This is a genomic window from Streptomyces sp. NPDC043896, assembly GCF_056435605.1.
Map to the genome: position 1 here is coordinate 204,191 of NZ_JBWKEE010000004.1, position 45,895 is coordinate 250,085.

At 74.8% G+C, this 45,895-nt stretch carries 31 protein-coding genes (1 of these 31 only partly in view); 25 read left to right on the forward strand and 6 right to left on the reverse strand.

Annotation, left to right across the window (positions count from 1 at the left end):
- From AC069X_RS07405 to AC069X_RS07480, 16 genes are all read left to right on the forward strand, one after another.
- On the forward strand, positions 1 to 5,025 hold the 3' portion of the coding sequence (locus AC069X_RS07405) for an amino acid adenylation domain-containing protein (protein WP_478726062.1). The gene continues 222 nt to the left of window position 1, outside the view; 5,025 of the gene's 5,247 nt are visible here — the last part of the coding sequence; its start codon lies off the left edge, out of view; it ends in the stop codon at positions 5,023 to 5,025.
- Positions 5,022 to 11,564, forward strand: a complete 6,543-nt coding sequence (locus AC069X_RS07410) for an amino acid adenylation domain-containing protein (protein ID WP_478726063.1) — start codon at positions 5,022 to 5,024, stop codon at positions 11,562 to 11,564. The genes AC069X_RS07405 and AC069X_RS07410 overlap by 4 nt, the downstream gene beginning before the upstream one ends.
- Before the next feature lie 4 nt (positions 11,565 to 11,568).
- Positions 11,569 to 12,579 carry an ornithine carbamoyltransferase gene (locus tag AC069X_RS07415; protein ID WP_478726065.1) on the forward strand — a complete coding sequence of 337 codons (1,011 nt, stop codon included), beginning with the start codon at positions 11,569 to 11,571 and terminating at the stop codon, positions 12,577 to 12,579.
- Complete coding sequence (locus tag AC069X_RS07420) at positions 12,576 to 14,087, forward strand: MFS transporter (RefSeq protein ID WP_478726067.1); 1,512 nt, start codon at positions 12,576 to 12,578, stop codon at positions 14,085 to 14,087. The genes AC069X_RS07415 and AC069X_RS07420 overlap by 4 nt, the downstream gene beginning before the upstream one ends.
- A gap of 203 nt (positions 14,088 to 14,290) precedes the next feature.
- Positions 14,291 to 15,094, forward strand: coding sequence for a Tat pathway signal sequence domain protein (locus tag AC069X_RS07425; protein ID WP_478726069.1), 804 nt, complete (start codon positions 14,291 to 14,293; stop codon positions 15,092 to 15,094).
- A 124-nt stretch (positions 15,095 to 15,218) separates the two neighbouring features.
- On the forward strand, positions 15,219 to 16,427 hold the full coding sequence (locus AC069X_RS07430) for an inositol-3-phosphate synthase (protein ID WP_478726071.1): 1,209 nt from the start codon (positions 15,219 to 15,221) through the stop codon (positions 16,425 to 16,427).
- Between the two features lie 104 nt (positions 16,428 to 16,531).
- Complete coding sequence (locus AC069X_RS07435; RefSeq protein ID WP_478726364.1) at positions 16,532 to 17,416, forward strand: SCO3242 family prenyltransferase; 885 nt, start codon at positions 16,532 to 16,534, stop codon at positions 17,414 to 17,416.
- Positions 17,413 to 18,309 carry a sugar phosphate isomerase/epimerase family protein gene (locus AC069X_RS07440; RefSeq protein ID WP_478726073.1) on the forward strand — a complete coding sequence of 299 codons (897 nt, stop codon included), beginning with the start codon at positions 17,413 to 17,415 and terminating at the stop codon, positions 18,307 to 18,309. The genes AC069X_RS07435 and AC069X_RS07440 overlap by 4 nt, the downstream gene beginning before the upstream one ends.
- Positions 18,306 to 18,989 carry an EboA domain-containing protein gene (locus tag AC069X_RS07445; RefSeq protein ID WP_478726074.1) on the forward strand — a complete coding sequence of 228 codons (684 nt, stop codon included), beginning with the start codon at positions 18,306 to 18,308 and terminating at the stop codon, positions 18,987 to 18,989. Before AC069X_RS07440 ends, AC069X_RS07445 begins: the two co-directional genes overlap by 4 nt.
- 29 nt (positions 18,990 to 19,018) lie before the next feature.
- The gene (locus tag AC069X_RS07450) at positions 19,019 to 19,891 is read left to right on the forward strand and encodes a TatD family hydrolase (RefSeq protein WP_478726076.1); all 873 of its coding nucleotides are present in this window, start codon (positions 19,019 to 19,021) and stop codon (positions 19,889 to 19,891) included.
- Between the two features lie 20 nt (positions 19,892 to 19,911).
- On the forward strand, positions 19,912 to 21,111 hold the full coding sequence (eboE, locus tag AC069X_RS07455; RefSeq protein WP_478726077.1) for a metabolite traffic protein EboE: 1,200 nt from the start codon (positions 19,912 to 19,914) through the stop codon (positions 21,109 to 21,111).
- The gene (locus tag AC069X_RS07460) at positions 21,108 to 22,496 is read left to right on the forward strand and encodes an alkaline phosphatase family protein (protein WP_478726079.1); all 1,389 of its coding nucleotides are present in this window, start codon (positions 21,108 to 21,110) and stop codon (positions 22,494 to 22,496) included. Before eboE ends, AC069X_RS07460 begins: the two co-directional genes overlap by 4 nt.
- Positions 22,497 to 22,527: 31 nt before the next feature.
- Positions 22,528 to 23,349, forward strand: a complete 822-nt coding sequence (locus AC069X_RS07465) for a 4'-phosphopantetheinyl transferase family protein (RefSeq protein ID WP_478726081.1) — start codon at positions 22,528 to 22,530, stop codon at positions 23,347 to 23,349.
- 242 nt (positions 23,350 to 23,591) lie between these two features.
- Entirely contained in the window at positions 23,592 to 24,272 is a 681-nt protein-coding gene (locus tag AC069X_RS07470) for a hypothetical protein (RefSeq protein WP_478726083.1), read from the forward strand.
- Between the two features lie 232 nt (positions 24,273 to 24,504).
- Positions 24,505 to 25,284 (forward strand): ABC transporter ATP-binding protein, encoded by a 780-nt coding sequence (locus AC069X_RS07475; RefSeq protein ID WP_478726085.1) that lies wholly within the window; start codon positions 24,505 to 24,507, stop codon positions 25,282 to 25,284.
- Entirely contained in the window at positions 25,284 to 27,845 is a 2,562-nt protein-coding gene (locus AC069X_RS07480) for an FtsX-like permease family protein (RefSeq protein WP_478726087.1), read from the forward strand. Before AC069X_RS07475 ends, AC069X_RS07480 begins: the two co-directional genes overlap by 1 nt.
- Positions 27,846 to 27,919: 74 nt before the next feature.
- Here the strand turns inward: AC069X_RS07480 and AC069X_RS07485 are convergent, their stop codons facing one another.
- Positions 27,920 to 28,927, reverse strand: a complete 1,008-nt coding sequence (locus AC069X_RS07485; protein ID WP_478726089.1) for a TauD/TfdA family dioxygenase — start codon at positions 28,925 to 28,927, stop codon at positions 27,920 to 27,922.
- A 218-nt stretch (positions 28,928 to 29,145) separates the two neighbouring features.
- Here AC069X_RS07485 and AC069X_RS07490 point away from each other — a divergent pair, with 218 nt between their 5' ends.
- On the forward strand, positions 29,146 to 29,934 hold the full coding sequence (locus AC069X_RS07490) for a 4'-phosphopantetheinyl transferase family protein (protein ID WP_478726091.1): 789 nt from the start codon (positions 29,146 to 29,148) through the stop codon (positions 29,932 to 29,934).
- A gap of 89 nt (positions 29,935 to 30,023) precedes the next feature.
- Complete coding sequence (locus AC069X_RS07495; RefSeq protein WP_478726093.1) at positions 30,024 to 30,605, forward strand: hypothetical protein; 582 nt, start codon at positions 30,024 to 30,026, stop codon at positions 30,603 to 30,605.
- A gap of 43 nt (positions 30,606 to 30,648) precedes the next feature.
- Here the strand turns inward: AC069X_RS07495 and AC069X_RS07500 are convergent, their stop codons facing one another.
- Entirely contained in the window at positions 30,649 to 32,487 is a 1,839-nt protein-coding gene (locus AC069X_RS07500; RefSeq protein WP_478726095.1) for an AfsR/SARP family transcriptional regulator, read from the reverse strand.
- 133 nt (positions 32,488 to 32,620) lie between these two features.
- Positions 32,621 to 33,070, reverse strand: a complete 450-nt coding sequence (locus tag AC069X_RS07505) for an Lrp/AsnC family transcriptional regulator (protein ID WP_467894350.1) — start codon at positions 33,068 to 33,070, stop codon at positions 32,621 to 32,623.
- Between the two features lie 114 nt (positions 33,071 to 33,184).
- On the opposite strand from AC069X_RS07505, the gene AC069X_RS07510 reads away from it, so the two are divergent.
- Positions 33,185 to 34,186 (forward strand): asparaginase, encoded by a 1,002-nt coding sequence (locus AC069X_RS07510; protein ID WP_478726098.1) that lies wholly within the window; start codon positions 33,185 to 33,187, stop codon positions 34,184 to 34,186.
- A gap of 52 nt (positions 34,187 to 34,238) precedes the next feature.
- On the opposite strand, the gene meaB is transcribed toward AC069X_RS07510, so the two are convergent.
- The 3 genes from meaB to AC069X_RS07525 are packed head-to-tail and all read right to left on the reverse strand — an operon-like array spanning position 34,239 to position 39,328.
- Positions 34,239 to 35,225 (reverse strand): methylmalonyl Co-A mutase-associated GTPase MeaB, encoded by a 987-nt coding sequence (meaB, locus tag AC069X_RS07515; RefSeq protein ID WP_478726100.1) that lies wholly within the window; start codon positions 35,223 to 35,225, stop codon positions 34,239 to 34,241.
- Positions 35,226 to 35,237: 12 nt separating this feature from the next.
- On the reverse strand, positions 35,238 to 37,439 hold the full coding sequence (gene scpA, locus AC069X_RS07520; protein ID WP_478726102.1) for a methylmalonyl-CoA mutase: 2,202 nt from the start codon (positions 37,437 to 37,439) through the stop codon (positions 35,238 to 35,240).
- On the reverse strand, positions 37,436 to 39,328 hold the full coding sequence (locus AC069X_RS07525; RefSeq protein ID WP_478726104.1) for a methylmalonyl-CoA mutase family protein: 1,893 nt from the start codon (positions 39,326 to 39,328) through the stop codon (positions 37,436 to 37,438). The genes scpA and AC069X_RS07525 overlap by 4 nt, the downstream gene beginning before the upstream one ends.
- Before the next feature lie 697 nt (positions 39,329 to 40,025).
- Between AC069X_RS07525 and AC069X_RS07530 the strand changes: the two genes are divergently transcribed.
- The 6 genes from AC069X_RS07530 (at position 40,026) to AC069X_RS07555 (ending at position 45,786) form a co-directional block, all read left to right on the forward strand.
- Positions 40,026 to 40,979, forward strand: coding sequence for a TauD/TfdA dioxygenase family protein (locus tag AC069X_RS07530; protein ID WP_478726106.1), 954 nt, complete (start codon positions 40,026 to 40,028; stop codon positions 40,977 to 40,979).
- A gap of 27 nt (positions 40,980 to 41,006) precedes the next feature.
- Positions 41,007 to 41,552 carry an NADPH-dependent FMN reductase gene (gene ssuE, locus AC069X_RS07535; RefSeq protein ID WP_478726107.1) on the forward strand — a complete coding sequence of 182 codons (546 nt, stop codon included), beginning with the start codon at positions 41,007 to 41,009 and terminating at the stop codon, positions 41,550 to 41,552.
- A 16-nt stretch (positions 41,553 to 41,568) separates the two neighbouring features.
- The gene (locus AC069X_RS07540) at positions 41,569 to 42,612 is read left to right on the forward strand and encodes an ABC transporter substrate-binding protein (protein ID WP_478726109.1); all 1,044 of its coding nucleotides are present in this window, start codon (positions 41,569 to 41,571) and stop codon (positions 42,610 to 42,612) included.
- A 6-nt stretch (positions 42,613 to 42,618) separates the two neighbouring features.
- On the forward strand, positions 42,619 to 43,440 hold the full coding sequence (locus AC069X_RS07545) for an ABC transporter ATP-binding protein (protein WP_478726111.1): 822 nt from the start codon (positions 42,619 to 42,621) through the stop codon (positions 43,438 to 43,440).
- Positions 43,437 to 44,354, forward strand: coding sequence for an ABC transporter permease (locus AC069X_RS07550; protein ID WP_478726113.1), 918 nt, complete (start codon positions 43,437 to 43,439; stop codon positions 44,352 to 44,354). The genes AC069X_RS07545 and AC069X_RS07550 overlap by 4 nt, the downstream gene beginning before the upstream one ends.
- 103 nt (positions 44,355 to 44,457) lie before the next feature.
- Entirely contained in the window at positions 44,458 to 45,786 is a 1,329-nt protein-coding gene (locus AC069X_RS07555) for an LLM class flavin-dependent oxidoreductase (protein ID WP_478726115.1), read from the forward strand.
- The last annotated feature ends 109 nt before the right edge of the window (positions 45,787 to 45,895 follow it).

Sequence of the window (45,895 nt, forward strand, 5' to 3'; positions counted from 1 at the left end):
GGCCCCGAACTGGTCGCCGCACTGCTCGGCGTCTGGTTCGCGGGCGCCGGCTACGTCCCGCTCGACCCCAGCCACCCCGAGGCCCGGCTCGCCCTGGTGCTGGAGGACGCCGGCGCTGCCGTCGTCCTCGCCGCGTCCGGCACCGCCGCCCGGCTGCCCGCCGGCACCGCCGTCCTCGACATCGCCGACGCACCGGAGTCCGTACCGGACGCGGAGGCAGCCGCCTTCCCGCTGGCCCCCGACGCCGCCCGGCCCGCGTACGTGCTGCACACCTCCGGCTCCACCGGCCGCCCCAAGGGCGTCCTCGTCCCGCACGGCGGCATCGCCAACCGGGTCCGCTGGCTGGCCCACCGGCACAAGCTCGGCGCCGCCGACCGCTTCCTGCTCAAGACCACCATCGGATTCGACGCCGCCGGCCTCGAACTGTTCTCCCCGCTGATCAGCGGGGGAGCGGTGGCCATCGCCCCCGAGGACGCCGAACGCGACCCCGCCGCCCTGCTGCGCGCCGTCGCCGCGCACGGCGTCACCGTCCTCCAGGGCGTCCCCTCCGTCTACCGGCGCCTGGTCGAACAGTCCGGCTGGGAGGACGCCGGCGCCCTGCGGCTCGTCTTCAGCGCGGGCGAGCCGCTGCACGCCGAACTCTGCCGGGCGCTGGCCGAACTCGCCCCGCGCGCCGAGATCTGGAACACGTACGGACCCACCGAGGCCTCCGTCGACATCACCGAGCACCGCTGGGACCCGGCCCAGCAGACCGGCGCCGTCCCCATCGGCCGGCCCATCGCCCACATGCGGGCCCTCGTCCTCGACCCGGCCGGCCGGCCCGTCCCCGTCGGCGTCCCCGGCGAACTGCACGCCGGCGGCATCGGCCTCGCCCTCGGCTACCAGGGCCGCCCCGACCAGACCGCCGAACGCTTCGTGCCCGACCCGTACGGCGCCCCCGGCGAGCGCCTCTACCGCACCGGCGACCGCGTCCGCTGGCTCGCCGACGGCACCCTGGAGTACCTCGGCCGCCTCGACCACCAGGTCAAGGTCAACGGCGTCCGCATAGAGACCGGCGAGGTCGAGGCCGCCCTCACCGCCCACCCCTGGGTGCGCGCCGCCGTCGCCGCCGCCGTCCCCGACGGCTCGGGCGGACACCGTCTCGTCGCCTGGGTCCAGTCCCGGGGCGAGCGGCTGCGCCCCGAGGAACTGCGCACCTTCCTGCGCCGCGCCCTGCCCGACCCGCTGATCCCGTCCGTCTACGTGCCCGTCGCCGAGTTCCCGCTCACCGCCAACGGCAAGATCGACCGCTCCGCCCTGCCCGAGCCGGCCTCCGCCGCCCGCGCCGACGAGGGCGCGCACGTCCCCGTGCGCACCCCCGCCGAACGGGTCGTCGCCGAGCAGTGGTCGGCCCTCCTCGGCATCCCCGCCGAACGGATCGGCGCCACCAACGACTTCTTCCAGCTCGGCGGCGCCTCCCTGCTCCTCAGCCGGCTCGCCGAGGCCCTGACGGCCGCCGCCGGCACCCGCGTCCCGCTGCGCGCCCTGTTCACCGCCACCACCGTGGAGGCGCAGGCCGCCCTCCTCGCCGACGCCCCCGCCCTGGCCGCCGACGCCCCCGACGCGGACGACACCGTCCGGCCCGTGGAGCGCCCCGAGGAGGGCCTGCCCCTGTCGCCGGGCCAGCAGGGCCTGTGGCTCATGGACCGGATGCGGCCCGGCAGCGCCGAGTGGAACGCCCCCGTCTTCATCACCCTGCCGCACGCCTACGCCGACGAGACCGTCGCCGCCGCCCTGACCGCCCTCGCCGAGCGCCACGAGATCCTGCGCACCCGCTACGTCCTGCGCGGCACCGAGCCCGTGCAGACCGCCGACGCCGAGGCCCGCGTCGAACTGCGCACCACCCGCGCGGAGACCGCGGCCGCCCGGGGCGCCCTGATCGAGGACGAGTTCGGCCGGCCCTTCGACCTGGAGAACGGCCCCGTCTGGCGCGCCCTCTCCGTGCGCGGGGCGGACTCCCTGCACCTCGTGCTGTCCATCCACCACATCGCCTGCGACGGCTGGTCCTCCGTCGTCCTCGAACGGGACCTGCTCGCCCTCGCCGAGGCCGCGCACCACGGCACCGCCGCCGTGCTCCCCGCCCTGCCCGTGCAGTACGCCGACCACGCCGCCCACCAGCGGCGCCGGCTGGCCGGGACCGCCGCCGACGGGGAACTCGCCTACTGGAAGCGGGCCCTGGACGGCATCCTCCCCGTCGACCTGCCCGCCGACCGGCCCCGGCCCGCCGTCCGCGACGGACTCGGCGCCGCCCACGTGTTCACCGTCCCCGCCGAACTGGCCGAGCGGGCCGCCGCCCTCGGACGCGGCCACGGCGCGACCCTCCAGCAGACCCTGCTGACCGTGTTCGGGACCCTCGTGGCCCGGCTCACCGGCCAGTGGGACGTGCCGGTCGGCGTGCCCGTCGCCGGACGCGAGCGGCCGGAGGTCGCCGACGTCGTCGGCTTCTTCCTCAACACCCTGGTGATGCGCTGCGACGCCCCCGCCGACACCGCCTTCACCGACGCCCTCATCCGGGTACGGGACACCGCCCGCGCCGCCTTCGCCCACCAGGACCTGCCCTTCGACCGGCTCGTCGCCGAACTGGACGAGGCCCGCGACCCCGGCCGCACCCCCCTCTACCAGGTCATGTTCGACCTGCACGAGGAGGGCCGCACCGGCACCGCCGCCGGCGGCGACGACCTCGACGCCTTCCGCGGCGCCTGGCGCTCCGCCCGCACCGACCTCACCTTCGTCGTGCAGCGGCAGGCCGACGGCTCCCTCCTCGGCATGGTCGAGTACGCCACCTCCCTCTTCGACGCGGCCACCGTCGAACGGTTCGCGGCCGGCTGGGTACGGCTCCTGGAGTCCGTCACCGCCGACCCCGGCGTACGCCTCGGCCGCGCCGTCCTGCTCCCGGACGCCCTGCGCGGCGAGATCCTCGCCCTGGGCCCCGGCGCGCCCGAGCCCGGCGCCGGCCGGGCCGGCGAAGACGCCGTGCACACCGCGATCGCGGCCGTCGCCCGCCGCTCCCCGGACGAGACCGCCGTCGTCTGCGGCGGCGAGAGCTGGAGCTACGCCCGCCTGGAGCGCCGCGCCGAAGCCTTCGGGCAGCGGCTGCGGGAGCTGGGGGCGGGCCCCGAGACCACCGTCGCCGTGATGCTCGGCCGCACCCCCGACCTGATCGCCGCCTACCTCGGCACCTGGAAGGCCGGCGCCGCCTACGTACCGCTCGACCCGGCGGCCCCCGAGGAGCGCCTCGGCTACGTCCTGCGGGACGCCGGCGTCACCCTGCTCGTCTCCGACCTGGCCGGCGCCACCCGGCTCCGCGGCCACCACGAGGGCCCCTGGCTGGCGGTGGACACCGACGCGCGCCTGGCATCGCCGGGCTCCGCCGCCGCCGACCCCGTCGGGCGGCCCGGGGCCGGGATCGCCGGCTGGGCCCCCAGCGCGGACTTCGCCGCCGCGGCCGGGGCCGCCGCCCTGGCGGCGTGCAGCGACCCCGCGCTCGCCGCCGACGGGCTCGCCTCGTTGACCCGTACCGAAGGACCGGGCGAGCAGCACACCGAGGGGCTGCTGTCCTGGCCCGGCACACCGCCGGAGGCACCGGCGGACCCCGCGCGGCTGGCGTACATCATGTACACCTCCGGCTCCACCGGCCGGCCCAAGGGCGTCGCCGTCGAACACCGCACCCTGCTGGCGATGCTCCGCGCCTCGCAGGCCCACCTGGACTTCGGCCAGGGCCCCGACGACGCCTGGCTGGCCCTGGCCCAGCCCACCTTCGACATCTCCTGCACCGAGCTGCTGATGCCGCTCGTCGCCGGCGGCCGGGTGGTCCTCGCCCAGGAGCGGGACCTCGCCGACCACGCCGCGCAGCTGCGCCTCATCGAGGAGCACGGCGTCAGCCACCTCCAGGTCGCCCCGCCGCACTGGCAGATGCTCATCGACGCGGGCCTGGGCCGGCGCCCGCTCGTCGGCCAGACCGGCGGCGAGCCCTGCCCGCCCGCCCTGGCCCGGGACCTGTCCCGCCGCCTGCTGCGCTTCGTCAACGAGTACGGGCTCACCGAGACCACCATCGCCGCCACCCGCTGGGACGCCCACGACACCGCCACCGCCGTCCCCGTCGGCCGCGCCTACCCGCACGTCACCGCCCGCGTCCTCGACGCGTACCTGGAGCCCGTCCCGTACGGCACCACCGGCGAACTCTGCGTCGGCGGCGCCGGACTGGCCCGCGGCTACCACGGCCGCCCCGACCTGACCGCGGCCGCCTTCGTCCCCGACCCGTACGGAGCCCCCGGCGCCCGCCTCTACCGCACCGGCGACCGGGCCCGGATGTCCGCCGACGGCACCATCGAGTTCGCCGGCCGCGCCGACGGCCAGGCCAAGATCCGCGGCCGCCGCGTGGAGACCGGGGAGGTGCAGGGCGTCCTCGCCGAGCACCTCGGGGTCTCCCAGTGCGCCGTCGTCGTGCACGGCGCCGGCTCCACCGCCGCGCTGATCGGCTACTGGGTCCCGGCCGGGGCCAACCCGCCCGGCGACTCCGAACTCCTCGACCACTGCGCCCGCCGCCTGCCGGACTACATGGTGCCCGCGCTGCTGGTGCCCGTACCGAGGATCCCGCTCACCCGGCACAACAAGGTCGACACGGCGGCCCTGCCCGCGCCCGACCTCGCGGCCGCGCTCTCCGACGAGCCGTACACCGCGCCCGAGGGCCCGGTCGAGGAGATCGTCGCCGAGATCTGGGCCGAGGTCCTCGCCGGGGAGGACGGCTCCACCCGCCGGATCGGCTCCCGCCAGGGCTTCTTCCGGATCGGCGGCAACTCCGTCCTCGCCGCCCGCGTCATCGCCCGCCTCCACGAGGAGTTCGACGTCGAGATGCCGCTGCGCGCCGTCTTCGAGCACCCCACCGTCGCCGGTCTCGCGGCCGCCGTCGAAGAGGCCGTCCGCCTCGAAATCGAGACCCTCGACCACGCCGAACTCGCCATCGCCCACAGGGAGTACCAGCCGTGACCGCACCCACCGCACCCACGCAGGACGAGCTGCGGGCGGAGCTGCTGCGCAGACGGCTCGCCGGACGCGCGGGCCGCGCCGCGGGCGCCCCCGCCCGCACCGGGATCCCGCGCGCCGACCGCGACGCGCCGCTGGCGCTCTCCGCCGGCCAGCGCCAGCTGTGGTTCCTGCACCAGCTCGACCCGGACAGCCCCGAATACCTGCTGCCGCTCGCCCACCGGCTGCGCGGCCCCCTCGACGAGAGCGCCCTGCGCCGCTCCTTCGACGCGCTGGCCGCCCGCCACGAGGTCCTCCGCACCCGCTACCTCCTCGACGGCGGCGAACCCCGCCAGGCCGTCGACCCGGCCGGCCCCGTCGACTACGCCGTCACCGAGGTCACCGGCGTCGCCGAGGCCGACCGGGACGCCGCCGCGGCCGCCTTTGCCCAGGCCCGCGCCACCGAGGTGTTCGACCTGGCCACCCAGGCCCCGCTGCGGGTCCGCCTGCTGCGCCTGGCCGCCGACGACCACGTCCTGGTCGTGGTCATGCACCACATCGCCTGCGACGCCCTGACCCGGCCGCTGCTCCTCGCCGACCTCGCCGCCTGCTACCGGGCCGCGGGCACCGTCACCGGCCCGCTGGACGGCGTACTCCCCGAGCCGCCCGTCCAGTACGCCGACTACGCGGCCTGGATGAACGCCCGCCAGAGCGGCCCCGCCGCCGAGGCCGCCCTCGACTGGTGGCGCGGACAGCTCACCGGCACCGAACCGCTCGGCCTGCCCACCGACCGGCCCCGCCCCTCCGTACGCGGCTGGGCCGGCGCCGTCGCCGAGTTCGACGTGTCCGCCGCCACCGCGGCCCGGCTGCGCACCCTCGCCGAACAGGAGGGCGCCACCCTCTTCATGGTCCTGCTCAGCGCCTACCAGGCACTGCTGGGCCGCTACACGGGCAAGCAGGACGTCAGCGTCGGCACCGCCGTCTCCGGCCGCACCCGCCCCGAACTCCAGCGGATGGCCGGCTACGCCTACAACAGCCTCGTGCTGCGCGGCCGCTGGCAGGGCGACCCCGCCTTCCGCGAGCTGCTCGCCGGCAACCGCACCGCCGTCCTGGACGCCTTCGACCACCAGGACACCCCCTTCGACCGGATCGCCGACGAGCTGGAACCCGAACGGGACCTGTCCACCACCCCGCTCTTCCAGGTGATGTTCGACCTGGCCTCCGGCCAGGGCTCCGACAGCCCCGACCTGCCCGGGCTCACGGTCACTCCGGTCGCCGCCCAGGGCCGGATCGCCCGCTTCGACCTCACCATGCACCTCGCCGAACGCCCCGACGGCTCCCTGCACGGCGCCCTTGAGTACGCCACCGACCTGTTCGAGGCCGCCACCGCCGAGCGGATCACCGGCCACTACGCCGCCCTGCTCGCCGCCGTCGCCGAACACCCCGGCGCCCCCCTGTCCACCCTGGAGTTCCTCGGCGACGCCGAACGCGCCCTGCTCCTCGACGGTCCCGCCGAGCCGGTCGGCGCCCCCGTGGACTCCGCCGCCCTGCGGCCCGTCTTCGAGACCATCGCCGCGCAGGCCGCCGCCACCCCCGGCGCGGTCGCCGTCCGGCACGCCTCCGGCGAGCTCACGTACGCCGAACTCGACGCACGCGCCGACCGGTTCGCCCGCCGCCTCGTCCAGCTCGGCGTACGCCCCGACGACACCGTCGGCGTCCTCCTGGACCGCGGCCCCGACCTCGTCGCCGCGCTCCTGGGCATCTGGCGGGCCGCCGCCGCGTACGTCCCGATCGACCCGGGCTACCCGGACGAGCGCATCGCCTACATGCTCGGCGACACCGGTACCCGCCTCGTCGTCACCCAGTCCGGGCACGCCTCCCGCTTCGAGAACGGGGCCGTGTCCCTCGACGTCGTCGTCGTCGACGACCCCGCCGAGCGGACCGCCCTGGCCACCGCCGAGGCCGAACTGCCCGCCGCGTACGACCTCGACCAGCTCGCCTACGTCATCTACACCTCCGGCTCCACCGGCAAGCCCAAGGGCGTCCTCATCGGTCACCGGGGCCTGGCCAACTACCTCACCTGGACCGCCGGCGCCTACGCATCGGCCGGCACCGGCGGAGCGCCCCTGTTCTCCTCCGTCGCCTTCGACCTCGGCGTCCCCGACCTGTACGCCCCGCTGATGACCGGGCAGAGCGTCCGCCTGCTGCCCCAGGACTTCGACACCGCCGACCTCGGCGCACTGCTCGCGGCCGGGGGACCGTACGCCTTCATCAAGCTCACCCCCGGCCACCTCGACCTGCTCTCCCAGCAGCTCGACCCCGCGCAGGTCCGCGACCTGGCCGGACTGGTCATCGCCGCCGGCGACTCCTTCACTCACCGCCTCGCCGAACGCTGGGCCGCCGCCGCCGGCCCCGACGGCACCCGCCTCGCCGCCGAGTACGGCCCCACCGAGATCACCGTCGGCAACTCCGCGCACTTCCTCGCCGCGGACGGCGCCCCCCACGGCCCCGTCACCACCGAACTCGTCTCCATCGGCCGGGCCATCCCGAACACCACGATGTACGTCCTCGACGAACACCTGCGCCCGCTGCCCCTCGGCGTCCCCGGCGAGGTGTGGATCGGCGGCACCGGCCTGGCCCGCGGCTACGCCGGCCGCCCCGACCTCACCGCCGAACGCTTCCTGCCCGACCCGTACGGCGCCCCCGGCGCCCGCATCTACCGCACCGGCGACCTCGCCCGGGTCCTGCCCGACGGCAGCCTCGACTTCGTCGCCCGCATCGACCACCAGGTCAAACTGCGCGGCTACCGCATCGAACTCGGCGAGATCGAGACCGCCCTCACCGCCCACCCGGGCATCGGCGAGGCCGTCGCCCTCGTCCGCGAGGACACCCCCGGCGACAAGCAGCTCGTCGCCTACCTCGTGCCCGCGCCCGGCGCCGACGAGGCCGCACTGGCCCCCGCCGCCCTCAAGGAGGTCCTCGGCGAGGCCCTGCCCGCCTACATGATCCCCTCCGCCTACCTGCGCCTGGACGCCCTCCCGCTGACCGCCAACGGCAAGCTCGACCGGCGCGCCCTGCCCGCACCCGGCCGCGAGGCCACCGCCGTCGGCGAACACGTCGAGGCCCGCGACGCCGCGGAGGCCTCCATCGCCGCGGTCTGGGCCCAGGTCCTCGGCCTGGAGAAGGTCGGCGTCCACGACAACTACTTCGACCTCGGCGGCGACTCGATCCGCGCCGTCTCCCTCGTCGGCGCCCTGCGCGAGGCCGGCTGGGAGACCAGCGTCCGCGACGTCTTCGAACACCGCACCGTCGCCAGGCTGCGCGCCGCCCTCGGCGACCAGGCCGGCGACGGCTCCGCCGAACGCGAGGACGGCCCGGTCGCCCCCTTCGCCCTGATCTCCGACGAGGACCGGCTCACCCTCCCCGCCGACGTCACCGACGCCTACCCGGTCTCCCGGATCCAGGCCGGCATGCTCGTCGAGATGCACGGCCGCAGCGGCGAGAACCGGTACCACAACATCACCTCCTTCCGGATCCGCGACGCCCTGCCCTTCGACCCCGAGGTCTTCCAGCGCGCCGCCGACCTGATCGTGGAACGCCACGAGGTGATGCGGACCTCCTTCGCCATGGCCGGATACAGCGAGCCGCTCCAGCTGGTCCACGCCGTCGGCACCATCTCGATGCCGTGCGTCTTCGAGGACCTGCGCCACCTGCCGCGCGAGGAACGCGAGTCCACCCTGTGGTCCTTCGCCGACCGCGACCGCGAGGAGCTGTTCGACCTCACCGCCGCCCCCCTCATGCGCATGGCCGTCCACCTCGTCGACGACGAGAGCTGGTGGCTGTCCATCACCGAGTGCCACCCCGTCATCGAGGGCTGGAGCTACCACTCCCAGCTGATGGAGCTGCTCCGCGCCTACAACGCGATGCGCACCGGCGGCGAACCCGAACCGGCGCCGCCCGTCCCGGCCGTGCGCTACGCCGACTTCATCGCCGGCGAACTGCGCTCCCTGGCCGGCACCGAGGACCGCGACTACTGGCGCGAACTCGTCGACGGCCACGAGAAGTTCACCATCCCCACCGGCTGGGCCGGCGACCCGCACGGCAGGGACGAGCGCTACCGCATCGACATCTCCCTCGCGGAGGCCGAGCCGGGCCTGCGCGCCCTCGCCTCGGCCGCGCAGGTCCCGTACAAGAGCGTCCTGCACGCCGCGCACAGCAAGGTCCTGTCCCTGCTGACCCGGGCCGGGGCCTTCCGCGGCGGGATGGTCGCCGACGCCCGGCCCGAGGAGGCCGGCGCCGAGCGGGTCTCCGGCATGTACCTCAACTCCGTGCCCTTCCCGTACCGCAAGGGCGCCGCGACCTGGGGCGAGCTCGCCCAGGAGGTGTTCGCCCGCGAGGTGTCGCTGTGGCCGCACCGCCGCTACCCGATGCCCGCCATGCGCGTGCCCGGCGGCGAGAGCCACCTCATCGACGTGCTCTTCCACTACCTGGACTTCCACCAGGTCGACGTGGAGCTCATCGACATCATGGCCAGCCGCGACGACAGCCCCAACGAGTTCCCGCTCGTCGTCGGCACCCCGGTGCGCGGCCACATGTCCCTCGCCTCCCGGACGCGGACCCTCTCCAAGGCCAACGCCGAGCGGCTCGCCGGGCTCTACAAGGCGGTGCTCGCCGAGATGGCCCGCACCGGGGCCGACGGCGACGCGACCGGCGCCTTCCCCAGCACCTACGAGAAGGCCCGCCTGGCCGCCCCGCCGCTGCCGCACCCCGAGACCCCGGTGGACGTCCTCGCCGGCTTCGAGGCGCAGGCCGCCCGCACCCCGTGGGCCACCGCCCTCACCGGCACGGGCACCCCCGGCACCTCGTACGCGGAGCTCGACGAGCGGGCCAACCGCATCGCCCGCCGGCTGCGCGCCCTCGGCGCCGGCCCCGAGACCCGGGTCGCCGTGCTGCTGGACCGGGGGCCCGAGCTGGTCGCCGCCCTCCTCGGCGTGTGGAAGGCCGGCGCCGCCCAGCTGCCGGTCGACCCCTGCACCCCGGACACCCGCATCGCCGGGCTCGGCTTCGAACTGGCCCTCACCGGCGCCGCGTACGCCGGCCGCTTCGACGGGATCCTGCCGGGGGAGCGGGTACTGACCACCGACGCGGTCTCCCACGAGGGCGACGGCAGCCCGCTGGGCCTGGACCTCGACCCGGACCGGCTGGCCTACGTCCTGCACACCTCCGGCTCCACCGGCACCCCGAAGGGCGTCGAGGTCAGCCACCGCGCCCTCGCCCACTACCTCGACTGGGCCGTACGCGCCTACGCCGAGGCGGGCACCGGCGGCGCCCCCTGGTTCACCTCGGTCGGATTCGACCTGGGCATGCCCGCCCTGTACGCGCCGCTGCTGACCGGACAGCCGGTCCACTTGCTGCCGCAGCACTGGCAGCCGGGGGAGTTCGGGCCGCTCCTGCTGGCCGGAGCCCCGTACTCCTTCGTCGGGCTGACCCCCGGCCACCTCCAGCTGCTGGAGGCGCAGCTGACCGACAGCGAGCTCGGCGGCCTCGCCGGGATCACCGTCTGCGCCGGCGACGCCTACCCGACCGCGCAGGCCGAGCGGGTCTCGGCCCGGATCGCCGCGGCGGGCGGCCGGATGCTGCTCGGCGCCGAGTACGGCCCCACCGAGGCCACCGTCGCCGCGACCTTCGGGTACGTCCGCCCCAACACCGGGCGCACCCTGGTCCCGCTGGGCTCCCACCTCCCCGGCGTGCTGCTGCGGATCCTCGACGAGCGGCTGCGGCCCGTGCCCGACGGCATCGCCGGCGAGGTCTGGCTCGGCGGCGAGGGGCTGGCCCGGGGCTACGCGGGACAGCCCGCGCTCACCGCCGAATCGTTCCTGCCCGACCCGTACGGGCTGCCCGGCACCCGCCTCTACCGCACCGGCGACCTGGCCCGCCTGCTGCCCGGCGGGGTCCTGGAGTTCACCGGCCGCGCCGACGAGCAGGTCAAGATCCGCGGACACCGCGTCGAACCCGGCGAGGCCGAAGCCGCCCTCACCGCCGACCCGGCCGTCCGCGAGGCGCTCGTCGCCCCCGTGGACGCCGCCGACGGCGGGAAGCGGCTCGCCGCCTGGGTGGTCCCCGCCGACGGGGCGCCCGTCGAGGTCCCGGCCCTGCGCGACCGGCTGCGCACCGTCCTGCCGGCCGCCGTCATCCCGGCCACCGTCACCGTCGTCGCACAGCTCCCGCTGACCGCGAACGGCAAGCGCGACAAGGCCGCCCTGGCCTCCCGCCAGGCCACCGCGACCCCGATGCCCTACACCGCCCCCCGCACCGACCTGGAGAAGGTGCTCGCCGAGGTCTGGTCCGAGGTCCTCGGCATCGAACAGGTCGGCGTCCACGACGACTTCCGCGACCTCGGCGGCGACTCGCTGCTCGTGGCCCCGCTGCTCGTCACCGCACGCCGGCACGGACTGGCCCTCGACCTGGCCACCGCGCTCCGCAACCACACGGTCGCCCAGACCGCCACCGCGCTCGAAGCCGCCGCCCGCCAGGACGGCGCACCCCACCCCCGGAAGGGCTGATCCGATGGACCGCCACACCACCGACCGGCAGGGCCGCCACCCCGCCCGCCACCTGATCTCCATCGACGACCTCACCGACCGGGAGCTGCGCCGGATCGTCGCCCGGGGCGCCGAGTTCTCGGCCGGCACCGCCACCGGCTCCGACGCCCTCGACGGCCTCGTCGCCGGGATCTACTTCGCCAAGACCTCCACCCGCACCCGCACCGCCTTCTCCTCCGGGGCGCTGCGCGTCGGCGCCCGCATCGTCGCCTACGGCCCCGGCGACCTCCAGCTGAACACCGGGGAGTCCGTCGAGGACACCGGCCGCGTCCTGTCCGGGATGCTCGACGTCCTCGTCGCCCGCACCGCCGGCCCCGAGGCCGAACTGCGCGGCTGGGCCTCCCAGGACCGGATGGCCGTCGTCAACGCCATGAGCGCCGAGGAACACCCCACCCAGGCCCTCACCGACCTCACCACCCTGCTGCGCCACTTCGGCCGGATCGAGGGCCTGCGCGTCCTCTACGTCGGCGAGGGCAACAACACCGCCGCCGCCCTGGCCCTGGCCCTGACCCGCTTCCCCGGCGTCCACTTCGAGCTGCGCACCCCGCCCGGCTACGGGCTGCTGCCGTCCATCACCCGGCGGGCGCTGGCCCAGGCCGAGCGCACGGGCGCCGTGCTGGAGGAGCGCCACGACATGGACGCGCTGCCCGAGGGCTTCGACGTCGTCTACACGACGCGCTGGCAGACCACGGGCACCGAGAAGCCCGACGCGAACTGGCGGGAGATCTTCGCCCCGTTCCAGGTCACCGCGGGCCTGTGGGAGGCCAGTCCGCTCGCCGTCTTCATGCACGACCTGCCCGCCCACCGGGGCGAGGAGGTCACCGCGGAGGTGCTGGACGGGCCGATGAGCATCGCCTTCGCCCAGGCCGCCAACAAGATGCACAGCGCGATGGCGGTACTGGAGTACACCCGCTCCGGCCCGGAAACGGGCGCGGACGACCTGGCCGGGCCGCGTCCCGTCCTGGCCGTACGGTGACCCCGCCGCCGAAGACGGCGACGGACCCGGCGGTCCTCCCGTGGCACCTGGCCGAAAAGGCCTCCGCAGCCGCGAGCGCCTCCGGCGCCGGGAGCACGGGGGAGGGCGGCACCGCCCCTGCCGTCGTGGAACCCTCCGCCGGGGCAGCGGCCGACGGCCGGGCCACGGCCGGAGCCGAGGGCGCGGCCGAGGCCGGAGCCGAAGCGAGCGCCGGAGCCGAAGCAGGCACCGGAGCCCGGCCCGGGGACGGAGTCCCCGCCGGGGCGGGAAGCGGGGACCCCGCCGGAGGCGAGGAGGCGCCGGCGGCCGTTCCGCTGCGCCGGAACCGGGACTTCTCGCTGCTCTGGGGCGGCGCCGGGCTGTCGCTGCTCGCCGGGCGGGCCACCGCCGTGGCCTACCCGCTCACCGTGCTGTGGCTCACCGGCTCGCCCGGCGACGCCGGCCTGGTCGGCACCGCCCTCCTCCTCCCGCAGCTCCTCGTCCAGCTCCCCGGCGGCGCCCTCGTCGACCGCTGGGACCGGCGCCGGATCATGCTCGGCGCCGGCCTCGGCCAGGCCCTGGTCGCCGGAGCCGTGGCGGCGCTGCTGCTCAGCGGCCACGTCTGGCTCTGGGCCCTGCTGGCCGCCGCCTTCGTGGAGGGCACGCTCGGCGTCCTGCACCAGCTCGCGGAGCGGGCCGCCGTCCCCGCCGTCGTCCCCGCCGAGCAGCTCCCCGCCGCCCTCACCGGGAACGAGGCGCGGACCAGGGGCGCGGCCATCGCCGGCCAGCCCCTGGGCAGCGGCCTGGTCGCCCTCGGCGCCTCCTTCCCCTACGTGGCGGCGCTCGTCGGCCAACTCGCCTCCGTCGCGCTGCTGTTCGGGGTCCGGGGCAAGCTCCAGACCGAGCGCACGGGCCCGCGCCCCGACCTCCTCGCGGACGTCAAGGAGGGCCTGGTCTGGATGTGGCGCCAGCACTTCCTGCGCGCCGTCATGGCCGCCGTGGCCGTCTCCAACCTGCTCTTCCAGGGCCTCAACCTCGCGGTGATGACCGGGATCCAGGAGAACCACGGCTCCCAGTTCGAGATCGGCCTCGTCCTCTCGCTGAGCGGCGTCGGCGGGCTCGTCGGCGCCATCACCGGCGGCTGGTGGTCCACCCGGTTCTCGCTGCGCGCCCTGGTCCTCGGCGGCCTTGCCGTCTGGACCGCGCTCATGGTGCCCGTCGCGGTCCTGCGCGACCCCTTCGCCCTCGGTGCCCTGTTCGCGGCCAGCGGCTACGTCGGCGGCGTCTTCAACGTCGCCGGCGGGGTCTTCATGGTCCGCGTCGCCCCCGACCGGATGCGGGGCAGGGCCAACTCCCTCGCCATGCTGGTCGGCGGCGGGGCCATGGCCGCCGGGCCCGTCGCCGCCGGCTTCGCCCTGGAGGCGTACGGGCCCACCCGTACCGTCCTCGGCCTCAGCGCGGCCATGGGCCTCACCACGCTCGTCGCGCTGCTCTCGCCCGCCCTGCGCCGCAACCCGCTCGACGCGTAGCCGCGTAGCCGCGCAGGCCGTCCCGTACCGCTCCCCGTACCCGCGCAGGCCCCCTCCCAGGGGGCCTGCGCGGTCGTTTTCCCGGGGCTCGCACGGACGTACGGGACGTATAGAGCGGCCGTAGAGGGCCACGGAAAAGTACAGGTCATCGCAGTCCCCCGAATGCCCGTCCGCATCCGCGCCAGACCCTGAAGGAGCACGACATGCCGCTCAACTCCATGGACCGGAGGAGCGTCCTGCGGACCGCCATCGGCGTCGCCGGAGCCGCCGCCGCCGTCGGCCTCGTCGGTGCCGCGCCGGCCGCCGCCCACGGCCACGGCCACGGCCGCCCCCGCCCGGAGCTGCCCGAGGTCGAGGGCCTGGTGGGCGACCGCTGGGCGAGCGAGTTCTGGTACGACTACGACGAGATGTCGTACTACAACCCGAACGAGGGGATGAAGGCCGCGGTCGCGGCGATCACCGCCCCCTTCGGCGGGTTCACCAAGTCGTACGACGCCTGGGTCGCCACCCGCAAGGGCGGCCGCTACCCGCGCAGCTGGATGGAGATCATCCAGCCGAACCGCGCCCACTTCGAGCTGCTCTCCCGCGAGCAGCGCAAGGTCTACGACAAGTGGTACGGCCGCGACCCGAAGGGTCTCGTCTTCGCCTTCCAGGAGTTCGGCCAGGGCACCCTGTTCGACCCGCGCCGCCCCGCCGGCAACAAGGTCCACATGATGAACTACACGCCGCCGACCCCCACCCAGGCGTACCACCGCTGGCACGCCTACCTGCAGTCCTTCCAGCTGCTGAACATCGACCGCCGGTTCTGGGCGCACATCAACCGCCTCACCGGCATGGCCTGGGAGCTCCAGTCGATCGGCAAGCCGGTCAACGACGCCAACGACAACAAGCACCTGCCGAAGCACGTGGTCAACAAGGTCACCGCCAAGTGGCTGTGCCGCTCCGACGCCAAGGTCACCGCGGCCTTCGACGTCTGGCCCTACCCGGCCGACATGTACGCCAAGTGACCTCCCCCCGGGGCCCGTCCGCCGTACCGGACGGGCCCCGGACCCGCACGCGCCGGCCCCCACACCCGGCCGCCCCCACACCCGGCCCCCCGCATTCCTTACGGCTCAGGAGGATTGGCACACCATGCGAGACACGACCGGATCAGCACCCCGAATCGGCGTCTGGATGGTCGGCGCGCGAGGCTCGGTCGCCACGGCCGCCATCGCCGGCGCCGCGGCCATCGTGGCCGGTGCCGCCTCCCCCGTCGGGTGCGTCACCGAAACCCCCCCTTTCGCGGACGCGCCCCTCCCGGCCCTCGCCGACCTGGTGTTCGGCGGACACGACGTCGTCGGCACCCCGCTGTCGGCGAGGGCCGGACAGCTCGTGGACGCGGGAGTGCTGCCCGCTTCCGTCCTGCGGGCGCTCGACACCCCGCTGGCCGCCGCCGAACTGGAGATCCGCGACGGATCCCCCCGCCCCGGCGAGACCCAGTCCGAGACCGCCGCCCGCCTCGCCGAGGACATGGCCTCCTTCCGCGACCGGCACGCCCTGGAGCAGGTCGTCGTGGTCAACGTCTCCTCCACGGAGCCGCTGCCCGAGCCCGACCCGGCCTTCCTGGACCTCGCCGCCCTCGAAGCGGGCCTCGCCGCCGGCTCGGTCACCCTGCCCGCCAGCTCCCTCTACGCCTACGCCGCCTTCACCGCCGGCTTCTCCTACGTCAACTTCACCCCCTCGGCGGGCGCGGCACTGCCCGCCCTGGAGGAACTGGCCCGGCTGCGCCGCGTCCCGCACGCCGGCCGCGACGGCAAGACCGGCGAGACCCTCGTCAAGAGCGCCCTCGCGCCCATGTTCACCCAGCGCGCGCTGCGCCTGCGGTCCTGGTCCGGCACCAACCTCCTCGGCGGCGGCGACGGCGCGACCCTCGCCGACCCGGCGGCGGCCCGATCCAAGACCGAGTCGAAGCAGCGCAGCCTCGAGGAGACCGTCGGCCACGCCGTCGAGGGACAGGTCCACATCGACAACGTCCCCGAGATGGGCGAGTGGAAGACCGCCTGGGACCACATCTCCTTCGAGGGCTTCCTCGGCGTCCGGATGACCATGCAGTTCACCTGGCAGGGCTGCGACTCCGCGCTGGCCGCCCCGCTGGTCCTGGACCTCGTACGGCTCACCGCGCTGGCCGGCCGGCGCGGCGAGGCGGGGGCGCTGCCCGCCCTCGGCTTCTTCTTCAAGGACCCGGCCGGCTCCGCCGAGCACAACCTCACCCTCCAGTACGAGACCCTGCGCGCCTGGGCCACCGCCCCGGCAGCCGCCGCACCGTCCCGCACGGACCCGCTGACCGGGGCCCGGCCGTGACCCCGGCAGCCGGCCCGGCCGCCGGTCCCGTCGCGCGCCCGGCCGCGACGGCCCCCGCGGCCGGGCGGCCCCGCCCCGGCGCCGCCCCCGCCGGGCCGCTGCGCCTGCCGCCCTTCCCCGGGCGGGCCTTCCGCGCCCGGCGCACCCTGCGCGCCTACGCCGAGCTGCTCCGCGCGCCCGCCGCCATCACCGTCCCCGGCGACGTCCTCGCCGGGGCGCTGGCCGCCGGGCGCGGTGCCGGACCCCGCACCCTGGGCCTGGCCGGCTCCTCCGTCTGCCTCTACTGGGCCGGCATGGCCCTCAACGACTGGGCCGACCGGGAGCAGGACGCCGTCGAGCGGCCCGAACGGCCCCTGCCGTCCGGCCGGATCAGCCCCCGTGCCGCCCTGGCCACCGCCGGCGCGCTCACCGCCGCCGGCCTGGGCGCGGCCGCCCTCGCGGGCGGGGCCCGTACCGTCCTGCGCCGCACGCTGCCGCTGGCCGCCGCCGTCTGGGCCTACGACCTCGGAGCCAAGAACACCCCCCTCGGCCCCGCCGTCATGGCCGCGGCCCGGGGCCTGGACGTCCTGCACGGCACCGGCCCCGGACCGGCCCGCCCGGCCCTCGTGCCCGCGGCCGCCGTCGCCGGCCACACCCTGGCCCTGACCCGGCTCAGCCGCCACGAGGTCGCCGGGGCCCCGCCCGTCGAGGCGGCCCTGACCGCGCTGGGCTCCGCCGCCGCGGCCGCCGGCACCCTCACCCGTGCCGCCGGAGCCGTACAGGGCGCCGCCCTCGCCCTGTACGGCGCCGGCTACGGCCCCGCCCTCGCCCGGGCGGTGCGCCGCCCCGCCGCGCCCGAGGTGCGGCGGGCCGTCGGCGCCGGCATCCACGCCCTCCTGCCCCTCCAGGCCGCCCTGGCCGCCCGGGCCGGAGCACCCCGGCTCGCCCTCCCGCTCGCCGCGGCCCTGCCGCTGGTGCGCCGGCTCTCCCGGAAGGTCTCCCCGACATGAGCGCCCCCGCCGCGCTCCGGTTCTCGTACGGCACCAACGGCCTCGCCGACCACCGGCTCGGCGACGCCCTGCGGCTCCTCGCCGACCTCGGCTACGAGGGCGTCGCGCTGACCCTGGACCACCAGCACCTCGACCCGTACGCGCCCGGACTCGCCGCCCGCCTCAACGGGATCCGGCGCGCCCTGGACGACACCGGCCTGGACGTCGTGATCGAGACCGGCGCCCGCTACCTCCTCGACCCGCGCCGCAAGCACCGGCCCACCCTGCTGTCCGCCGCACCGGAGGGCCGCGCGCTCCGCCTCGACCTGCTGCGCCGCGCCGTCGGCATCGGAGCGGTCCTGGGCGCCGGGGCCGTGCACTTCTGGAGCGGTACGCCCGACCCGGACACCACCCGCGAACAGGCCTGGCGGCGGCTGGTCGACGGCTGCGCCGAGACCCTCGGCCACGCCGAGGCCGCCGGCGTCGACCTGGCCTTCGAACCCGAGCCGGGCATGCTCGTCGCCGACCTCGCCGGCTACCGCAGGCTGCTGGCCGACCTCGGCCGGCCGGACCGCTTCCGGCTCACCCTGGACCTCGGGCACTGCCGGTGCCTGGAGCCCTGGCCCGTCGCCGAATGCGTGGCCCTGGCCGCCGACCGCCTCGCCCACGTCCAGATCGAGGACATGCGCCGGGGCACGCACGAGCACCTCCCCTTCGGCGAGGGGGAGATCGACTTCCCGCCCGTCCTGCGCGCCCTCGCCGACACCGGCTACCAGGGGCTCGTCTCCGTCGAACTCCCGCGCCACAGCCACGCCGGAGCCGACTCCGCCCGCCACAGCATCGCCTTCCTGCACGCGGCCGCCGGCCGGCGCCCGCAGCAGCGGACCCACCAGAAGGAGGCCGTACCGGTATGACCGCCCCCACCCTCGCCCCGCCCGCCGCCACCCTCGCGGACCGCGCCGTGCACGACGCGCTGACCCTGCGCACCCTGCGGGAGTCCCTGCGTTCCGTCCTCGGCCAGGAGCACCGCGTCCGGCTCACGGCCGCCCTCGAAGCCGTCGCGGCCGAAGGCCCCGCCGCCCTCGACCGCCGCTTCCCGGCCGCCGGACGCGAGTACGGCCGCGGCCCCCTGCCCGGCTGGTCCGACTGGGCCGTCGAGGACGCCGTACGCACCCTCCTGCTGCTCGCCCTGACCCGCTACGGCACCACCGGCGCGGCCCTGGCCGAGGAAGCCGCCGGCCGGTACGTCCACGGCGACGCCGCCGAACGCCGCGGCGTCCTGCGCGCCCTGCCGTTCCTGCCAGTCGGCGACCGCGCCGTGCACCTCACCGACGACGCCGTGCGCACCAACGACAACCGGCTCATCGCCGCCGCCCTCGGCCCCTACGCCCGCGCCCACCTGGACCAGTACCGCTGGCGGCAGGCCGTCCTCAAGTGCCTGTTCACCGGCATCCCGCTGGCCAAGGTCGCCGGACTGCGCGAACGCCGCGACGCCGAACTGGCGCGGATGGCGCACGGCTTCGCCGCCGAGCGGCGCGCCGCCGACCGTCCCGTGCCCGCCGACCTGTGGTCCGTGGCGACCCTCGACAACTGACCCGACCCACCCCTCACCGGAGCCCCGCCATGCGCATCTTCGACCCGCACATCCACATGACGTCCCGCACCACGGACGACTACAGGGCCATGCACGCCGCCGGCGTGCGCGCGCTGGTCGAGCCCGCGTTCTGGCTGGGACAGCCCCGGACCTCCCCCGCCAGCTTCACCGACTACTTCGACGCGCTGCTCGGCTGGGAGCCGTACCGCGCAGCCCAGTTCGGCATCAGCCACCACTGCACGATCGGCCTCAACCCCAAGGAGGCCAACGACCCGCGCTGCACCCCCGTCCTGGACCTGCTGCCCCGCTACCTCGCCAAGGACGGGGTCGTCGCCGTCGGCGAGATCGGCTACGACACCGTCACCGAGGCCGAGGACCACGCCTTCGCCGTCCAGCTCGCCCTCGCCGTCGAGTTCGGCCTCCCCGCCCTCGTCCACACCCCGCACCGCGACAAGGCCGGCGGCACCGAACGCTCCCTCGCCGTGATCCGCGAATCGGGCATCGACCCCGGCCACGTCGTCCTCGACCACCTCAACGAGGTCACCGTCCGCGAGGTCCGCGACTCCGGCTGCTGGATGGGCTTCTCCATCTACCCCGACACCAAGATGACCCCGGACCGCATGGTCGCCATCCTCAAGGAGCACGGCACCGAGCGGATGCTCGTCAACTCCGCCGCCGACTGGGGCCACAGCGACCCGCTGCTCACCCGCGCCACCGCCGAGGCCATGCTCGCCGCCGGCTTCGACGAGGACGACGTGGACCGCGTGCTGTGGCGCAACCCGGTGGCCTTCTACGCGCAGTCGGGCCGCCTCGGCCTCGACGGCGCTGCGGTCTTCGCAGGGGGGGATGTCCAGGCCGCCGGCCTGTACGCGGGCAACTCCATCGCCCGCGGCGGAAACTGATCAGGAAAGAGGAACGCCTGATGCGCTTCCGCCACCCGGACGGCACCGCCGTCCACCTCGCCTACTGCACCAACGTGCACCCGGCCGAGACCCTGGAGGGGATCACCGCCCAGCTCGACACGTACGCCGCGCCCGTCCGCCGGGCCACCGGCGAACCCGTCGTCGGTCTCGGCCTGTGGCTGCCCGTGGACGCCGCCGCGGCCCTCGCCGCCGACCCGTCCACCGTCACCCGGCTGCGCGGCGAGCTCACGGCCCGCGGCCTGGAGACGGTGACCCTCAACGGCTTCCCCTACCGGGGCTTCCACGCCCCCGTGGTCAAGCGGGCCGTGTACTACCCGGACTGGTCCGAACCCGCCCGGCTCGAGTACACCCTGAACCTGGCCCGGATCCTGGCGCAACTGCTGCCCGCCGACGCCGAACGGGGCTCGGTCTCCACCCTGCCGCTGGCCTGGCGCACCGCCTGGTCGCGCACCCGGACGGCCGCCGCCGCCCGCCACCTCGACGCGCTCGCCGCCGGCCTCGCCCGGATCGAGGCGGAGACCGGCCGGACCGTGCGCGTCGCCGTCGAACCCGAGCCGGGCTGCGTCGCCGAGACCACCGACCAGGCCATCGAGGTGCTGGCCGGCGTCGACCACGACCGGATCGGGCTCTGCCTGGACGCCTGCCACCTGGCCGTCGCCCACGAGGAGCCCGCCACCGCCGTCGGCCGGCTCCTCGCGGCCGGGCTCCAGGTGGTCAAGCTCCAGGCCTCCAGCGCGCTGGAGGCCGCCGACCCGCAGGACCCCCGGGTACGGGAGGCCCTGGCCGCCTTCGCCGAACCGCGCTTCCTGCACCAGACCCGCGAGGCCGGGCCCGACGGCACCGGACTCCACGGCTCCGACGACCTCGGGCCCGCCCTGGCCGGGGCGCTGCCCGGCAAGGCGCCCTGGCGGATCCACTACCACGTGCCCCTGCACGAGGAGCCGGCCCCGCCGCTGTCCTCCACCGGGCCGGTGCTGCGGGACACCCTGCGCACCCTGTTCGGCGGGGACCACGCCGTCACCGACCACATCGAGGTCGAGACCTACACCTGGTCGGTGCTGCCCGAGGACGCGAGGCCCGTCGGGGAGGCCGGCCTCGCCCGGGGCATCGCCGCCGAACTCACCTGGACGGCGCGGGAGCTGACCGCGCTCGGCCTGACCCCGGCCGTTCCGGCCGGGGAGAAGGAGCACGGATCATGACCCCCTCCGTCCGGCGGAAGAAGACCGCCGTCCTGTGCACCGTCGGCCTCACGCCCCGGCTGCTGCCGCACATGCCCAACGTACGGGCCATCGGCGAGCAGGGCTTCGCCGCCCCGCTCGACACGGTGTTCCCCGCCGTCACCGCGACCGTCCAGGCCACCCTCACCACCGGTACCCTGCCGCGCGAACACGGGGCCGTCGGCAACGGCTGGTACTTCCGCGACCACGGCGAAGTGATGATGTGGCGCCAGCACAACGCCCTCGTCCGGGGCGAGAAGGTCTGGCACGCCGCCCGCCGCCACGACCCGGACCACACCACCGCCTACCTGTGCTGGTGGTGGGCGATGGGCGCGGACGCCGACACCGTGCTGACCCCGCGCCCCGTCTACCACTACGACGGCCGCAAGGCCCCCGACTGCTACACCGTCCCGGCCGCCCTGCGTGACGAACTGACGGCCGCCCAGGGTGAGTTCCCCCTCTTCAACTACTGGGGACCGACCGCCTCGCTGACCTCCACCCGGTGGATCGCCGGCGCCGCCCGGCACGTCGCGGACACCCGCGACCCCGACCTGTCCTTCATCTACGTCCCGCACCTGGACTACGACCTCCAGCGGTTCGGCCCGGACGGCCCCGAGGCCGTGCGGGCCGCCCGCGAGGCCGACGCCGCCCTCGGGCCGCTCCTCGCCGAGCTGCGCGAACGCGGCACCACCGTCGTCGCGCTCAGCGAGTACGGCATCTCACCGGTCAGCCGGCCCGTGGACATCAACCGGGCGCTGCGCCGCGAGGGCCTGCTGTCGGTCTACACCCAGCGCGGGATGGAGTACCTCGACCCGTACACCTCCCGGGCCTTCGCCGTCGCCGACCACCAGGCCGCCCACGTCTACGTGGCCGACCCGGCCGACATCCCGCGCGTGCGGGACGTGCTGAAGTCCCTGGACGGGGTCGACGAGATCTGGGACCGGACCCAGCAGGCCGACTACGGCATCGACCACCCCAACTCCGGCGAGCTCGTCGCGGTGTCGGAGCCCGACGCCTGGTTCACGTACTACTACTGGCTCGACGACCGGCGCGCCCCGGACTTCGCGCGCGGCGTCGAGATCCACCGCAAACCGGGCTACGACCCGGCCGAGCTGTTCTTCGACCCCGCCGATCCGGCGGCCAAGGCGAAGGCGGCCCTCGCGGTGCTGAAGAAGAAGGCGGGGATGCGCGCACCGCTCCAGGTGGTGCCGCTCGACCCGGGCTGCGTCCGGGGCAGCCACGGACGCCTGCCCGGCGACGACCGGGACGCGCCCGTGCTGCTCTGCTCGGACCCGTCCCAGGAACGGCCCCGCTACCACGCCACCGAGGTGAAGGACCTGCTCCTGCGCCTCGGCGGACTGACCTGACAACGCCCTCAAGGGGGGAGAGGAGGACCCGATGACGAGCCAGACCCTGACCGCCGTGCGCGGCCGCATCGACCACACCGCCACGACCGGTGTACTGCCCGTGCCCGGATCGGCCGCACGGGAGGCCGCGAGACTGCGCGCCACGGGCGAGGCGCACGTGTGGTGGTGGCCGCTCGGGGACCGGGTGGACCAGGGCGACTTCGACCTGCTCGACGAGGTCGAGCAGGTACGCGCCCGGCGCTACCGCGCCGAGAAGGACGCCGCCGCCTTCGTCCGGACCCGGGCCGGCGCCCGGCGCGCGATCGGCGCGCTGCTGGGGGTGGACGCCCGTACGGTGGCCCTCGGCCGCCGCGTCTGCCCGGGCTGCGGTGACCTGGAACACGGCCCGCCGGCCGTGGCGAGCCCCGCCGTCGGGCTCGCGGTGAGCCTGACGCGCACCGGCGGCTGCGGGGTGCTGGCCCTGCACGCGGGGGACTGGATCGGGGTGGACGTCGAGGCGCTGCGGCCCGTGGAGTCCGGCTCCCTGGCCAGTGTGGTGCTCGCGCCCGCCGAGCACGCCTACATCCTGTCGCTGCCCGCCGGGCCGGAGCGGACCGCCGCCTTCCACCGGGTGTGGACCCGCAAGGAGGCCGTGCTCAAGGGGGTCGGGCTGGGCCTGCTCGGCATCGACCTCAACGCCCTGGACGTCACCCCCGGCATACCGGGGCCGGTCGAGGTGGAGCACGGCTACCAGGGCGAGGTGAGCCGCTGGCAGATCGACGACCTCGACCTGGACGGCAACTGGTCCGCCTCCCTGGCCCGCCCGGTCGACGGTTCCCCCCTGGGCCCGGTCCTCCGCCACCGCCCGTCCTGACCCCACCGGGGCCCGCCTCCACGGGGCGTCCCCCGCCAGAACGGCCGGGACCGCCCCGCCCGCCCCGGCCGGGGCCGCCTCCCGCCCCGTCCGGGACCGCCCCATCCGCCCCGTCCGGGACCGCCTCCCGGCCGGGGCGGTGTCCACTTCCAGGCTGCGGGCCCGGATCCCTCCCGCGTGGGGTCCGGGCCCGGTACGGCCGACCTCCCCGCACGGAGGACCGACTTCTTCCGGAGCTCCCCATGGCCCAGTCCGCCACCCGCACCGCCCCCGCCCCCGCCGGCACACCCGCTCCCGCCCGGCCGGGGCCCCCGCACACGCCCGCGCCCGGGGCCGCCGCCGTGACCGGCGGGCTGCTCGTCGTCGCCCTGCTGCTGTGCGCGGGCCCCCTCGCCGGCGGTGCCGTCCAGGAGTTCCTCGACCGGATGGCCGGGGTCTTCGCGCTGGTCGCCCTCTCCGGCTCCGTGATGCTGGGCCTCGCCACCGTCTTCCGGGACGTGCTCACCCCCGCCCGGCGGCAGTTCGCCCAGCTCCTGCACCGCGCGGCCGGGCTGGCCGGCGTCGGCTTCCTCCTCGTCCACATCGGCGTCAAGGTCGCCGGGGACCGCATCGGCGCCGTCGACGCCGTGCTCGGCTGGGGGAGCGGGGACCTCCTCGTCGACCTCGGCACCCTGGCCGCCCAGCTGTTCGTGCTCGCCCTGCTCACCGGCCTGTGGCGGGGTGTCTTCGCCACCCGCCGCTGGATCCGCCCGTTCCGGCTCCTCCACGGCCTCGCGTACGCCGGCTGGGCCGCCGGGCTGCTCCACGGACTCGGCGCCGGACGCGCCCCCTCCGCCTGGGTCGTCGTCAGCTACGCGCTCTGCGCGGCGGCCACACTCGCCGCCCTCGCGTACCGCCTCACCCGCGGACGCCGCACCCGCTGAACCGGCCCGCGGCCCACCGGCCCCACCGGCCACGCCGACCCCACCGCACCAGCCCCGGACCGCACGGTTCCGGCCGAAGGGCACCGCCCCCGGCCGGAAACGCGCGCCCGGGGCCTTTCGCGTAGAGGGAATATAGACCCGCCCTCAAGGATCGGCGTGTTGCATCCGCCGACTTGGGCGGATGGGGCTGCTGACATACCCCCCTCAAACGCATGGGAAGGACTGGTCGCGCATGCGGACCCAGACGAACAGCCTCCGTGGGCAGAGCAGCACCGGATCCCCCGGGTTCGCGCTGCGCCTGGACGGGGTCGTGAAGGAGTACGGGAAGAGCGGGCGCGGCGTGCGCGCGCTGGACGGAGTCTCGGTCGGCATCGAGCGCGGCTCGTTCACGGCCGTCATGGGACCCTCCGGTTCCGGCAAGTCGACCTTCCTGCACTGCGCGGCCGGCCTCGACAAGCCGTCCAGCGGCAAGGCCTTCATCGGCGACACCGAGCTCGGGGGTATGAACGAGACCCAGCTGACGAAGCTGCGCCGCGAGCGCATCGGCTTCGTCTTCCAGGCCTTCAACCTCATCCCTGCCCTGTCGGTGCGCCAGAACGTGGAACTGCCGCTGCGCCTGGCCGGCGAGCGCCTCGACCCGGCCTGGCTGGAGGAGATCCTGAACCGGGTGGGCCTGGGCGGCCGCGCCACCCACCGGCCCGCCGAACTCTCCGGCGGCCAGCAGCAGCGCGTCGCGATCGCCCGTGCCCTGATCACCCGCCCCGACGTCATCTTCGGCGACGAGCCCACCGGCGCCCTCGACACGGTGACCGCGAAGGAGATCCTCTCCCTGCTGCGCTCCTGCGTCGACGAGACCGGCCAGACCGTGGTCATGGTCACCCACGACCCGGTCGCCGCCTCCTACGCCGACACCGTCCTCTTCCTCGCCGACGGCCGCATCGCCGACCGGATGCAGGCCCCCACCGCCGACCGCGTCGCCGACCGCATGACCCACCTGGGAGCGTGGGCCTGATGCTGCGTTACGCACTGCAGACCCTGCGCGCCCGCAAGGGCGGCTTCATCGGGGCCTTCCTCGCCCTCTTCTGCGCGGCCGCGCTCGTCACGGCCTGCGGGATCCTCCTGGAGACGGGGCTGAGGGGCGTCATCGGCACCGAGCGCTACGCCGGTGCCCCGGTGATCGTCGGCGGTGACCAGAACGTCCACCAGGTCACCGTCAAGAACAAGGGGGACAAGACCAAGACCAAGGAGAAGGAGAAGCCGCTCGGCGAGCGGGTCTGGCTGCCCGCCGAGACCGCGAACACCCTCGGTTCGCTGCCCGGTGTCCAGGCCGCGCTGCCCGAGATCACCTTCCCGGCGTACGCGGTCAGCCCCAAGGGACAGGTCGTCCCGGGCGTCGACGGCAAGCCCTCGTACGGCCACTCCTGGACCTCCGCGGCCCTGACCCCCTTCACCCTGGCCGAGGGCGCGGCCCCGGCCGGAGCCGACGAGGTCGTCGTCGACCGGGAGCTCGCCCGCCGGGCCGGCATCAAGCCCGGCACCGAGCTGACCGTCCAGGCCACCGGCTCCCCGCGCACGTACCGCGTCAGCGGCATCGCGGCCCCCGCCGGGGGCGACCTGGAGCAGCAGACCTCGCTGTTCTTCTCGGACGCCGAGGCCGAGCGGCTCTCGGGCCGCGCCGGACAGGTCGCGGCGGTCGGCGTGCTGGCCAAGCCCGGCGTGTCCACCGCGGACCTCGCCGCGCAGGTCAAGAAGGCCCTCGACGGCACCACCGCCCAGGTCGTCACCGGCGGCGACCGCGGCCCGGTCGAGTTCCTCGACGCGGCCAAGGCCCGCATCAAGCTGGTCTCCATGGGCGGTGCCATCGGCGGCACCTCGCTGCTCGTCGCGATCCTGGTGGTCGTCGGTACCTTCGCCCTGTCCATCCAGCAGCGCTACCGCGAACTGGCCCTGCTGCGCGCCATCGCGGCCACGCCCAAGCAGGTCCGCCAGCTCATCGGCCGCGAGGCCCTGATCGTCGGCGCCCTCGCCGGCGTGCTCGGCTCGGTCACCGGCCTGCCCATCGCCTACTGGCTGCACGGCAAGTTCGTCGGCTTCAAGGCGATCCCCGACACGCTCGAAGTCACCTTCAGCGTCTTCCCGTTCTTCGCGGCGATCGGCGCGGCCCTGCTGGGCGCCTGGGCGGCCGCGCGGATCTCGGCCCGCCGTACCGCCCGCATCCGCCCCGCCGAAGCCCTGTCCGAGGCGGCCATGGAGCAGCGGAACTTCGCCTGGGGCCGGCTCGGCGCCGGCGCCGCGTTCCTGGCGGGCGGGATCGTCCTGCTGGCGGTCCTGTCGGTGCTGCGCAGCGAGCCGGCGTCCACGCCGGTGACCTTCCTGTCGGTCGTGGTGCTCGCGGTGGCGGTCTCGCTGCTCGGCCCGCTGATCGCCCGGATCGCGGTCGCGGTCCTCGGGGTCCCGCTCCGGGCCTCCCGGGTCGGGGGCTACCTGGCCACCGCCAACGCCCGCGCCAACACCAAGCGGCTCTCGGCCGCGGTCACCCCGCTGGCCCTGCTGATCGGCATGGCCTGCACGGTGTTCTTCGTCCAGACCACCATGGGCGCGGCGGCCACCGCCCAGGCGAAGGCCGGCAACAAGGCCGACTGGGTCGTCGGTTCGGCCGGTCCCGGCGTGCCCGCGCAGGCCGCGGACAGCCTCCGCCGGGTGGCGGGCGTGACGGCGGTGACCGAGGTCGTACGCACCTCCGTGCGCGTCGGCCTGGAGAAGTACCCGGCGCAGGGCGTGTCCACCGAGGGCCTGACCCGCACCTGGGACCCGGGCGTCAGCGCCGGCACCCTGGACGGCTTCGGAGCGCAGTCCGTCGCCCTCAGCGACGTCGCGGCCGACAACCTGGGCAAGAAGCCGGGGGACAAGCTGAAGCTGACCCTCGGCGACGGCACCGAGACCGAGCTGACCGTCGCGGCCGTCTACGACCGCGGGCTCGGCTTCGGCGACCTGACGATGTCCCACGAACTGGTCGTCAAGCACGTCGACAACCCGCTGGCCTCCTCGCTGCTGGTCAAGACCGCCGCCGAGGGCGGGCCCGGCCGTGCCGAACTGCAGAAGGCCGTGGGCGCCCTGCCCGGCGTCGGCGTCCTCGACCGGAACCAGGTCGAGGACCTCCAGGCCGAGGTCCAGCAGTCCAACGCCGAGGTCAACTACGTGGCGATGGGCCTGATCATCGCCTTCACCGCGATCGCCGTGGTCAACACGCTGGCCATGTCGGTCTCCGACCGGATCCGCGAGTTCGCCCTGCTCCAGCTCGTCGGCACCACCCGCCGCCAGGTGATGGGCATGCTCCGCATCGAGTCCGCCCTGGTGGTGCTCATCTCCGCCGTGCTCGGCACGGGCATCGCCTTCGCGGTGCTCACCGCCTTCAGCATCGGGATGACCGGCTCCGCGTCCCCGTCCATCGACCCCTGGATGTACCTCGGGGTGCTGGGCTTCGCCGCGGTGCTCACCGCCCTGGCCACGCTGGTCCCGGGCCGGCTCGCACTGGCGGGCCGCCCCGCGGACGTCATCGGCTCGCGCCAGTAGTGCCGCGAACGGCCGGAGGGCCGGCCCCCTGGTGGGGGCCGGCCCTCCGGCCTTCGGTGCGTGCGGGCCGGCGGTCAGTTGAGCACCGCCCCGCCGCCCTTGCGGTCCACCCGGCTGCGCCGGTGGTCCAGGTGTGCGTAGACCCGGTGCAGCCAGCGGTCCTGGCCGTCGTATCGAGGGGTGAAGGAGGTCCTGCCGTGCACCGCGAGCCGGTTGTCCACCACCGCGAGGTCACCGACCCGCAGCGCCAGCGCCGACATCGTCCGCATGAGCGCCTCGCGGAGCTCGGCCATGGCGGCCGCGGCCCCGTCGTCGAGCGGGTGCGTCGCGGCGAAGTCCACCAGGACGTTCGGGTCCTCGGGGTCCCCGACCAGGAGGGGATGTGCCGGAGTGACGGAGTTCAGGTCGCCGAACGACGGCGGCGGCTCGGTGAGGAACCGGGGCGCGGCCAGGACCGCGACCGTTTCCTCGGAAAGCAGCGGAAGGGCCCGCCGGATCGAGGACGTGCACAGCTTCGCATCGCCGGTCGCATCCTCACGCACGCACAGCAATCCCACGTAATCGGGCTTGTTGTCATGGAATGCGTTTTCGACGTGGAGTTCCAGGAGAACCGATCCTGCATTGCTCTGCGAATTCTCGCTCCCCGGCACCGGGACCACGTTCTGGACCAGGGCGCCGGTCTTCTCGCTGCGATAGGCGATGACCTCGCCGAGCTGGAGCATCGCCGCCGTGACCAGAGCGGACGCGACGGCCGGCACCCGCTCCACGGAACCGGCCGTGGTCGGCGTCTCCGGCAGCGGGTCGTTCGCCACCACCGGGACGTTGCGCAGCAGCAGGACCGCGTCGGGGCCGGCGTCGTGACGGAACCGGCGCAGCTCGGTGAGGATGCGGCGGGGCAGCAGGGCGGAGGCGTCGCGGACGCTGTCCAGCCAGGCCGGATCGTCGATCAAGGCCGGGCCGGACTCGAGCAGCCGGGTGGCCAGCGCGGTCAGTTCGTCGCGCTCGGCGTCCGTGAGGGTGATCGCGTCCGGGGCCGCGGCGGTGGCGGAAAGGGTGAGGGTGTGCTCTCGCGTCCTTGGCATGAAAAATTCCTCGGGGTAGATGAGCCTTGACCCGAGTCAGTTTCCGGACGCGCCCTATCACATTCCTATGGAAAACACTCCCGAACGGCCGGTGGAAATAGGTATAGGCGGGACATAGTTGCCCGCCGAATGCTTATGGGGCGGCTTTGTCCCCGGTCAACCGGCCGGACCGCCGCAGTTTCCGCACCGTTCGACGGGGGAGAAGAAGGGAGGATTTCATGGCACTAAGGGAAGAGGGCCCCGCCCACGGCGCGGCGATGTCCGCCGCCGGCGCCCTCGGCGCCCAGGGGGAGGCCCACGTCTGGTGGTGGCGTCCGCCGGAGCAGACCGATCCGGCCGATCTGCCGCTGCTGGACACCGAGGAGTTCCGGCGGGCGCTGTCCCTGCCTGCGGAACGCGACGCCGCGGCCTTCGTCCGCTCCCGCGCCGCGGCCCGCCGGGCGCTCGGGGAACTGTTCGCCCTCGGACCCCGCGACATCGCCCTCGGCCGGGACAACTGTCCCGGCTGCGGCGACGGGAGCCACGGTCCGCCCCGGCTCGTCGTCCCGCCGGTGCCGCTCGTCCTCAGCATGAGCCGGACGAACGGCTGCGGGGTCTTCGCCCTCGGCGCCGGCGCCGCGATCGGGATCGACGCCGAGGCGCTGCGCCCCGTACGGGGTTCGGCGACCACCGATCCGGACCTGACCCCCGCGGAGCGGGCCCACCTGGGCGCCCTGCCGCCCGGCCCGGAGCGGGACGCGGCCTTCCACCGCATCTGGACCAGGAAGGAGGCCGTGGTCAAGGCCACCGGCCTCGGACTGTCCGGCGTCGAACTGGGCCTGCTGGAAACCCATCCGGCCCGCACCGGCCCGGTACGGGTCACCCACACCCACCGCGGCCGTACCACCGCCTGGACCGTCGAGGACCTCCAGGTCTTCGAGGGCGTCGCGGTGGCACTGGCCCGGCCGGCGGGACCCGCCGCGCACGGCCCGGTCCACCACCACACCGACCGCACGACCGCCCCCTGAAACCGCCACGCCCCCGCCCCGCCCGCCCCGTCCCGCTCTGCTCCGTTCCGCCCGCCCCGGTTCCGCCTCAGCGAAAGGCCCGTAGCGCCATGACCATCGAGTCCTTCTTCCCCGTCGAAGAGCTGATCGCCGACAACGCCCGCAACGGCCGCCCGGCCACCCAAGTCCCGTCCGTGGAGGCGCCGTTCGACGCGCCGGGCCAGCTGCTGGGCCTGACCTCCCAGGACCTCGACGCGTACTTCGCTCAGATCGCGGAGGCCGTCGAGCAGGACGACCCGGGCCCGGCCGCGCGCGGCGGCTGGGAGGAGCGGGAGCGGCTGCGCTGCTCCACGTGGGTCCGGCGGGTCTACGAACACCCGCTCTCGCCGGCCGTGTTCGCGCTCCCGGTCACCCGGCTCATCCGCGAGGTCCAGCGCGGCCAGGCCGCCGAGCTCGCGTTCCGCATCGACGTGGGCCGGGCCCGGGCGAAGGCGGCGAAGCCCTCCGCCGAGGTGCGGGCCACGGCCGCCGTCGCGTCCGCGTGGGCCATCGCCGCCGACGCCTTCTCCCAGTCGCCCCGGCCGCCGCGCGAGCGGGTCGTCGGCGACGTGTGGACGATCGTGCGGGAGACCATCGAGCCGGCCCTGCGGCCGGGCGGCGGCTTCCCGCCGCGCTCCCACAGCTCCTGGTGAGCGCCGCCCGGTAGCCGCCCGGCCCACCCGGCGGCCCGCACGGTCACCGCAGCGCGGAGGGGAAGGCGTCACGCGTGGTCAGCGAGGCCGCCAGCAGCCGCACCAGGTCGTTGCACCGGTACAGCGGCCTGCCCTGGGCGTCCAGCCCGGACAGCTCCATCAGGGCGCAGTCCACCAGGGCGTCCAGGGCCGCTTCCGCCTCCTCCTCCGCGGAGCCCAGCACGAGCGCCGCGTACTGGGCGGAGAACGGCTCCCCGTCCCAGTCGGCGAGCCCGGTCAGCGTCGCCAGCTCCGCGCCGCCCACCCGGCGCACACAGTGCACCAGCGATTCGCGCACGCTCACGTCCCCGTAGGCCAGCTCTCCCAGCCGGGCGTCCGGATCGGCGAGCCGGGCCGCCAGCCGGGCCACCGGCCAGTGCGGCCGCGCCGCGAGCCGGGCCCCGGTCACCGACAGGGCCAGCGGCAGCCCCGCGCAGTACGCCACCAGGTCGTCGGCCGCGTCCGGGTCCGCCTCCAGCCGGTCCCGGCCGACCAGCGAGGCCAGCAGCTCCATCGCCTCGTCGTCGTCGACCGGGGCCAGCGCGGTCGTGTCCGCGCCCGCCACCCGCGCCAGCCGGGCCTGACTGGTGATCAGCACCGCCGACTCCGGGCCGCCCGGCAGCAGCGGCGCGACCTGCCGGTCACCCACCGCGCCGTCCAGGACGAGCAGCAGCCGGGCGCCCGAGGTCCGGGTCCGGTACAGCCGCACCAGCTCCTCCAGGTCCTGCGCGGCGGCGGCCGGCGGGGGTTCCCCGAGGGCGCGCAGCAGCCGCACCAGCACCTCGGCGGGCTCCTTCGGGGCGCCGTCGGGATGGCAGAGCTCCACGTACAGCTGCCCGTCGGGGAAGCGCGCGGCGCAGTCCTGGGCCGCGCGCACCGCGAGCGCCGTCTTGCCCACCCCGGCCATGCCGGTGATCAGCAGCCGGCGCGGGCGGCCGTCCTCGCGGGTCAGCCGCTCGCGCAGCGCGGCCAGTTCGGCCCGGCGGCCGGTGAACTCCCCGTACGGCGCCGGCAGCGTCGAGGGCGCCGTACGGCCCGCGACGGCAGCGGGAGCGGCGGCCGCCGGGGCGCCCTCCGCGGCGGACACCGCGGGAGCGGCCGAGGCCAGGCCCAGGCCACCGCCGAGCACCGCCTGGTAGGTGGATCCGAGCGCCTCGCCCGGATCCACCCCCAGCTGGTCGGCGAGGACCGCGCGCCCCTCGTAGTAGGTGTGCAGCGCGTCGGCCTGCCGCCCGCAGCGGTACAGGGCCGTCATCAGCTGGGCGCGCAGCCGCTCCCGTACGGGGTGCTCGGCGACCAGCCCGGTCAGTTCGGCGGTGACCTGCTCGTGCCGGCCGACGGCCAGGTCGGCCTCGATCCGGCTCTCCAGCGCGATCATCCGCGCCTCTTCCAGCGGGGGCAGTTCGGCCTCGATCATCTGCTCGGTCGCGTTGGCCAGCGCGGTTCCCCGCCACAGGTCCAGCGCGTCGCGCAGCAGCGCCCCGGCCTCCTCGAAGCGCCGCTCGGCGAGGGCCTCGCGGCCCAGCCGGTCGAGCCGGGCGAACTCGGTCAGGTCGATCCACGCCCCGGGCGCCCGCAGTACGTAGCCGGGCTGGCGCCGGACGATCTCGATCTCCTCGCCGAGGTGCTTGCGCAGCCTCGACATGTACGTGTAGATCTGCGCGCTGGCCGTGGCCGGCGGGTCCCACCCCCACAGCAGCGCGCTGAGCCGGGCATCGGAGACCACGCGTCCCTCGGACAGCAGCAGCGCGGCGAGCACCGTGTGCACCTTCGAACCGGAGAGCGGGATCGTAGCGCCGCCTCCCCGTTTGGCCTCGATCGGCCCGAGCAGCCGGAAGTCCATGCGGCACCCCCTTCTGGTGTGAGCGTCCGTTCTGGATTCCAGAAGCTATGCGGGGGCCTTATTGGCGGGTTATCGCTCGGCGTGCCCCTCCCGTACCGCGGTGATATCCGCAGGCCAGGAGGGGTTGTGGGGTTCACACGGGCAGGCCCGTGGGGTCCTTGACGCGCTTCATGATGATCTGGGAGTTGACCTCGGTGACCCCCGAGAGCGCCGTCAGCCGCTCGATCCACAGGCGCTCGTACGCCCGCAGGTCGGCGACCGCGATGCGCAGCAGACAGCCGGGGCTGCCGAAGAGGCGGTAGGCCTCGACGACGTCGGGGATGTCCTGGAGCGCCGCCTCGAAGGCCTCGACGGCGTCCCGGTCCCGGCGGACCTCCACCGACACCAGCACCTCGAACCCGCGGCCCACGGCCTCCGGGTCGATCACCGCCCGGTACCCCTGGATCACCCCGTCCTGCTCCAGCTGCCGCACCCGGCGCATGCAGGGGGAAGGGGTCAGGCCCACGCGCTGGGCGAGCTCCTGGTTGCTGAGGCGTCCGTCGCGCTGGAGCTCGCGCAAGATTTCACGGTCAATCGCGTCCATCGCGCAATTATCCATCAGGCTGTGTTACAGCTCCGCTCAAACGCGCAATCGCATTGCGCGTAGATCTCACTATCATTGCCCCCTCCAGAAAATCTGTACGAAGGAAGGGTGGCCATGGGGCGCATCGTCGTCATCAGCACCGGCGGGACGATAGCCAGCCGGTGGACGGGCGCGGGCTTCGCCGCCGAGGCGGACGGCCGCGAGGTCATGGCCACCGCGCCGCTGCCCGAGGGCGTCACCGTCGAGGTCGTCGACCTGTTCAGCGTGAACAGCCCCCGCCTCACCACCGCCCACCAGCTGACCCTGCTGCGCACCGTCCACGAGGTCCTCGCCGACCCCGACGTCGACGGCATCGTCGTCACCCACGGCACCGACACCCTGGAGGAGTCGGCCTTCCTCGTCGACCTGCACCACCACGACGCGCGCAGCGTCGTCTTCACCGGCTCGCAGCTCCCCATGGGCTCCGCCGACGGGGACGGCCCCGGCAACCTCTACGACGCCCTGCTCACCGCCGCCACCACGCGCGGACTGGGCGTCCTGATCACCTTCGCCGGCCGGGTGCACGCGGCGCGCGGCACCGTGAAGACCCAGGCCGTGGCCCTGGACGCGTTCGCGGACCCCTCGAAGGAACTCCTCGGCAAGATCGGCTTCGGCAAGGTCGCCGTCCTCCGCCGGCCCGAGCGCCCCGCCCCCCTCGCCCTCCCGGCGATGCCGGAGCTGCCGCCGCGCGTCGACATGGTGATGCACCACGCCGACGCCGACCCGCTGCTGCTGAACGCCGCCGTCGAGGCGGGCGCCCAGGGCATCGTCCTCATCGGCACCGGCGCCGGCAACGCCACCCCCGAGATCGTCGAAGCCGTACGCGCCGCCGTCGCCCGGGGCGTCCTCGTCGCCCTGACCACGCGCGTCGCGGCCGGCCCGGTCACCGAGATCTACACGCACGGCGGCGCGGTGGACCTCGTCGCCGCCGGAGCCGTCCCGACCGGCACGCTCCGCGCCGGCCAGGCCCGCATCGCCGTCCTCGCGGCGCTCCTGTCGGCCACCGACCCCGCCGCCCGCACCCAGGCCCTGTACGCGGCCCTCGGCACGCCGGACCCGGTACTCGTCGACGCGTAGGTCTCCGGCTCCCCCCGGCGGCCCGCCGCCGGGGGACTTCCCGGACACGGCCTCAGGAGCCCGCGAACGCCCCGAGGATGCGGTCCGCCGCCGAGGTCGGGGTCACCGTACCGGCGCGGACGGCCGCTTCCAGGCCGGGGGCCAGCTCCCGTACCGCCGGATCCGAGCGGAGCCGGTCCAGCAGTTCGTCGCGGACCATCGACCAGGTCCACTCCACCTGCTGCGCCGCCCGCTTCGCCGCCAGCCGGCCGCCCGTCTCCAGGACGGTCCGGTGCTGCTCCAGACGGTTCCAGACCTCGTCCAGGCCCGTCGACTCCCGCGCGCTGCACGTCAGCACCGGCGGGGTCCACGCCGCGTCCGCCGGGTGCATCAGGCGCAGCGCGCCCGACAGTTCGCGGGCGGCGGCCTTCGCGTCGCGCTCGTGCGGGCCGTCCGCCTTGTTCACCGCGAGGACGTCCGCCAGTTCCAGGACGCCCTTCTTGATGCCCTGGAGCTGGTCGCCCGTACGGGCCAGGGACAGGAGGAGGAAGGAGTCGACCATGCCGGCGACCGTGGTCTCCGACTGGCCCACTCCGACCGTCTCCACCAGCACCACGTCGTAGCCCGCCGCCTCCATGACGATCATCGACTCGCGCGTGGCCTTCGCCACCCCGCCCAGGGTGCCGGCCGACGGGGAAGGGCGTACGAAGGCCGCCGGGTCCACGGCCAGGCGCTCCATCCGGGTCTTGTCACCCAGGATGGAGCCGCCCGTACGCGTGGAGGAGGGGTCGACCGCCAGGACGGCGACCCGGTGCCCGAGGCCCGTCAGCATCGAGCCGAACGCGTCGATGAAGGTCGACTTGCCCACCCCCGGCACCCCGCTGATGCCGATCCGGCGCGCCTTCCCGGTATGGGGGAGGAGCTCCGTCAACAGCCGCTGCGCCAGGGCCCGGTGGTCCGCCCGGGTGGACTCGACGAGGGTGATGGCGCGCGCGATGTGCGCGCGCTTCCCGTCGAGCACGCCCTTCACGTACCCATCGATGTCGATCTTCGGGGGCATACCCGGCGCCGCCTACAGCTCGTGGCCCAGATCCGCGGCCAGCCGCGTCACCAGGTCGTGGGCCGCGTCCGGGATGACCGTGCCCGGCGGGAACACCGCCGTCGCGCCCATCTCCAGCAGCGTCGGGACATCGGCCGGCGGGATCACCCCGCCCACCACGATCATGATGTCCTCGCGGCCCTCCTCCGCCAGCTGCTCGCGCAGCGCCGGAACGAGGGTCAGGTGGCCGGCCGCCAGCGACGAGACGCCCACCACGTGGACGTCCGCCTCGACGGCCTGGCGGGCCACCTCCGCGGGGGTCTGGAACAGCGGGCCGACGTCCACGTCGAAGCCCAGGTCGGCGAAGGCGGTCGCGATCACCTTCTGGCCGCGGTCGTGGCCGTCCTGGCCCATCTTGGCGACCAGGATGCGCGGACGACGGCCCTCCGCCTCCTCGAACCGGTCGACCAGCGCACGGGTGCGCTCCACGGACGGGGACTCGCCTGCCTCGGTGCGGTACACACCCGAGATCGTACGGATCTGGCTCGCGTGCCGCCCGTACACCTTCTCCAGTGCGTCCGAGATCTCACCCACGGTCGCCTTCGCCCGCGCCGCGTCCACCGCCAGCGCGAGGAGGTTGCCCTCCAGGCCCTGGCCGGCGCCGCGTTCGGCGGCGTTCGTCAGCGCGCGCAGCGCGTCCTGCGTACGCGCCTCGTCGCGCTCGTCGCGCAGCCGCCGCAGCTTGGCGACCTGCTGGGCGCGCACCGAGGAGTTGTCGACGACGAGGACGTCGATCTGCTCGTCGTTCTCCACCCGGTACTTGTTCACGCCGATCACCGGCTGGCGTCCGGAGTCGATCCGCGCCTGCGTACGCGCGGCGGCCTCCTCCACGCGCAGCTTCGGGATGCCCGCGTCGATGGCCTGCGCCATGCCGCCGGCCGCCTCGACCTCCTGGATGTGCTGCCAGGCCCGCCGCGCCAGGTCGTACGTCAGCTTCTCCACGTACGCGCTGCCGCCCCACGGGTCGATCGACCGGCAGGTCCCCGACTCCTGCTGGAGCAGCAGCTGGGTGTTGCGGGCGATGCGCGCCGAGAAGTCCGTCGGCAGCGCCAGGGCCTCGTCGAGGGCGTTGGTGTGCAGCGACTGGGTGTGGCCCTGGGTCGCAGCCATCGCCTCGATGCACGTGCGCGTGACGTTGTTGAACACGTCCTGCGCCGTCAGCGACCAGCCCGAGGTCTGCGAATGCGTGCGCAGGGAGAGGGACTTGCCGTTCTTCGGGTCGAACTGCTTCACCAGCTTCGCCCACAGCAGGCGCGCGGCGCGCAGCTTCGCGACCTCCATGAAGAAGTTCATGCCGATCGCCCAGAAGAACGACAGGCGCGGCGCGAACGCGTCCACGTCCAGCCCGGCGCCCTGCCCGGCGCGCAGGTACTCCACACCGTCCGCGAGGGTGTACGCCAGCTCCAGGTCGGCGGTGGCCCCCGCCTCCTGGATGTGGTACCCGGAAATGGAGATCGAGTTGTAGCGCGGCATCTTCTGCGAGGTGAAGGAGAAGATGTCCGAGATGATCCGCATCGAGGGCTTCGGCGGATAGATGTAGGTGTTGCGGACCATGAACTCCTTGAGGATGTCGTTCTGGATGGTCCCGGCGAGCTTGTCGGGGGAGACGCCCTGCTCCTCCGCCGCCACGATGTACAGCGCGAGGACCGGCAGGACCGCGCCGTTCATCGTCATCGACACCGACATCTTGTCGAGGGGGATCCCGTCGAACAGCTGCCGCATGTCGTAGATCGAGTCGATCGCGACGCCCGCCATGCCGACGTCGCCCGTCACGCGCGGGTGGTCGCTGTCGTAGCCCCGGTGCGTCGGCAGGTCGAAGGCCACCGACAGGCCCTTCTGGCCGGACGCGAGGTTGCGCCGGTAGAAGGCGTTGGACTCCTCGGCCGTGGAGAAGCCGGCGTACTGCCGGATCGTCCAGGGCTGGTTCACGTACATCGTCGGGTACGGGCCGCGCAGGTACGGGGCCACGCCCGGGTAGGTCTGGAGGAAGTCCAGGCCCTCCAGGTCCCGGCCCGTGTACAGCGGCCGCACGCCGATGCCCTCGGGGGTCTCCCACAGCAGGTCGGCGGGGGTGGTGCCGGTGGACTCCTTGACGGCGGCCCGCCACTGTTCCTCGGAGGCGCCGCGCGGGGCCGCGCCGAGGGCGAGCCCGGAGAAGTCGGGGATGCTGCTCACTGCGCGACTCCCATGCGGTCGAGTACGGAGGAGAGCACGGCGACCGCGTCGCAGCCGGCGAAGACGTACTCGTCCACGGTGCCGGGCGAGGTGCCGGGCTTGCCGGCGAGGAACACGGTCGTCGCGCCGGCCCCGCGCAGGGCGGCGGCCACCGCCCCGGCCTGCTCCTCGTACAGGGCGTCGCTGGAACACAGCACCGCCACGCCGTCCGCGCCGCTCGCCGCGTACGCCCCGGCCGCGTTGTCCGCGCTCACGGAGACGGGGTCGTGCACCGGCTCGATGCCGCCCGCCTGGAAGAGGTTCGAGGCGAAGGTGGCCCGCGCGGTGTGCGCGGAGGCCGGGCCGAGGGCGGCGAGGAAGATCCGCGGCCGGGCGCCGGTCGTCTCCAGGTGCGCGTCACTGCGGGCGCGCAGCGCCTCGTACGCCTCGTCGCGCCGCACCCGCGGCAGACCGCCGGACGGGGCGGCGGGGGCCGGCTCGCGGACCAGGGGCTTCTCGGACAGCAGGGGGAACTCGCTGACGCCGGTGACCGGCTCGCGGCGGGTGGCCAGCTTCTTCGAGCGGGCCGCCCACGTGGCCGCGAGCCGCTCCGCGACCAGCCCGGAGCGCAGCGCGGCGGCCAGGCCGCCCGCGCGCTCGACGGTCTGGAAGAACTCCCAGGCCGCGTGGGCGAGTTCGTCGGTGAGCTGCTCCACGTAGTACGAGCCGCCCGCCGGGTCGATCACCCGGGCCAGGTGCGACTCCTCCAGGAGGACGGTCGAGGTGTTGCGGGAGATGCGGCGCGCGAAGGCGTCCGGCAGGCCCAGCTCGCTGTCGAAGGGGAGCACGGTGACGGAGTCCGCGCCGCCCACGCCCGCCGCCATGCAGGCGACGGTGGTCCGCAGCATGTTCACCCACGGGTCGCGCCGGGTCATCATCACCGGCGAGGTGACGGCGTGCTGCCGCTGCGCGCCCGCCTCCGGGGTCCCACAGGCCTCGGCGATCCGGGCCCACAGACGCCGGGCGGCACGCAGCTTGGCGATGGTGAGGAACTGGTCGGCGGTCGCCGCGTAGCGGAACTCCAGCTGGCGGAAGGCCGCTTCGGTGCCGAGGCCGGCCGTCGGGCCGGTGCCGGCCGTGGAGTCGGTCAGCGCGCGGAGGTAGGCGACGCCCGTCGCCAGGGACAGGCCGAGCTCCTCGGCCGCCGAGCCGCCGGCCTCGTGGTACGGCAGGGCGTCGACGGTCAGCGCCCGCACGCCCGGCCAGGACGCGGCCGCCTCACGGGCGAGCGCCACGGCGGGCGCCGGGTCCAGGGCCTCGCCGGTACGGGCCTCGTGGCCCAGCGGGTCGATGCCGAGCGAGGCGCGGGCCGCGTCGGGGCTCGTGCCGCGCTCGGTATACAGGTCGAGCAACGCCCGCGCGGCGTCGGCGTATTCGGCGCCCGCGTCGAGGGCGACCGGCGCCAGGTCGAGGTAGACCCCGTCCAGGGCCCGGCCCAGGCCCGCGACCGGGATGCCGTGACGGCCGACGGTCAGCCACAGGGAGGTGGTGCCGTTCTCCAGGTCGGCGAGGGCCGCCTCGTTGACCCGTACCGGATCACTGCCCGCGATGCGCTGGCGTACGTCCCAGCCCGAGGCGCTGGTGCCCGCGGGGGTGCCGCCGCGGACGAAGGGCGCGAACCCCGGGAAACCGGTGTCCGGGCCGCCGTCCGCGTCGGGGCGCGCCGTGTACAGCGGGCGGGTGATGAGCCCGCTCTCGAGCTTGGTGGACAGTGCTGCTTCCGCTGCCTCGCCGGTCACTTCCTTGCCGGACTTGCGCAGTACGCCCTCGACGAGGCGTTGCCACTGCTCATGTGTCGCGTCAGGAAACTCGGCGGCCAGGGAGAGCCCGTCGTCAGGCAGGACCGTCATGGCTCGAATGCTAGGGGTGGCTACTCGACGGTTACCAGAACCATCGGATGTGATCTCCCCCTCTCAGATGAGCCGTGGGCCGGCGGTCCGCGGGCGGCCGGCCGCGTCGGCGCGATCCGGCCCCGCCGGCGTCCGAGAGCGCGGGGGCCGGGGGCGGAGCTCCCTGGAGCGGCGCCGGGGGCGGAGTCCCCGGGGCAACGGGCGAAGGGCGGGGCTCGCCCCCCCACGCGGCGGACCGCGCAGGGGCGCGGCGTGGCGGCCGCGTTGCGGGGCCGTGAAATCCGGCCAGGTGTTTTCGGCCGCCCGGCGGGGTGAAACCGCAGGTCAGGGCCGGGGTGCGGGGTCTATGCCGGGGTGCCCGGGAGGGGTTGACCCGGTCCGGGGGCGCTGACAGGCTCCGCCCCATGACCGCGAACGCGCACCTCGCCCCGCGGCTCCGCACCTCCGGCCCCTGTACCGCGCCGGGCGCGTGTCCGGGCCGTTGTCCGGCCCTCCTCGGGGCCTGACCCCCGAGCACCGCCGCACCCGGGCCCGCCGCCGTTCCGCGGCCCCCCGCGTTTCCCGGTTCCCGCTTCCCCTTGCCCCGGCCCCGCCGCGCCCGGCGACGACGCGGCCCGGCCGGCCGTCGCCGGTGCGCCCCGCCGAGGGAGGGGCGCACCGGTTTCCTCCGCCACCGTCACCCGTCCGAGGAGTCCCCATGACCACCACCACCGCCCCCGTCACCCCCGTCACCCCCGTCACCACCGTCAAGAAGATCGGCGGCCGCATCGGCGCCGAGATCGGGGGCGTCCGCCTCGACGGCGACCTCGCCCCCCAGACCGTCGCCGAGATCCGGGCCGCCCTGCTCGCCCACAAGGTCGTCTTCCTCCGCGACCAGGACCACCTCGACGAGGCCGGCCACGAGGCCTTCGCCCGCCTCCTCGGCACACCCGTCGCGCACCCCACCGTCCCCTCCGCCGACGGCCGGTACGCCCTCGGCATCGACTCCCACCACGGCGCCCGGGCCAACCAGTGGCACACCGACGTGACGTTCGTCCCCGCCTACCCGGCCTTCTCCGTCCTGCGGGCCGTCACCATTCCCCCGTACGGCGGCGACACCCTCTGGGCCAACACCGCCACCGCCTACTCCCACCTCCCCGAGCCGCTGCGGGCGCTCGCCGACGGGCTGCGCGCCGTGCACTCCAACGCGTACGACTACGCCGCCCTCCAGCCCGACGCGGTCCCCGAGGCCCTCGCCCAGTACCGCGAGGTCTTCACCTCCACCACGTTCCTCACCGAGCACCCGCTGGTCCGCGTCCACCCCGAGACCGGTGAGCGGACCCTGCTCCTCGGCAACTTCGTCCAGCGGATCCAGGGGCTGACCGGGCGGGACTCGCGGGCCCTGGTGGAGCTCTTCCAGGCGCACGTCGAGCGCCCCGAGAACACCGTCCGCTGGCAGTGGCGGGCCGGTGACGTCGCGATCTGGGACAACCGGGCCACCCAGCACTACGGCGTCGACGACTCCGACGACCACGAGCGCACCCTGCGCCGCGTCACCGTCGACGGCGACGTTCCGGTCGGGCCCGACGGAGAGCCCTCGCGCCTGATCAGCCCCGAGAGCGTTCCCGAGCCCTCCTTCGGCATCGCGTCCGGGGCCTCGGCCTCCGCCTGACCCCCACGCCCGAGAACGGAGCACCCCGTGCCGCCCAAGCTGCTCGCCCTCACCGGCAGCCCCTCCGCCCACTCCCGCACCGACGTCGTCGCCGACCACGTGCTGCGGCGCCTGGCCCACGCCGGGTTCGACACCGCCCGCCTCCCCGTACGCACCCTCCCCGCCGCCGACCTGTTGTCCGCCCGGCGCGGCGAGCCGGAGATCCGCCGCGCCCTGGAAGCCGTCGCCGAAGCCGACGGGCTGATCGTCGCGACCCCGGTCTACAAGGCCTCGTACACCGGGCTCCTGAAGGCCTTCCTCGACCTGCTCCCGCAGGACGGCCTGGCCGGGAAGACCGTACTGCCGCTGGCCACCGGCGGCAGCCTCGCCCACGTACTGACCATCGACTACGCCCTGCGCCCGGTGCTCGCCGCCCTCGGCGCCCGGCACGTCACCGCCGGGCGGTTCGTCCTCGACTCCTCCGTCGAACGGGGCGACGGCCCCGACCGGCTGCGCCCCGAGGCGGAGCTGGACCTCTACCAGGCCGTCGACGAGTTCGCCGACGCGCTTCCCTTCCTCACCGCTGCTTCGTAGACCAAGGACTCTCGCCATGCCCGCAGCACCCACCACGGCCACCCGTTCCCGGCGCCAGTTCCTCACCCTGCTCGGCATCTCGGCGGCCGCGGTGAGCTGCGGCACGGCCACCGCCACCGGAGGCGGCGCCCGCCGCTCCGGAAGCCAGGTCACCACCCTCAAGTACCAGGGCAACGTCGGCGCCGTCACGCTCCCCGAGCTGGCCGCCGACCTCGGGTACCTCGGCGACCTCAAGCTGGAATGGGTCGGCAACACCATCAGCGGCCCGCAGGACATCCAGTCCGCCGCCACCGGCCAGATCCACTTCGGCGGCGCCTTCAACGGGGCGATTGTCAAGCTCGCCTCCGGCAAGGCCCCCATCACTTCCGTCATCTCCTACTACGGAGTCGACCAGGACGCCTTCAGCGGCTACTACGTGCTGGAGGACAGCCCGATCCGCTCCGCCCGCGACCTGCCCGGCAAGAAGGTCGGCATGAACACCCTGGGCGCGCACTCCCAGGCCCTCCTCGACATCTACCTGAGCCGCAACGGGATCCCCGAGGCCGATGCCGCGAAGGTCGAGGCGCTCGTCGTGCCGCCCGTCAACACCGAGCAGGCACTGCGCCAGAAACAGATCGAGGTCGGCGTGCTGGGCGGCGTACTGCGGGACAAGGCGCTGGCGTCCGGCGGGATCAGACCGCTGTTCAGCGACTACGACCTGCTCGGCAGGTTCAGTGCCGGCTCCTACGTGATGACCAGGCGGTTCGTGCAGGAGAACCCGGACACCGTCCGCACCTTCGTCACCGGAGTCGGCAAGGCCGTCGAATGGTCGCGCAGCACCCCGCGCGAGGAGGTCGTCGCCCGCCAGACCGAGATCGTCAGGAAGCGCGGCCGCAACGAGGACACCGCCACCCTCCGGTACTGGCGCTCCTACGGGGTCGCCGGGCAGTACGGGCGGATCGAGGACAAGGAGTTCCAGCTCTGGCTGGACTGGCTCGGCGAGCGGGGCGAGATCAAACCGGGCCGGCTCAAGGCCGCTGATCTGTACACCAACGAGTTCAACGGCCAGGGGAAGGGCTGAACCGGCATGACCAAGATCGTGTTCGAGTCCGTGACCAAGACGTTCCCGGTCAAGGGGGGCGGGGCAGGCAGCGGGTTCACCGCGCTCGACGGCATCGACCTGGAGATCGGGGCGGGGGAGTTCCTGGTCGTCGTCGGCCCCAGCGGCTGCGGCAAGTCCACCCTCCTCGACCTCCTCGGCGGCCTCACCCGGCCCACCTCAGGACGCATCCTGCTCGACGGCGAGCCCGTCAGCGGCCCGGGCCTGGACCGGGGCATCGTCTTCCAGCAGTACGCGCTGCTGCCCTGGCGCACCGCGCTCGGCAACGTCGAGTTCGGCCTGGAGGCCACCGGCGTCCCGTGCCGTGAACGCGCGGAACGGGCCCGGGAGTTCCTGGACCTGGTCGGTCTCACCGGTTTCGAGGACCGGCACCCCCACGAGCTGTCCGGCGGCATGCGCCAGCGGGTCGCGATCGCACGCTCGCTGGCGTACGACCCGGACGTGCTGCTGATGGACGAGCCCTTCGCCGCGCTGGACGCGCAGACCCGCGAGTCCCTCCAGGACGAGCTGCGGGGCATCTGGCAGCGCACCGGCAAGACGGTGGTGTTCATCACGCACGGCATCGAGGAGGCCGTGTACCTCGGGCAGCGGGTGGCCGTCCTCACCTCCCGCCCCGGCCGCGTCAAGGAGGTGGTCCCGGTCTCCCTCGGCGACCGCCTCACCGGGGCGACGGGCGAGGACCTGCGCTCCAGCCCGGAGTTCGCCCGACAGCGCCACGAGATCTGGAGCCTGCTCCACGACGAGGTGGCCCGCGCCCGGCAACTGGAGAAGGAAGAGGCCTCCGCATGAGCACCGACACCGGCATCCCCGCTCCCACCCTGACCGCGCCGCCCGCCCCCGGGCCGGCGGTACGCGAACCCGCGCGCCCGGCACCGGAACCGGCACCGGCCCCGTCCCCGCCCGCCCCGGCGGCCGCGGCGAAGCCCGCCCCGGCGGGGGCCGTACTGCGGTGGCTGCGGGCCGGCCTGCTCCGCTCGGCGGCGATCCTCGCCCTGCTCGCGCTCTGGGAGGCGGCGCCCCGGCTCGGCCTCGTCGACGCCACCTTCCTGCCGCCGGTCAGCGAGGTGGCCCGGGCCTGGTGGGAGCTGCTCGGCGACGGCCGGCTGGGCGAGCACACCCGGGCCAGCCTCGCCCGCTCCTTCGGCGGCTTCGCCATCGCCGTCGTCGTGGCGGTCCCGCTCGGCCTGCTGATCGGCTGGTACCGGCCCGTCGCCGCCTTCCTCGGCCCGCTGCTGGAGCTGTTCCGCAACACGGCGGCCCTCGCCCTGCTGCCGGTCTTCGTCCTGCTCCTCGGCATCGGGGAGACCTCGAAGGTGTCGATCGTCGTCTACGCCTGCGTCTGGCCGATCCTGCTCAACACCATCAGCGCCGTCGGCAACGCCGACCCCACCCTGGTCCGGCTGGCCCGGTCGATGGACCTGTCGACCCCCCGGCTCTTCCAGAAGGTGATCCTCCCGGCCTCCGTACCGGCCGTCTTCACCGGCATCCGCCTGGCCGGCGCCGTGTCGATCCTGGTCCTGGTGGCCGCCGAGATGATCGGCGCCAAGGCGGGGCTCGGCTACCTGATCAACGCCTCGCAGTTCAACTTCGCCATTCCGCAGATGTACGCGGGGATCATCACGATCTCGGCGATCGGCGTGGCCTTCAACCAGGTCCTGGTAGCGGTCGAACGCCGCCTCAGCCTCTGGCGCGTCCCCGCCTGAACCGGGCCCGCCCCCGCCCGGCCCGAACCGGGCCCCGCGCCCGCCCCCGCCCGAAGCGGGCCCCGCGCCCGCCCCGCCCGCACACCCGACCCAGGGAACAGACATGCCCGCACCCGCGCCCCGCACCCTCCACCTCAACGCCTTCCTGATGAACGCCGGCCACCACGACGCCGCCTGGCGGCACCCGGCCGGCAGCCCCGAACGCGTCACCGACCTGCGCTACTTCCAGGAGCTGGCCCGTACCGCCGAGCGCGGACGGCTGGACTCGATCTTCTTCGCGGACGGCCTGGCCCTGTGGGGCAAGGCCCGGTACAACGCGCTGGGCGGCTTCGAACCGCTCACCCTGCTCTCCGCCATCGCCGCCGTCACCGAACACGTCGGACTGATCGCCACCGTCTCCACCACCTTCAACGAGCCCTACGACCTGGCCCGGAAGTTCGCCTCCCTCGACCACATCAGCGGCGGCCGGGCCGGCTGGAACATCGTCACCTCCGGCACCCTCGACGAGGCCCGCAACTTCAACCGCGAGGAGCACCTGGAGCACGGCCTGCGCTACGACCGCGCCCGCGAGTTCCTCGACGTCGCCACCAAGCTCTGGGACAGCTGGGAGGACGACGCGATCGTCCTGGACAAGGAGCGCGGCGTCTACGCCGACACCGACAAGCTCCACCCCGCCGCGCACAAGGGCGAGTACTTCGGCGTCGCGGGACCGCTCAACGTGCCCCGCTCCCCGCAGGGGTACCCGCTGCTCGTGCAGGCCGGCTCGTCCGAGTCCGGCAAGGAGTTCGCGGCCCGGTACGCGGAAGCCGTCTTCACCGCGCAGCAGACCCTCGCCGACGGGCAGACCTTCTACAAGGACCTCAAGTCCCGCCTCGCCCGGTACGGCCGCACCGAGGAGGAACTGCTCGTCCTGCCCGGGATCGCCCCCGTCATCGGCGCCACCGAGGCCGAGGCGAAGGCCCTGGAGCGCGAGCTCACCGACCTCCAGGTCCCCGAGTACGGGCTCGCCCAGCTGTCCGGGATGCTCGGCACCGACCTGACCGGCGCCGACCTCGACGGCCCGCTGCCCGCGCTCCCCGAGGAGCGGGAGATCAACGGCAACAAGAGCCGCTTCACGCTCGTCGCCGAGATCGCCCGCCGCGACGGGCTGACCCTGCGCGAGCTGATCGCCCGGCTCGGCGCGGGCCGCGGCCACCGCGTCTTCGCGGGCACGCCCGAGCAGATCGCGGACCAGCTGGAGGAGTGGTTCACCCGGGGCGCCGCCGACGGCTTCAACATCATGGCCCCCGTGCTGCCCGCCGGCCTCACCGACTTCGTGGACCAGGTCGTGCCGATCCTCCAGGACCGGGGCCTGTTCCGCACCGAGTACACAGGACGCACCCTGCGCGAGCACTACGGCCTGGCGCGGCCCGTGAACCGGTACACCCGGTAAGGAGGGAGAGGGGGGAGGGAGGGGCGGGGGGGGGGGGGGGGGGGGGGGGAGGGGGGGGGGGGGGGGTGGGGGGGGGGGGGGACCCCTGTGTGGGGGGAAACCGTCCACG

What these genes read in the sequence shown, in the direction of transcription:
- AC069X_RS07465 (WP_478726081.1), top strand. Translation starts at nt 22,528, where the DNA reads ATGACGAGCCAGACCCTGACCGCCGTGCGCGGCCGCATCGACCACACC.
- AC069X_RS07445 (WP_478726074.1), top strand. Translation starts at nt 18,306, where the DNA reads ATGACCGCCCCCACCCTCGCCCCGCCCGCCGCCACCCTCGCGGACCGC.
- AC069X_RS07510 (WP_478726098.1), top strand. Translation starts at nt 33,185, where the DNA reads ATGGGGCGCATCGTCGTCATCAGCACCGGCGGGACGATAGCCAGCCGG.
- AC069X_RS07430 (WP_478726071.1), top strand. Translation starts at nt 15,219, where the DNA reads ATGCGAGACACGACCGGATCAGCACCCCGAATCGGCGTCTGGATGGTC.
- AC069X_RS07530 (WP_478726106.1), top strand. Translation starts at nt 40,026, where the DNA reads ATGACCACCACCACCGCCCCCGTCACCCCCGTCACCCCCGTCACCACC.
- AC069X_RS07500 (WP_478726095.1), bottom strand. Translation starts at nt 32,487, where the DNA reads ATGGACTTCCGGCTGCTCGGGCCGATCGAGGCCAAACGGGGAGGCGGC.
- AC069X_RS07475 (WP_478726085.1), top strand. Translation starts at nt 24,505, where the DNA reads ATGCGGACCCAGACGAACAGCCTCCGTGGGCAGAGCAGCACCGGATCC.
- AC069X_RS07470 (WP_478726083.1), top strand. Translation starts at nt 23,592, where the DNA reads ATGGCCCAGTCCGCCACCCGCACCGCCCCCGCCCCCGCCGGCACACCC.
- eboE (WP_478726077.1), top strand. Translation starts at nt 19,912, where the DNA reads ATGCGCTTCCGCCACCCGGACGGCACCGCCGTCCACCTCGCCTACTGC.
- AC069X_RS07525 (WP_478726104.1), bottom strand. Translation starts at nt 39,328, where the DNA reads ATGACGGTCCTGCCTGACGACGGGCTCTCCCTGGCCGCCGAGTTTCCT.
- AC069X_RS07540 (WP_478726109.1), top strand. Translation starts at nt 41,569, where the DNA reads ATGCCCGCAGCACCCACCACGGCCACCCGTTCCCGGCGCCAGTTCCTC.
- AC069X_RS07480 (WP_478726087.1), top strand. Translation starts at nt 25,284, where the DNA reads ATGCTGCGTTACGCACTGCAGACCCTGCGCGCCCGCAAGGGCGGCTTC.
- AC069X_RS07505 (WP_467894350.1), bottom strand. Translation starts at nt 33,070, where the DNA reads ATGGACGCGATTGACCGTGAAATCTTGCGCGAGCTCCAGCGCGACGGA.
- AC069X_RS07495 (WP_478726093.1), top strand. Translation starts at nt 30,024, where the DNA reads ATGACCATCGAGTCCTTCTTCCCCGTCGAAGAGCTGATCGCCGACAAC.
- AC069X_RS07555 (WP_478726115.1), top strand. Translation starts at nt 44,458, where the DNA reads ATGCCCGCACCCGCGCCCCGCACCCTCCACCTCAACGCCTTCCTGATG.
- meaB (WP_478726100.1), bottom strand. Translation starts at nt 35,225, where the DNA reads ATGCCCCCGAAGATCGACATCGATGGGTACGTGAAGGGCGTGCTCGAC.
- AC069X_RS07425 (WP_478726069.1), top strand. Translation starts at nt 14,291, where the DNA reads ATGCCGCTCAACTCCATGGACCGGAGGAGCGTCCTGCGGACCGCCATC.
- AC069X_RS07485 (WP_478726089.1), bottom strand. Translation starts at nt 28,927, where the DNA reads ATGCCAAGGACGCGAGAGCACACCCTCACCCTTTCCGCCACCGCCGCG.
- AC069X_RS07415 (WP_478726065.1), top strand. Translation starts at nt 11,569, where the DNA reads ATGGACCGCCACACCACCGACCGGCAGGGCCGCCACCCCGCCCGCCAC.
- AC069X_RS07460 (WP_478726079.1), top strand. Translation starts at nt 21,108, where the DNA reads ATGACCCCCTCCGTCCGGCGGAAGAAGACCGCCGTCCTGTGCACCGTC.
- AC069X_RS07450 (WP_478726076.1), top strand. Translation starts at nt 19,019, where the DNA reads ATGCGCATCTTCGACCCGCACATCCACATGACGTCCCGCACCACGGAC.
- AC069X_RS07550 (WP_478726113.1), top strand. Translation starts at nt 43,437, where the DNA reads ATGAGCACCGACACCGGCATCCCCGCTCCCACCCTGACCGCGCCGCCC.
- AC069X_RS07440 (WP_478726073.1), top strand. Translation starts at nt 17,413, where the DNA reads ATGAGCGCCCCCGCCGCGCTCCGGTTCTCGTACGGCACCAACGGCCTC.
- AC069X_RS07545 (WP_478726111.1), top strand. Translation starts at nt 42,619, where the DNA reads ATGACCAAGATCGTGTTCGAGTCCGTGACCAAGACGTTCCCGGTCAAG.
- AC069X_RS07490 (WP_478726091.1), top strand. Translation starts at nt 29,146, where the DNA reads ATGGCACTAAGGGAAGAGGGCCCCGCCCACGGCGCGGCGATGTCCGCC.